Origin of the sequence: Psychrobacillus sp. FSL W7-1457, from assembly GCF_038593405.1 — a bacterium.
GTDB lineage: Bacteria > Bacillota > Bacilli > Bacillales_A > Planococcaceae > Psychrobacillus.
On sequence record NZ_CP151993.1, the window covers coordinates 403,699 to 461,369 of the forward strand.

The 57,671-nt window shown below is 36.4% G+C and carries 51 protein-coding genes (2 of these 51 only partly in view); 37 read left to right on the forward strand and 14 right to left on the reverse strand.

Features of this window, described 5'->3' with window-relative positions:
• A protein-coding gene (locus tag NSQ95_RS02030; protein WP_169359104.1) for a SpoVR family protein crosses the window boundary here: on the forward strand, window positions 1–452 show its final stretch. The gene continues 943 nt to the left of window position 1, outside the view; 452 of the gene's 1,395 nt are visible here — the last part of the coding sequence; the start codon falls outside the window, past its left edge; the stop codon is at window positions 450–452.
• 70 nt (window positions 453–522) lie between these two features.
• Here the strand turns inward: NSQ95_RS02030 and NSQ95_RS02035 are convergent, their stop codons facing one another.
• Window positions 523–1,398: an SDR family oxidoreductase gene (locus tag NSQ95_RS02035; protein ID WP_340886843.1), complete on the reverse strand. Its 876-nt coding sequence runs from the start codon at window positions 1,396–1,398 to the stop codon at window positions 523–525.
• Between the two features lie 148 nt (window positions 1,399–1,546).
• On the opposite strand from NSQ95_RS02035, the gene NSQ95_RS02040 reads away from it, so the two are divergent.
• From NSQ95_RS02040 to NSQ95_RS02075, 8 genes are all read left to right on the forward strand, one after another.
• Complete coding sequence (locus tag NSQ95_RS02040; protein WP_340886844.1) at window positions 1,547–2,266, forward strand: gamma-glutamyl-gamma-aminobutyrate hydrolase family protein; 720 nt, start codon at window positions 1,547–1,549, stop codon at window positions 2,264–2,266.
• Between the two features lie 30 nt (window positions 2,267–2,296).
• The gene (locus NSQ95_RS02045; RefSeq protein ID WP_340886846.1) at window positions 2,297–2,440 is read left to right on the forward strand and encodes a hypothetical protein; all 144 of its coding nucleotides are present in this window, start codon (window positions 2,297–2,299) and stop codon (window positions 2,438–2,440) included.
• A gap of 141 nt (window positions 2,441–2,581) precedes the next feature.
• Window positions 2,582–2,746 (forward strand): hypothetical protein, encoded by a 165-nt coding sequence (locus tag NSQ95_RS02050; RefSeq protein ID WP_169359100.1) that lies wholly within the window; start codon window positions 2,582–2,584, stop codon window positions 2,744–2,746.
• Between the two features lie 142 nt (window positions 2,747–2,888).
• Window positions 2,889–3,761, forward strand: a complete 873-nt coding sequence (locus NSQ95_RS02055; RefSeq protein WP_340886849.1) for a patatin-like phospholipase family protein — start codon at window positions 2,889–2,891, stop codon at window positions 3,759–3,761.
• A 71-nt stretch (window positions 3,762–3,832) separates the two neighbouring features.
• Window positions 3,833–4,249 carry a pyridoxamine 5'-phosphate oxidase family protein gene (locus NSQ95_RS02060; protein WP_340886850.1) on the forward strand — a complete coding sequence of 139 codons (417 nt, stop codon included), beginning with the start codon at window positions 3,833–3,835 and terminating at the stop codon, window positions 4,247–4,249.
• Between the two features lie 123 nt (window positions 4,250–4,372).
• Window positions 4,373–5,845 carry a spore germination protein gene (locus NSQ95_RS02065; protein WP_340886853.1) on the forward strand — a complete coding sequence of 491 codons (1,473 nt, stop codon included), beginning with the start codon at window positions 4,373–4,375 and terminating at the stop codon, window positions 5,843–5,845.
• 53 nt (window positions 5,846–5,898) lie between these two features.
• Complete coding sequence (locus tag NSQ95_RS02070; RefSeq protein ID WP_340886982.1) at window positions 5,899–6,936, forward strand: GerAB/ArcD/ProY family transporter; 1,038 nt, start codon at window positions 5,899–5,901, stop codon at window positions 6,934–6,936.
• On the forward strand, window positions 6,933–8,030 hold the full coding sequence (locus NSQ95_RS02075) for a Ger(x)C family spore germination protein (RefSeq protein WP_340886855.1): 1,098 nt from the start codon (window positions 6,933–6,935) through the stop codon (window positions 8,028–8,030). Before NSQ95_RS02070 ends, NSQ95_RS02075 begins: the two co-directional genes overlap by 4 nt.
• A 45-nt stretch (window positions 8,031–8,075) precedes the next feature.
• On the opposite strand, the gene NSQ95_RS02080 is transcribed toward NSQ95_RS02075, so the two are convergent.
• The 4 genes from NSQ95_RS02080 to NSQ95_RS02095 all read right to left on the reverse strand — a co-directional run bounded on the left by NSQ95_RS02080 (window position 8,076) and on the right by NSQ95_RS02095 (window position 11,425).
• Window positions 8,076–8,225 carry a YfhD family protein gene (locus tag NSQ95_RS02080; protein WP_169359095.1) on the reverse strand — a complete coding sequence of 50 codons (150 nt, stop codon included), beginning with the start codon at window positions 8,223–8,225 and terminating at the stop codon, window positions 8,076–8,078.
• 78 nt (window positions 8,226–8,303) lie between these two features.
• A complete protein-coding gene (locus NSQ95_RS02085; protein WP_340886858.1) occupies window positions 8,304–9,587 on the reverse strand; it encodes a HAMP domain-containing sensor histidine kinase in 1,284 nt (427 codons plus the stop codon).
• Between the two features lie 45 nt (window positions 9,588–9,632).
• The gene (locus NSQ95_RS02090; protein WP_340886860.1) at window positions 9,633–10,610 is read right to left on the reverse strand and encodes a HAMP domain-containing sensor histidine kinase; all 978 of its coding nucleotides are present in this window, start codon (window positions 10,608–10,610) and stop codon (window positions 9,633–9,635) included.
• A 377-nt stretch (window positions 10,611–10,987) separates the two neighbouring features.
• Window positions 10,988–11,425 (reverse strand): hypothetical protein, encoded by a 438-nt coding sequence (locus NSQ95_RS02095; RefSeq protein WP_340886863.1) that lies wholly within the window; start codon window positions 11,423–11,425, stop codon window positions 10,988–10,990.
• 329 nt (window positions 11,426–11,754) lie between these two features.
• On the opposite strand from NSQ95_RS02095, the gene NSQ95_RS02100 reads away from it, so the two are divergent.
• Both NSQ95_RS02100 and NSQ95_RS02105 read left to right on the forward strand, forming a co-directional pair.
• Window positions 11,755–12,279, forward strand: coding sequence for a sigma-70 family RNA polymerase sigma factor (locus NSQ95_RS02100; RefSeq protein WP_340886865.1), 525 nt, complete (start codon window positions 11,755–11,757; stop codon window positions 12,277–12,279).
• Window positions 12,272–13,657: a DUF4179 domain-containing protein gene (locus NSQ95_RS02105; RefSeq protein WP_340886867.1), complete on the forward strand. Its 1,386-nt coding sequence runs from the start codon at window positions 12,272–12,274 to the stop codon at window positions 13,655–13,657. Before NSQ95_RS02100 ends, NSQ95_RS02105 begins: the two co-directional genes overlap by 8 nt.
• 158 nt (window positions 13,658–13,815) lie before the next feature.
• Here the strand turns inward: NSQ95_RS02105 and NSQ95_RS02110 are convergent, their stop codons facing one another.
• On the reverse strand, window positions 13,816–14,724 hold the full coding sequence (locus NSQ95_RS02110; protein ID WP_340886870.1) for a DL-endopeptidase inhibitor IseA family protein: 909 nt from the start codon (window positions 14,722–14,724) through the stop codon (window positions 13,816–13,818).
• A 115-nt stretch (window positions 14,725–14,839) separates the two neighbouring features.
• On the opposite strand from NSQ95_RS02110, the gene NSQ95_RS02115 reads away from it, so the two are divergent.
• On the forward strand, window positions 14,840–15,640 hold the full coding sequence (locus tag NSQ95_RS02115) for a hypothetical protein (protein ID WP_340886873.1): 801 nt from the start codon (window positions 14,840–14,842) through the stop codon (window positions 15,638–15,640).
• Between the two features lie 187 nt (window positions 15,641–15,827).
• Here the strand turns inward: NSQ95_RS02115 and NSQ95_RS02120 are convergent, their stop codons facing one another.
• On the reverse strand, window positions 15,828–16,154 hold the full coding sequence (locus NSQ95_RS02120; protein WP_340886985.1) for a nucleotide pyrophosphohydrolase: 327 nt from the start codon (window positions 16,152–16,154) through the stop codon (window positions 15,828–15,830).
• Between the two features lie 132 nt (window positions 16,155–16,286).
• On the opposite strand from NSQ95_RS02120, the gene NSQ95_RS02125 reads away from it, so the two are divergent.
• From NSQ95_RS02125 to NSQ95_RS02155, 7 genes are all read left to right on the forward strand, one after another.
• A complete protein-coding gene (locus NSQ95_RS02125) occupies window positions 16,287–17,420 on the forward strand; it encodes an MFS transporter (RefSeq protein WP_340886875.1) in 1,134 nt (377 codons plus the stop codon).
• A 111-nt stretch (window positions 17,421–17,531) separates the two neighbouring features.
• Window positions 17,532–18,524 carry a LacI family DNA-binding transcriptional regulator gene (locus NSQ95_RS02130; protein WP_340886877.1) on the forward strand — a complete coding sequence of 331 codons (993 nt, stop codon included), beginning with the start codon at window positions 17,532–17,534 and terminating at the stop codon, window positions 18,522–18,524.
• Between the two features lie 112 nt (window positions 18,525–18,636).
• The gene (hisD, locus tag NSQ95_RS02135; RefSeq protein ID WP_340886878.1) at window positions 18,637–19,914 is read left to right on the forward strand and encodes a histidinol dehydrogenase; all 1,278 of its coding nucleotides are present in this window, start codon (window positions 18,637–18,639) and stop codon (window positions 19,912–19,914) included.
• 26 nt (window positions 19,915–19,940) lie between these two features.
• The gene (locus NSQ95_RS02140; RefSeq protein ID WP_340886880.1) at window positions 19,941–21,263 is read left to right on the forward strand and encodes an SLC13 family permease; all 1,323 of its coding nucleotides are present in this window, start codon (window positions 19,941–19,943) and stop codon (window positions 21,261–21,263) included.
• A gap of 75 nt (window positions 21,264–21,338) precedes the next feature.
• Window positions 21,339–22,286, forward strand: coding sequence for a 3-hydroxyacyl-CoA dehydrogenase NAD-binding domain-containing protein (locus NSQ95_RS02145; protein ID WP_340886882.1), 948 nt, complete (start codon window positions 21,339–21,341; stop codon window positions 22,284–22,286).
• Window positions 22,279–23,043, forward strand: a complete 765-nt coding sequence (locus tag NSQ95_RS02150; protein ID WP_340886885.1) for a 3-oxoacyl-ACP reductase family protein — start codon at window positions 22,279–22,281, stop codon at window positions 23,041–23,043. Before NSQ95_RS02145 ends, NSQ95_RS02150 begins: the two co-directional genes overlap by 8 nt.
• The gene (locus NSQ95_RS02155; protein WP_340886988.1) at window positions 23,021–23,824 is read left to right on the forward strand and encodes a 3-hydroxybutyrate dehydrogenase; all 804 of its coding nucleotides are present in this window, start codon (window positions 23,021–23,023) and stop codon (window positions 23,822–23,824) included. Before NSQ95_RS02150 ends, NSQ95_RS02155 begins: the two co-directional genes overlap by 23 nt.
• A 51-nt stretch (window positions 23,825–23,875) precedes the next feature.
• On the opposite strand, the gene NSQ95_RS02160 is transcribed toward NSQ95_RS02155, so the two are convergent.
• A complete protein-coding gene (locus NSQ95_RS02160) occupies window positions 23,876–24,274 on the reverse strand; it encodes a hypothetical protein (protein WP_340886887.1) in 399 nt (132 codons plus the stop codon).
• A gap of 192 nt (window positions 24,275–24,466) precedes the next feature.
• Between NSQ95_RS02160 and NSQ95_RS02165 the strand changes: the two genes are divergently transcribed.
• From NSQ95_RS02165 to NSQ95_RS02180, 4 genes are all read left to right on the forward strand, one after another.
• Window positions 24,467–26,569 carry an MMPL family transporter gene (locus tag NSQ95_RS02165; RefSeq protein WP_340886889.1) on the forward strand — a complete coding sequence of 701 codons (2,103 nt, stop codon included), beginning with the start codon at window positions 24,467–24,469 and terminating at the stop codon, window positions 26,567–26,569.
• Window positions 26,570–26,715: 146 nt separating this feature from the next.
• The gene (locus tag NSQ95_RS02170) at window positions 26,716–27,390 is read left to right on the forward strand and encodes a response regulator transcription factor (protein ID WP_340886892.1); all 675 of its coding nucleotides are present in this window, start codon (window positions 26,716–26,718) and stop codon (window positions 27,388–27,390) included.
• Window positions 27,387–28,769 (forward strand): HAMP domain-containing sensor histidine kinase, encoded by a 1,383-nt coding sequence (locus NSQ95_RS02175; protein WP_340886895.1) that lies wholly within the window; start codon window positions 27,387–27,389, stop codon window positions 28,767–28,769. Before NSQ95_RS02170 ends, NSQ95_RS02175 begins: the two co-directional genes overlap by 4 nt.
• A 114-nt stretch (window positions 28,770–28,883) precedes the next feature.
• On the forward strand, window positions 28,884–29,873 hold the full coding sequence (locus NSQ95_RS02180; protein WP_340886898.1) for an SEC-C metal-binding domain-containing protein: 990 nt from the start codon (window positions 28,884–28,886) through the stop codon (window positions 29,871–29,873).
• A 270-nt stretch (window positions 29,874–30,143) separates the two neighbouring features.
• On the opposite strand, the gene NSQ95_RS02185 is transcribed toward NSQ95_RS02180, so the two are convergent.
• Window positions 30,144–33,905: a S8 family serine peptidase gene (locus tag NSQ95_RS02185; RefSeq protein WP_340886900.1), complete on the reverse strand. Its 3,762-nt coding sequence runs from the start codon at window positions 33,903–33,905 to the stop codon at window positions 30,144–30,146.
• Between the two features lie 427 nt (window positions 33,906–34,332).
• Here NSQ95_RS02185 and NSQ95_RS02190 point away from each other — a divergent pair, with 427 nt between their 5' ends.
• From NSQ95_RS02190 to NSQ95_RS02210, 5 genes are all read left to right on the forward strand, one after another.
• Window positions 34,333–34,581, forward strand: a complete 249-nt coding sequence (locus tag NSQ95_RS02190; protein ID WP_340886902.1) for a hypothetical protein — start codon at window positions 34,333–34,335, stop codon at window positions 34,579–34,581.
• 81 nt (window positions 34,582–34,662) lie between these two features.
• Complete coding sequence (locus tag NSQ95_RS02195; RefSeq protein WP_340886905.1) at window positions 34,663–35,100, forward strand: YusW family protein; 438 nt, start codon at window positions 34,663–34,665, stop codon at window positions 35,098–35,100.
• Window positions 35,101–35,807: 707 nt separating this feature from the next.
• A complete protein-coding gene (locus NSQ95_RS02200; protein WP_340886909.1) occupies window positions 35,808–36,656 on the forward strand; it encodes a general stress protein in 849 nt (282 codons plus the stop codon).
• A gap of 93 nt (window positions 36,657–36,749) precedes the next feature.
• Window positions 36,750–37,664: an exonuclease domain-containing protein gene (locus NSQ95_RS02205; RefSeq protein ID WP_340886910.1), complete on the forward strand. Its 915-nt coding sequence runs from the start codon at window positions 36,750–36,752 to the stop codon at window positions 37,662–37,664.
• 292 nt (window positions 37,665–37,956) lie between these two features.
• Window positions 37,957–38,808: an MBL fold metallo-hydrolase gene (locus NSQ95_RS02210; protein ID WP_340886913.1), complete on the forward strand. Its 852-nt coding sequence runs from the start codon at window positions 37,957–37,959 to the stop codon at window positions 38,806–38,808.
• A gap of 77 nt (window positions 38,809–38,885) precedes the next feature.
• Here NSQ95_RS02210 and NSQ95_RS02215 read toward each other — a convergent pair whose 3' ends face one another.
• The gene (locus NSQ95_RS02215; protein ID WP_342560171.1) at window positions 38,886–42,182 is read right to left on the reverse strand and encodes a DUF6359 domain-containing protein; all 3,297 of its coding nucleotides are present in this window, start codon (window positions 42,180–42,182) and stop codon (window positions 38,886–38,888) included.
• Window positions 42,183–42,583: 401 nt separating this feature from the next.
• On the opposite strand from NSQ95_RS02215, the gene NSQ95_RS02220 reads away from it, so the two are divergent.
• Genes NSQ95_RS02220 through NSQ95_RS02235 form a run of 4 tightly spaced genes read left to right on the forward strand, consistent with a single transcriptional unit; the run spans window position 42,584 to window position 47,242 of the window.
• Window positions 42,584–43,603: an extracellular solute-binding protein gene (locus NSQ95_RS02220; RefSeq protein WP_340886990.1), complete on the forward strand. Its 1,020-nt coding sequence runs from the start codon at window positions 42,584–42,586 to the stop codon at window positions 43,601–43,603.
• A gap of 16 nt (window positions 43,604–43,619) precedes the next feature.
• Window positions 43,620–44,750, forward strand: a complete 1,131-nt coding sequence (locus tag NSQ95_RS02225; RefSeq protein ID WP_340886917.1) for an ABC transporter ATP-binding protein — start codon at window positions 43,620–43,622, stop codon at window positions 44,748–44,750.
• A complete protein-coding gene (locus NSQ95_RS02230) occupies window positions 44,747–46,450 on the forward strand; it encodes an iron ABC transporter permease (protein ID WP_340886919.1) in 1,704 nt (567 codons plus the stop codon). The genes NSQ95_RS02225 and NSQ95_RS02230 overlap by 4 nt, the downstream gene beginning before the upstream one ends.
• Window positions 46,451–46,468: 18 nt before the next feature.
• On the forward strand, window positions 46,469–47,242 hold the full coding sequence (locus tag NSQ95_RS02235) for an HAD-IIA family hydrolase (protein WP_340886922.1): 774 nt from the start codon (window positions 46,469–46,471) through the stop codon (window positions 47,240–47,242).
• Here the strand turns inward: NSQ95_RS02235 and NSQ95_RS02240 are convergent.
• Window positions 47,237–47,800 (reverse strand): glycerol-3-phosphate responsive antiterminator, encoded by a 564-nt coding sequence (locus NSQ95_RS02240; protein ID WP_340886925.1) that lies wholly within the window; start codon window positions 47,798–47,800, stop codon window positions 47,237–47,239. The two genes, NSQ95_RS02235 and NSQ95_RS02240, sit on opposite strands and share 6 nt — an antisense overlap.
• A gap of 157 nt (window positions 47,801–47,957) precedes the next feature.
• Here NSQ95_RS02240 and NSQ95_RS02245 point away from each other — a divergent pair, with 157 nt between their 5' ends.
• Window positions 47,958–49,607 (forward strand): FAD-dependent oxidoreductase, encoded by a 1,650-nt coding sequence (locus NSQ95_RS02245; protein ID WP_340886926.1) that lies wholly within the window; start codon window positions 47,958–47,960, stop codon window positions 49,605–49,607.
• 237 nt (window positions 49,608–49,844) lie between these two features.
• Here the strand turns inward: NSQ95_RS02245 and NSQ95_RS02250 are convergent, their stop codons facing one another.
• Both NSQ95_RS02250 and NSQ95_RS02255 read right to left on the reverse strand, forming a co-directional pair.
• Window positions 49,845–50,285, reverse strand: a complete 441-nt coding sequence (locus NSQ95_RS02250) for a hypothetical protein (RefSeq protein ID WP_340886930.1) — start codon at window positions 50,283–50,285, stop codon at window positions 49,845–49,847.
• 98 nt (window positions 50,286–50,383) lie between these two features.
• On the reverse strand, window positions 50,384–50,881 hold the full coding sequence (locus NSQ95_RS02255) for a TspO/MBR family protein (RefSeq protein WP_251553554.1): 498 nt from the start codon (window positions 50,879–50,881) through the stop codon (window positions 50,384–50,386).
• 139 nt (window positions 50,882–51,020) lie between these two features.
• On the opposite strand from NSQ95_RS02255, the gene NSQ95_RS02260 reads away from it, so the two are divergent.
• Together NSQ95_RS02260 and NSQ95_RS02265 are read left to right on the forward strand one after the other, a co-directional pair.
• Window positions 51,021–52,412, forward strand: coding sequence for a 5'-nucleotidase C-terminal domain-containing protein (locus tag NSQ95_RS02260; protein ID WP_340886934.1), 1,392 nt, complete (start codon window positions 51,021–51,023; stop codon window positions 52,410–52,412).
• A gap of 12 nt (window positions 52,413–52,424) precedes the next feature.
• On the forward strand, window positions 52,425–53,471 hold the full coding sequence (locus tag NSQ95_RS02265) for a P1 family peptidase (RefSeq protein ID WP_340886993.1): 1,047 nt from the start codon (window positions 52,425–52,427) through the stop codon (window positions 53,469–53,471).
• Window positions 53,472–53,541: 70 nt separating this feature from the next.
• Here the strand turns inward: NSQ95_RS02265 and NSQ95_RS02270 are convergent, their stop codons facing one another.
• Window positions 53,542–55,683, reverse strand: coding sequence for a DNA topoisomerase 3 (locus NSQ95_RS02270; protein WP_340886936.1), 2,142 nt, complete (start codon window positions 55,681–55,683; stop codon window positions 53,542–53,544).
• 303 nt (window positions 55,684–55,986) lie between these two features.
• On the opposite strand from NSQ95_RS02270, the gene NSQ95_RS02275 reads away from it, so the two are divergent.
• Together NSQ95_RS02275 and NSQ95_RS02280 are read left to right on the forward strand one after the other, a co-directional pair.
• Window positions 55,987–57,207, forward strand: coding sequence for an MFS transporter (locus NSQ95_RS02275; protein ID WP_340886940.1), 1,221 nt, complete (start codon window positions 55,987–55,989; stop codon window positions 57,205–57,207).
• 135 nt (window positions 57,208–57,342) lie between these two features.
• A protein-coding gene (locus NSQ95_RS02280; protein WP_342560781.1) for an IS1182 family transposase crosses the window boundary here: on the forward strand, window positions 57,343–57,671 show its beginning. 1,243 nt of this gene lie beyond the right edge of the window; 329 of the gene's 1,572 nt are visible here — the first part of the coding sequence; the start codon lies at window positions 57,343–57,345; its stop codon lies beyond the right edge, outside the window.

The following is a 57,671-nucleotide window of genomic DNA, read 5'->3' on the forward strand; positions in this document are numbered from 1 at the left end:
CAGCTGAAATGAGAAGAATTGGAATCGAACCAGGGCTAGGGAGAGAAAAGTTATTTGAAGTACGGGAAATAGAGTCTGATATTTCCTTTATCAGAAACTATTTGACAAAAGAGTTAGTTAAACAAGAGGACCTTTACTTATTTGAAAAGAAAAATGGGAACTATGAAATAACTGATAAGGATTATGAGAATGTCAGAGATGAAATAATAGCGAGCCGTGAAAATGGTGGCTACCCCTACATTGTAGTAGAAAATGGTGATTTCTCTAGAAACGGGGAGTTGCATCTAAAGCACAATTATGAAGGCGTGGAATTAGATGCGCATTATTTGGAGCATGTGCTTCCATATATATACCAGCTGTGGGGGCGTTCTATTCATATGGAAACCTTTGTGGAGAAAAAACCAGTGCTCTATACTTATGATGGAAAAAAAGTTTCAAAGAGCCTTATGTAAATACTTTAATATGAAAAAGAGGATGATCGTGAATATTCACGATCATCCTCTTTAAATTTTATATATGATTTTATGAACCGACGAAGTCTCCACCATCAACGTGAATAGTTTGTCCTGTAATATACGTGGAGTCATTAGATGCTAAGAAGACATAGGCAGGTGCATTTTCTGATGGCTGACCTCTTCTGCCAGTTGGATTGCTTTCAGCATGGTTTTCTACCTTCTCGGCATCAAAAGTTGCTGGGATAAGTGGGGTCCATATTGGTCCAGGTGCAACTGCATTTACACGAATTCCTTTTTCAACTAGATTTAATGCTAAGGAGCGTGTGAAGGAAGTGATTGCTCCTTTTGTTGCCGAGTAATCGATTAGCTCAGCAGCACCGCGATAAGCAGTAACCGAGGAAGTATTTACAATTGTATCTCCCTTAGACATATGCGGAAGAGCTGCCTGTGTTAGATAGAACATAGAGTATATGTTAGTAGAGAAAGTTTCCTGTAATTGATCTGGAGTAATCTCTAAAAAATTCATCGTTGGGAATTGTTTTCCTGCGTTATTTACTAAAACATTTAACTGGCCAAATTCCTCGATAACCTGCTCTATTAACTTTTCGCAGTTTTCGTCATCGCTAATATCTATAGCAAAGCTTTTTGCTTTAACTCCGTAGTTTTCAACTAGTTTTACTGTTTCTTTTGCATCCTCATGTTCATCTAAATACGCAATAGCGACGTTTGCACCTTCTTTTGCATAAGCAATTGCTACTGCTTTACCAATACCGCTATCTCCACCTGTGATTAAAGCGACTTTTCCTTTTAGCTTTTCAGAACCTTTATAATTTTCATCATCATAAATAGGTTTTGGACTCATTTCATATTCAAAACCTGGTTGACGATTCTGTGTTTGTCCTTTAATATTTTCTTCCATTTTTTCGAATTTGTCATTACTCATGCCGAGTCCTCCTTTAGTGATGTCTAATTAATGTATTCCCAGATGAAATAAAAACAAACGTTAGATTAAAAGTACTGACACAAGTTTAGCAAGTTCAAACAAGGGTATTAATATAGAGCATGAAATTTAAAAAAATGGGGAATCTAATATGAAACCAATAATAGGTATTACTGCTGAAGTTAAAGATGATAAAAGTTATTACTTGTCTTCAGTATATTCAGACACAGTTCTACAAGCAGGAGGTATTCCTTTACTCATACCACTCATTCCTGATAAAGATATAGACCAGTTATGTCAGCAGATAGACGGGTTGATTATAACGGGAGGAGAAGATATAGATCCTTCTTATTATGGTGAGTTGCCACATCTTCACCTTCAACGAATAACTCCACGTCTTGATAAGATGGAATTTGCACTTGTACAAAAAATTCTAGAGTTAGACAAGCCATATATTGGGACTTGTAGAGGCTTGCATATGCTTAATATAGTGATGGGTGGATCTTTACACCAGTCTATTCATGAGCAAAGAGAAGAATATACTTTACAGCATAGACAAAATTCAATAAGAACGCACAGATCACATCCGGTTAAGCTAGATAGTAAAAGTAAGGTATATCAAATGTTACAAGAAGAGGAATTTAAGGTAAATTCATTTCATCATCAAGGCGTAAATAAGCTTGGAGATGGGTTGAAAGTAGTTGCTACTGCACCGGACGGCATAGTGGAGGCAGTAGAAAGTGAAAACCATACGTTTATTTATGGTTTTCAGTGGCATCCTGAAGAATTTGCGCTAAATGGTGATGAACCTTCACAAAAGTTGTTTAGAAAATTTGTAGAAGCAGCAATTGAAAGAAAAACTAACAAATAGCATACCTATTAAAAATAAGAGGTGAAATTAGTGGGTAAAGATAAGAAGGATAATGATATTGAATACAATTCTAATTTGAATCCTGACGATTTTAAAGAGACAGATAAGAACAATGCGGATAAGAAAGATATAACTAAACCAGGTGAGAAAGAAGAAAATAAAAATAATAAGTAGTTAATATTATATATAAGGTAAAAAAATAATAAAAAAAGAAGGAGCGTTGTGTGTATGTCACAACGTTCCTTCTTTTTTCCTCTCATCTTAAGCATAATAACTACTTAATAGTACAACTTATTCTCATGGAGGTGAAATCTCATGAATGATAAAAAGAAAAATCATAAAAATAAGTTAGATCGTGAAGAGTATGGTTATGGATATGACATCAGTCCAAATGATATGGGTGTAATAGGGCAGAATACAGAAGCAAAAAAACACAACAACAGCCAACAAAAGGAAACAAAAAATAATTCAAACAAATAATTAACCACTTTATGGCAACCACCTCTATTCCATATATATGCATATCAACATTTTAGTTCATCTTATTTGTCGATATATGTTCTAATTCGATAGCTTCTCTCTTAGAGTGATATAACAACTTTTTTAGAGAGAAGGGTGCGGGATGTATATAGATGGGATATTTTCAGGTGGCGGGATGAAGGGGATCGGCCTAGTTGGGGCATATCAAGTTTTGGAAGAGAAAGGATATCGTCTAAAGCGTGTGGCGGGAACTAGTGCAGGAGCAATACTTGCCTGTTTTATAGCTGCAGGCTACAACGGCAGAGAAATGGAAGAGCTAATGATGAGTCAAAACTTCCAAAAGCTATTGGACCCGCGGAAGACAGTAATTCCACTTCCGTTTACAAAATGGTTAAATTTATATTGGGGTTTAGGCTTGTATCAAGGAAAAGCATTGGAGGATTGGTTTTTAGAGAAATTGGCTGCTAAAGGTATTTATACTTTTGGAGATCTAACTCCTGGCTCGTTAAAGCTAGTTGCCTCCGATCTAACAAATGGAAAGATGATTGTCTTACCGGATGACTTAAAAAATTATGACATAGAGCCAGATACCTTTTTAGTAAGTAGAGCCTTGCGCATGAGCTGTGGCATTCCCTTTTTCTTTGAACCAATCAAATTAAAATCGAATATTGGGGACGTAGTGGTGGTAGATGGCGGTGTGCTCAGCAATTTTCCAATGTGGATATTTGAAAACGGTATAAAGGAGAGACCAGTCTTAGGTATTCGACTTAGTGCAAATATCGAAGAGCCGCAACCAAAAAAAATAAAAAATGGACTCGATTTATTTGAAGGCCTATTTACAACAATGAAAGATGCCCATGACACAAGATATATATCGCGAAAGATTGAAAGAAATATTATTTTTATACCTGCAGATGAATATAGCGCGACCCAATTTGAATTAGACTATGATTCTAAATTGGATTTATTGCAAAAGGGAAGAGAGTCAACTACTCGATTTTTGAAAACCTGGTAATAGCATTTAAGAATGTTTAGTTTATTTCTAAAAAAGGAATAGTAAAGACATAAAGGGAAGGGGAGATTGATATGACTAATGCAAAAGAACAAGCACTAAAAATATTAAATAGTAATATGATTGGTACTATGGCGACAGTGCAGCAAAATAAGCCGCATTCCCGATATATGACCTTTTTTAATGATGATTTTATCCTCTATACCGCAACAAGTAAGAAAACGCATAAAGTAGAAGAAATTGAACATAACCCATACACACACATCCTCCTAGGATACGATGGAAAAGGATTAGGTGATTCCTTCCTGGAAATTGAAGGGAAGGTCGAGGAATCGGATGACGAATCAATGAAAGAAAAGGTTTGGAATGATGCTTTAAAAGGATGGTTTAAAGGTCCGGATGATCCAGACTTAATCATTCTGAAGATTACTCCAACACAAGTAAGAGTAATGAACACAAAGGGAGAAAATCCAGAAATAGTTGAATTTTGAACTCTAAAACACTCAAAACGACAAAGTTTTGAGTGTTTTTATATGCTAGTAAAGAATCCGATAGATTCACTTGCATACATAAAATATAAATGGACAAACTAATCAAATCTATAGGAAGGGCAAGTGATTCTTATAACAAAGATGAAATTAGTAAAAAAGCCGATGCTTGCATATTTTATGGATGGTACCACATCGACTAAAGCTTTAGTTGAAAAAAGGATTAAGTATTTTAAACAGATTACAAAATATAATAATGACGTTTTATATAAAAGTATCCCATCTAGTGAAGGGATTGTTACGATTATCTATTCTCAATCCTTAACAGATAGCAAAACTTTAGAAATAATGGTTTTAATTCCTTTAGCAAATTATATTCATCAAATACACCAAGTGGCAGAAAATATGAATCCCTTTGATATTGATGAGATTACACAAAAACTTGCGACAGGTGAAACGTTATTATACTTCCATGAAACAAACCAACTGTTAAGTATTCATACGTATAGTGTAAAGGAGAGGGAAGTAACTACTTCAGAGATGGAGAGTACATTCATTGGCCCTCAAGATGTATTTACTGAATCGATACAGACAAACCTTTCGCTTGTTAAAAGACGAATAGTTAATCCAATGCTTAAAGATGAAGACCTAATAATAGGAAGCGTTACAAATACGAAAATCACTATTCTATATATAGAGGATTTAGTAGATAAAACTGCTCTCCAGCAATTAAGGAGTCGCTTAGCCAGTCTTGATTATCCTAAGTTCTTTGATATTTCTATTCTTATGCAATTAATAGAAGATAATCCGTATTCACTATTTCCTCAATATTATATGACTGTAAAACCGGATACCACGTCACATTATCTTGCAGACGGCAGAATAGTTATCTTAATGAATAACAGTCAAGCAGCTCTTGTATGCCCAACCTCCTTTTTAGAAATGTTCATTAGTGCTGAGGATTATTATAACCGCTGGCCATCTGCTAGCTTAGTTAGATCTCTTCGATTTTTTGGTTTTTTCTTAACCATTATGCTTACTCCAACTTATATATCCGCATTAACCTTTCACCAGGAGGTTCTTCCTTATGAGCTCCTATTAAATCTTCAAGAATCTAGAATGAAAGTGTCTTTTTCTCCTCTGTTTGAGGTGTTATTTATTGAACTAATTGTAGAGGTATTAAAAGAAGCAGGAGCAAGGATGCCGGCAAAAATTGGGCAAACGATAGGGATTGTTGGAGGTATTGTTATTGGTACTGCAGCGGTTGAAGCTGGCCTTGTAAGTAATATTTTAATCGTTATTGTGGCTACTTCTGCCCTGTTGTCCTTCCTTCCACCAGTCTTCCATATGAGTAATACGAGCAGGACTATTCGTTATGTCTTTATACTTTCAGCTGGTATTTTTGGTTTGTTTGGTCAAATGCTCGCATTTGCTTGGCTAATTGCCCACTTATTAAGAGTAAAATCCCTCGGTACACCTTTTATGTCAACCGTCATACCGAGAAGGATGTCTGACTTGATGGATAGTGTTGTACGTTTTCCAATAGCTTTCTTAAAGAGGAAAAGCGGAATTTCTCGTTCCAAAAAAAGAAGTATATAGGTAGGTGAACATACCTGAGTGCTAACAAAGAGAGTTTAAAAGGCTATCATGTCATTTTTTTGGTACAGAGTATTATGTTTGGTACAGGAGTTCTATCACTACCTGAAAGATTGAGTAGTCTTGGATACAGCCAGGCTTTGATGCCAATCCTCTTTGGAATAATCGCGAGTATTTCTATATGGCCAATGATCTGGATATGTTCAAAATATCACTCAAAGAACTTATTCGAAATCAATGAAGAAATATTAGGTAAACATTTGGGGAAATGTATTAATGCCTTTATAGTCATTCAGCTAATCTTGTTAGCAACTGCGAAGGTCAGTAATTACGTACAACTGATTCAAAGTACAGCTCTCCAAGAGCAAACTACAAGCATACCTCTTATTTTAGTTTTGCTATTGGTATTATATATCGTGAATGGTGGTATAAAAAATGTTGCTAGATTTTGTATAATGGCATTTTTTATAACAATACCAATGGTGTATTTTCTGAAATGGTCTATAAATAAAGGCGACATAAGCCATGTTTTTCCTGTGTTCAATCATAGTTGGAATGATTTTTTTGTGGCATTTGACCAAGGCTTTAATACTGTACTCGGATATGAGGTAATATTAATATTCTTTCCTTATATTATTAATAAACAAAAAGCTTTTAAGCATGCATTAATAGGTATTTGGATTAGTGTATCTTTGTTCTTTTTGACCACGCTGGTAAGTGTTATGTATTTTTCTGAATGGCAGCTAAGTAATGTTCAGTACTCTGTTTTACATCTATTTAAAGCAGGGGGATTTTCTTTTGTGGAGAGAATAGATATTTTTGGTATTACCTTGTGGGTATTTTTAGTGCTTTCATCTGTGTCAGGATATATCTGGGCTTCCATGAAAGGTGTAAATTCTATTATATCCAAAAGAAAAAGTTCCCACGTTTATATAATAGCTACCACCATTTTCGTAATCCTCACGCTACCGCTATCCCATGACAATTTAGAAAGGGCTTTTATTGTAAGTTATAGAATTGGTTATGGTTTATTGTTTTGGCCGATTATTTTAATTTTGATTCATTCATTTAAGAAAAAGCAGGTGGGATCATGAGTATAAAAAACCTTTTAATATTCTTAATAGGAATGACTCTGTTGGCGGGCTGTAATTTGAATGAAAAAAAGGTGCCAATTGAAGGGATTGATATGGTAGGGGTAATGGCATTTGACTACGAAGATGATGGTAACTATAAGCTTACTGCAGCCATTCCTCAAAAATCAAAATATGCTAATGAAAGAACACAAATATATACAACTACAACAGATCTAGTCACAAGTGGAATGGTTGATATTGAGAAAAAAACAGAAAAAAAAGTAGTTTTAAATCAATTGCGTGTTATTTTGATTAGTGAGGAGTTTGCTAGTAGCGGTATGGTTGTGGAAGTTGTGAAGCATTTGTATCGGAATACACAAGTAGGAAACGAGGTTTTACTAGGCATCGTAAAAGGTAGTGCAGAGGAGTTAATGAGAGGTAATTATTCTGATAAAGCAAGCGTCATAAATTATGTTAGTGACCTACTCCAGCCAAGTGTGAACTTAGCCTTTAACCCAAATACAAATATTCACGATTTTATGTATACACAAACTAATCCTAATTTTGATCCAATTATACCTGTAATCGAACAAAAAGGAGAGAAGTTAGAGTTAACCGGTGTCGCGTTGTTTAAAGATAAACGTATGGACAAAATACTGAAACCAGAGGATGCTCTATATATTCAAGCAATACAAGGAAAGAAAAAACTATCTCCATTTACTTTAAAGGTATTTGAAAGAGATACGCTATTGCTTGATTTCATTGATAACAGTGTAAAAATTACAAGTAATAAAAGCTTAAATTCTCCAAAATTAAAAATTAAACTTAAAATAGAGGGGACGATGTCTGAGTATAAGGGGAAAAGAACGACTTTTCAAGACCCAGATAGCATGGAAAGATTAGAAAAAGAAGCAGAAAAGGTTCTAGAGAAGAAAATAAATGATTTCTTATTGGAAATGCAAGAATTGGAGGTAGATCCGATTGGGTTGACGGAAAATGTTCGTAGACATTATCGGGGCAAGTGGGATGTAGAGCTTACACGTAAAACCATTCATAAAATGAAATGGGATATTGAGGTCGATATGTCTATTTTAAGTACAGGTGTACTTCACTAGAAAATAATTAGGAGGACATGAATATCAAGTCCTCCTGATTAAATACTATTTATTTTTTCTAGATGAATGTCTCAGCTCTGCAAATTCTCGAGCAAATTCTTCTCGGACATCCTTAGGTTTAATCTTCATATTCTTTGGTGTCTGAGGTAAGGAACCAGTGTTATTACTACTTCCCTTTTTGTCGTCTCTACCCATGATGTGATACTCCCTTTCTAAAATTTTTCTCTTTATTAAGATGAGAAGAAAAGGTAATTTTACTCCTGGGAATAAAAATTATTTAGTAATCATTTTTCCTTTCTCTTGTTCCATTACAGGTGGAATGTAAGCTAATGACGATCTAAAATTTAATTCAAAGGTAGTTCCGACACCTACCTCGGACTCTACATGAATATTTCCATTCATTGCACGAATAACACTAAAAACAACCAATATACCTAGACCAGTTCCTTGGTTCCCTTTTGTAGAGTAATACGGCTCTCCTAAACGGTTGAGTTGCTCATCTGTCATTCCCGAACCGGTATCCTTAATAGTAATAACAACGTTGGAAGGTGTAGCTTCTGTCCCCACGGTTAAAGTCCCTCCTGAAGACATAGACTCTATTCCGTTCTTCATAATATTAACTAAGCTTTGATGAAATTTTTGGCTATCACCCATAACTATCGATTCCTCTGTGAAATCTGTAATTATTTCAACGGATCTATTTTGTGCCAGTGGTATTAGCATTTGTATGACTTGATTTAACGCCTTATTAACAAGAATAGTGTTTTCAGTTTCTGGATCAACTTTAGAAATTGTAAGATAATCTTGAATAACTCTTTCAGCTGACTGAAGCTCACTTTTAACGATAGTTAAATACTCCCTTTTTGTGTCTGCTGGAATTGAATCGTTATGCAATAGTTGAACAAAACCTATAGCAGCAGTCAATGGGTTGCGTATTTCATGAGAGATAGCTGCGCCCATCTTTTTTACAACTCCTTGCCTTTCTAAAGTTACAAGTTGCTGTCTGTAGATTGTAAATTTATCAACCTCCTCTAAAAAGTAGGTGATCATCCCTACCCCTAAAGGTTGTAAAAATAAAAATGCAAAACTTACATCAAGTAAGGCATACCCATCTAACATAAAAAGCAAAGGGGTAGTTTGGTAGATTCCAATGATAAAAATAAATCCTATAGCTATCATAACTCGCTGTTCCCTATTTTTTCCTAAAAACCAAGGGTGTATTTTCCATAAGATTAGAGAGAAAATAGCATAATATGATACTGTTACCCAAAATCCTAAATCTATTCCAAAAAAAGAACGGATAATAATTGCTGTTAGACCAAAATAAGGGCCAAGACCAATATAGAGTGCGCCAATTACAAAAGGAATATTCCTAAGATCTAATAAGATGCTATCAGTTAAGGAGTAGCTAAATCCATAGCAAATGATGAGGCTGGTGAAGCAATAGAGCGTAGCAATGAATTGTACTTTTTTCGTATTTTCAAGCCAAATCAAGCTGAAAAAAAGTAATACTATTAAAAGAGATAGGTTGAAAAAAAAATGTAGCGTCAGCTCCATAGTATTACCTCTTCTCAGAAAAATTGATGTGAATAGATTAAAACTTTACCAGAATATATATGAAGCTTTTTGTTTGCGGAAGGTAAAGTAATAAGTAGTTTCCTGTTCGGTTCTCTTTGTTCGAACAGTTCCTTTTATGTTTCTTATAATTCCGAAATCAATGGATGTGTCTAGTACTTTAGATTCCATTTGATTTTCTGTGGTAGGGCTAGTTATTGTAATAAGAATATTGGTTTTAGTCTCCTTAGTTGTGATAGATATAACGCCTCCATCTGTTAAGGAAACTATATTATTTTTAATGATATTTATGAAGGTGTGCTGGAACTTTGCACGGTCTCCGTCTATTAAACTAGTAGACGATAAATCAGAGACTATCTTAACTGAATAATAGTTGGCTAATGGTTGTAAAAGCTTTAGAACAATAGGGAGTTCCTCTTGGATATTTATTTCTTTCGTATGTTCCGTTATAGGCTTAGAATAGGTTAAATAATCTTGAATAATTTTCTCAGCCAAATCAAGTTCGTCTTTTAAAATAGCAAGGTATTGCTTGCTTTTTTCAGAATCTAGGGGTTCTCTAGTTAATAATTCGACAAATCCAATTGCAGAAGTTAAAGGATTTCTAATTTCATGTGATATAGCCGCACCCATTTGTTCTACCGCTTCTTTTTTTTCTACTTTTATTAAAAGCTTCCTTTGGGTATTAATTTTTTCAAAGGCTTCAATAATATATGTAATGATGGCAATGCCAAGTGGTGGAATAACTATATATGCTATATATAAATCTAAAGTATGTGCGCTCCCACTAGTGTTTAGTACAATAAATAATATAAAAAGGCTCATAATAAGAGCTAAAAAGGAGGAACAAATTATACGATATTTAGATTTTAATCGCATAAAATAAGGAGATAATATCCATAAAGCAATACTTAGTGTGCCATTGATCGTAAGGGTCATATAGAAACCTAAATCTATTCCATGTAGACCTCTTAGTAAAATGACGATTGCGCCCAAAATTGGACTCAACCTAAAATAGAGGCTTCCTATAAGTAAAGGGACTATTCGTAAATCTAACATTAGTTCATCCGTTAAATGATAGGAAAACAAATAGCACAGAAGTAATGTAATAACAAAAAATATTAAAGAGGTTTTTTTTCTTTTAAGCAGGCTCCCAGGTTTTCTTAAGTTAGTGAAACAAAGGAAAAATAAGATGATAATTAAGGATAAATTGAATAGAAAATTAACGGTAATAAGCTCCAATTTAATACCTCATCTCACCTTAAGATTATAAATTTATATTATCTTTAAATCGAAGGGTATTCAAGTTTTTATTTAATTATTTGGAAAATTTAATAAAATGAAAGTAAATAAAAACCAGATCTATAAGCTAGATCTGGTTTTTACTATAGACTTTCTTTATTAAAAAAAGAAATTAGCTGCTTATTGGTAGGAGCTTGGATTTTAAACGTTAGCTCTCTATCACCGCTATTTTCGATACGTGGGATGATGGATTCTATTACATGGAACTTCCAAAAAGATGGCTTACTTTTCGTACTTTTTTCGGTATCCGAAGTCATCATTTTACGTTGGAAGGGATGTAATTTACACATAAGGAATTTTTCTTTTAGACGTATGAGTAAATATCCTTCGTCTGTTTCAGGGTTAAACTTTTTCATAAGTGATTCACCTAGTTCAAACGTATTTGATTTATTTTGAACTGATGGTGAAATGACGAATATATTTCCTTTACGAAACACGGAAGTATTAGAAACTTGTTGTAGACCTAACTCGTTGATTAAAAAATCGAGATTTACTTGTGATGCTTCACTAGCGACTGACATAAAGTAGTGCCTCCTTTACAAATCCACAAACTCATTACTATTAAGTATACCCCATTTTCTCATTAATATCTTAAGTTAAGCATAATAAAATTAATAATTTACTGATTTTTCGTAAAAAAAACCAAAAAAAATATAAAAATAGCCTTCCTACTAAGTATATTTTGAGCAGAAACACTTAATTCCTATATTGTAAAAATTTTTATAGTAGAACAAATTAAATGAAATGAATTTTACACGAAAACATATTAAAGTACGTTTACAATAAAAATGTAAAACTTTTTTTCAATTAGTCTGTCTAATTAATAGGGACGTAGAAATGGGGTGATGGTTTGAGCGAACAACTGTTATTAGTAAAAAGAGCGATAAAGGGGAATGAGGAAGCTTTTTTGGACTTGATGCATGTGCATCAGGAAGCATTATATAGGACTGCTATATCCTTTTTAAAAAATGAAGAGGATGCATTGGAGGCTGTGCAAGAAGTTACCTATAGAGCCTTTAAACATATAAGAAAACTGAAAGAGCCAGCGTATTTCAAAACATGGATCATACGGATTATGATGAACTATTGCCAGGATGAAATTCGAAAAAGTAAGCGTGAGTTAGTTGAGGATGACTTACTACACCTAATTGGAGTAGAGGAGAATTTTACCTTTCTAGAAATAGAAGAGGCACTTACACATCTGACTGACTACGAAAGAGAGCTACTCCATCTCAAATACTTTGAAGACATCAAAATTAAAGATATTGCAATCATGTGGAAGACACCAGAAGGGACGATTAAAACTAGACTACATAAGGCACTTCGCTCATTACGACACCAATTTGAAGGGAAAGGGGAGATGAAACGTGTTTGAAGAGGAAAAACAAAAATTGGAGAAAAGAAAATATGTAATCAACCAGGTAGATGTTCCAGTGGATAGGGTACACATGTCCGTTAGGAAGGGTTTTGAAAAAGCAAAACAAGAGAAAAAAAGAAAGAGAATGATTGTGAAGCGCAGTATATTGTCCATTGCTATGGTAGCCATTTTATTCATAGCATTTGTAACCTCGGTAAACGTTTCTCCAGCCTTTGCCAACAAAGTGTCAGCGATTCCAGGAATGGATAGAGTAGTAGCCCTTATCCAAAATGACAGAGGTCTTGTAGCAGCGGTAGAACATGACTTTTATCAACCGATTAATGCTTCTCAAACTCAAGATGGAATTACGGTTACGTTGGATGGAGTGATTGTTGATGAAAATGGTATGGTTATTTTTTATACCGTGGAATCGAAGGAAAAGGATTTGAGTGAATTAGGATATAAATATTGGCGAGTGAAGTCAAATAAAAGATCACCATATGAATATAGTATGGAAATCGGTAATAGCTTTTATCCTTTAGCTACAGAAAAGGGATTGAAGGGTTTCAGCTCTAGTCATCGTATAGAATCTAGGTATAAGTCAAGTCTGCCTCCTGAAGGCCATAGATTAGAACTAGGAATTATCAATGGTGATAAAATTGAAAACTTTAAATTACCCTTTTCCTACGAGAAAATAAATAATTTTGAGAGCAAAACTTTTACCGTTAATAAGGAAGTAGAGATAGAAGGGCAAATAGTAGAACTGAAATTTATCGTAGTAGATCCGACTGGAATGAAAGTATTTTTAGAGACAAAACCAAGTAATACAAAAAAGCTTTTATATGGTGCATTCAATAATATCCGATTAGTAGATGAAGAAGGCAGAGAATGGTCCACGCACGCTGATAGCTATTATTGGGAGCAAAACAAATTTACGGTTTCCGTGCCTGATAGCTTTTATTTTTATAGTCCTAAAAAACTTACGATAAATTTTGGGAAAGTGGCTGCAATCGATAAAGACGAGGCTTATTTACTCATTGATACAAATTTATCTAAGTTTATAAAGCAGCCAAAGGATTCTATCTTCTCAGATTTAAAAATTGAAAAAAATCAAGTTAGCTTTGTTATCGATGCAGATAGAAACAAAGAGTTCGTCTATTTTCCAAAAATAACAAATGAAAGGGGAGAGGAGTATACATTTAAGTATGACGACAGTCCCTATTATCCAAGCTCTCAATATGTGACTAGCTCTTTTACAGATCTCCCAGATGGGAAAATAAAATTTGAATTTCAAATTCCACCAAATAGCAAACAGGTTAGATTGGACTTAGATTTTTATCCTTCTTGGATTGAGGATGAAAACGTAAAGGTTGAAATAGATTTGCAAGATAAATAAGGAAAGTGTAAGTTGCCAATGACTGATAGCGGGTCTCAGGGGTTGATAAAAGCTAAACAAGAGTAAAGTAAAAAGACAGTAAATCAACTTTGATTTGCTGTCTTTTTAAAAGTAGGAAATATAAATGACCTTAGTTTTAATATAGTTTTGATTTTATATCAATACATTTCTATTTGACCTACCTGATGAATTTTAAAATCCATATATCCATTAGGCTGCACGATAAAATACATTCTATTTTCCCCAGAAACTAGAGGTCCTTTGTAGTCCTTTTCAAGCTCAACAAAAACCGTTGCGACAAACTCTACGTGGTATGAGCCCCTGTCTACCTCTTTTAGTTTAGATAACTCCATTTTTTTAATACCCTTCTTAAATTTGCTAACATCAAAATAGGATGTTGGCAGCAACTGATTTTGAGCAATTGAAGAATTTGTCGTTAGATTGGCAAATAGAGTGTGAATTGGGTTGATTTTATCTGGGATATTAAGGTCAACCACTGGTTTTTTATTCACTCTCCAACCTATGTTTTCAACGAATTGGTATTCTACAATGTACATGATCTTATCGATAGATTCTCCTAGAGGAACCGTTATCCGATATTTAACTTTGTTTTTTTCTTTTTTAACAATTTCTGCATTCGCTTTTCCCCAGTCCTCGAGGGAGCCAATGTCAGTTTCTTGTTGTGCAAGCTTCCCTTTATATTCTATGATTTCTAAATCTTCTATTAGCTGTTCAGCTATTTGAGAAGTCATTGTTTGAGTTAGATAGGCCATAAGTTCACCTTTAGTATCAATCTTACTGGATAAGTAACGGTAAGCTAAGTCATTAAAAAGGAATGTATTATATTCCCGATTCTGATACCCCCCTCCACTACTTATAAATAGATATGCTTCATGATATTTAGCCGCTAAGTCAATTGCTACTTTGTCAGTTAGGTAATGGTTATTTTGTGTAGCTGACTGAACAGTTGGGTTTTTGGTTTGTGCCTCTGTAGCATTTACAAAGGAAGTATTTAATAGACTCAGGGCCGTAAATGCAATTAAAAACTTTGTAGTTTTAGTTTTCATCCTAATTCCTCCAATTTGAGTTTGTTAGAGCTATAAATATAAATAGTTGAAAGGGTATTTTGTTGAGATTATAGAATAGGAGACTAATAAATATTATGTAGAGGGAGCAAAGATTATGTCTGCTGACTTAAAAGAAGCTTATGGAAATTACTTAATCCCGAAAGAAATCTTACAGCTCATTCAGCTAGAGGAGAACCTTAACAAGGAAGATTTATCGTTAAGTATGATCGGATGCATACCAGCCACCGAGCTGTCGCCTTACTCAATTACACCGCCTGATTTAATACCCTTTGCAGAAACTGGAGGGGATGGCATTCACTTTGGTTTTTTGACTGACTTTCATAAAGTTGGAGATGTAATGGAAGCTGCTATTGTATGCATATCACCTACTAACGACCCACCAGTTCGTTACTTGGCGAATAACTTCTACGAGTTTATAAGTCTAGTATGTTCCGTACCCCATGTGGAGTTGCTTGAGCAATTAGCTACTATTTCAAATAAAGAACAAGAAAAGGCTATATTAGAAGAATATATGGCCGAACTACCAAGTTCATGGAAAATAAAACAAGAAAAAGTCTTCTCAGCATTAAAAGGCATCTATCCAGAAGGAAAAAAGGTAGATATTATAGCTACTATTTCCGCAGCAAAAGAAAAAAGGATGGAAAAAATAGTTATCGAAACCTTTGATGGTTTAGGAGTTGTAGGTGAAACTGGTGGGAAAAGATATGAATTTTTGGAGAGTAGAATAAGTGATTCAAAAGAGTTATTAAGAATGCATCAATTTCTTCAAGAGGCAACTTTGGAAGAAAAGCAGGCTTTTATTAGGGACATACAGTACTGGTATATAGTCGATCCAGATTACAACTATGAGATTTGGTCGTTAGTTCAAGATGTAATCCGGACGTTTAATAAGTGAGTTCATAACATGCTGGGATTTTGGCACTAGAAAAGACGTCATAATATAAAAGATTACATGGAGATAGCTAGCTCGTATCTCACCCTAAAGCGTGCTGCGTAACGAAAAACAATAGCTCCTTCCATTTTTTAAAGTAAAAGGAAAGGAGCTTTATTTCTTCTATCTGGTTGTCTCAGCCTCATTGTCTCTAGTTAGGTAAAGGATATTTTATAGCATTCTTTTGTATTTTCTTTTTAGCTGCTTCCTTTAAATCTATGTCTAATAGGTTTGCGAGTTGTAGGAGGTAGATTAGAACATCTGCCGCTTCTTCTTCAATGCCTTGTTTGTCGTTTGCTATAGCTTCTTCTGGGGTACGCCATTGAAAGTGCTCTAATAGTTCACTAGCTTCTAAAGATATAGAGATCGCGAGACTACGAGCATCAGTATTGCGAACCCAACCTCTTTTTTGGTTAAACTCCAAAATTTCTTCTGTTAATTCCTTCATATTCTTCTGCCCCTTTTGTAACCATAAAATGGTTTAAATGTATTGTATGTCTACCATTATTATAGCCAAGCTGATAAACAAATGGTCTATAATCTTTTAAACATAGCGGCTTATATATTGATATAATATTGAACTATACATAATGCGATTGAGGGGAGATATATGAATCTAAAAGGAGTTTTGCTATTAATATTCTTATTTCATACTGTAGTAAACGCAACTAGGCCAGTCATTACACTCTCAGCCGACGAGTATGGGGCATCTATTTGGATCATTGGTATTCTAACCTCTACATTTGCCTTTTTACCATTAATATTTTCAATTCATGCCGGCAAAATAATAGATAAAATAGGAGATAGGCTCCCTATTATTATCGGGTTTGTTAGCCTTATAGCCGGTATGATTGTTCCTGCTGCTTTTTCTACTATATGGTCTTTGTTTGCAAGTCAGTTACTGTTAGGGATAGGGAATATAAGTATACCTATTGCCTTACAAAATCAGTTAGGTCACCAAACGACTAAGAAAAACAGAGATTATTATTTCAGTATGTTCAGTTTGTGTGTTGCTTTTGGAGCTGTAGTAGGTCCTCTCATGGGTGGATACTTATCTGAACATATATCCTTTCAAATTGTTTATATAGTATGCGTGGGGATAGGATTAGCTGGTATTATCTTTTCTTTAAAAATCCCTAAGGCAGAGCAACAAATACATAGGAAACCAACTAAAATGATTGACTCTATAAAGCTATTAGAAAGCCCGTTAATAAGAAGGGCATTGTTCTCCAGTGCCTTAGTTCTTTATTCAAAAGACATCTTTGTTGCCTACTTTCCGTTATTAGGAAAGCAAATGAACTTGTCTACGTCTACAATAGGTTGGATCATAGCGCTCCAGGGATTAGCAACCATGTTTGTACGTTTTGTTTTACCAAAGCTTTTAGAAATATATAAGAGGGAATTTATCTTATTCGTATCCATATTTGTCGCAGGGATTGCCTTTTTATTGTTACCTTTGACAAGCTCCGTTCTTGTAATTGCTTTTCTTGCTATTATGATGGGGTTAGGCTTAGGGTGCGGACAGCCAATCTCCATGACAACGACTTATAATGCATCTCCACCAGAAAGGACAGGGGAAGTTTTAGGACTACGAATAACTATAAATCGCTTATTTCAGCTAATTGCTCCAGCTTTTTTTGGTGTAATTGGAGGCTCTGTTGGAATGGCAGGCGTGTTTCTTTTTAGTGGTGTTTTTCTAGTGGGAGGATCGTTGTTGTTTAAGGGGAAGAAAGGTGAAGATTAAAGCTGTTGGTAAACACTAATCTTTAGTAGAGGTTAGTGTTTATTATTTCCAAAAAAACAATATTATTGTATAGTTTGAAATAATTAAACTTTTATGAAAGTAGTGAGTAAGATGAATCAGGGAGTTACTGCAAAGGATGTTGCGAAGCTTGCCGGCGTTTCTCAATCTTCTGTCTCGCGTGTTTATTTTAAAGGGGCGACTGTGTCTCAAAAAACTCGTGAGAAGGTAATGGCTGCTGCTAAGGAATTAGGTTATAGACCGAATGAATTTGCCCGTAGTCTAATTACAAATAGAACGAAAATAATTGGCTTAGTTATGAAGGGGGTCCAGAATCCTTTTTATCCACAGGTATTAAAGCAATTTACAACTGCATTTAAAAAGTTGGGCTACAGCATTTTATTTGTGTATACAAATAACGATGAGATTCAACAGGAGGATATTGATATATTACTTAACTATAATGTTGCAGGTGTCATTATTACGGATGCCACGTTGTCTTTGCAAGCAAACGAGGATCTATTTAATAACAGAATTCCTTTGGCTTTGTTTAATAGAAAGATTGATGGTAATAAGTTTTATTCTGTATGCTGTAACAATTTAGAAGCGAGTAAACAAATTGCACATTACTTATTGGAGGCAGGTTGCTCTAATATGATTTATATTTCTGGCAATGAAAACACATCGACTAGTATAGAGAGAGAAAAAGGCTTTGTAACGGTATTAAAAGAAAATAAAGTGGAGTATAAAAAATATATTTCTGATTTTACTTATGAGGGTGGGTATAAAACAATCGAGAAAGTAGTTTCTCAGGGAAAAGTACCCGAAGCGATATTCGTGGCGAATGATATTATGGCTCTAGGAGTGATGGATTCTTTAAAAAAACATCATATATCAGTTCCAGATGACGTGAAGGTTGTGGGGTTCGACAATATTGAGATGTCCGCTTGGCCTTCTTATAGTTTAACTACTTGGGAGCAGCCGATAAATGAAATGGTAAACGTAACAGTTGACTATTTAACCGCCGAAATCAGCGAATACTCTGGTCAGACCCAAAATATAGAGATTGATGGAAGATTAATTGTTCGTAATTCAACATATAAATAGTTGACTAATTTATGTTTTTAGAATAATCTTACTTGTATATATTTTTGCATACGTATGCAAAGTGAATTGCGTTTTTATGAATGCGTTTTCAAACAAAGGGGAGGAATTACAAATGGTGAAAGTAATTAAGTCTGGAAAGTCACAAGAAGAAGTGAGCGCTAATGATTTAAAAGTATCTCAAATAGTTTCAGAGGCCTTGCATGACGTAGAAGCTAGGGGTGATCAAGCTGTTCGTGAGTTATCGGAAAAGTTTGATAAGTGGTCACCTGAATCATTCCGTTTATCAAGCAAGCAAATTGAAGAAATGGTAGCTCAAGTACCGTCAGAGGTAATTGAGGATATAAAATTTGCTCAAAAAAATATTCGGGAATTTGCAGAAGCACAGCTCGCATCTCTTCAGGATGTAGAAGTAGAAAATATTCCAGGAGTAATTTTAGGACATAAAAATATCCCAGTAAATAGCGTAGGCTGTTATATACCTGGTGGGCGGTATCCAATGGTTGCCTCAGCTCATATGAGCGTATTAACTGCAAAAGTTGCTGGGGTGAAAAGAGTAATTGCATGTACTCCTCCTATTAATGGAGAAATTCCTTATGCTACTATCGCTGCTATGTCGTTGGCAGGGGCAGATGAGATCTATTTGCTAGGAGGTATTCAGGCAATGGGTGCAATGGCAATTGGGACTGAGACTATTCAACCGGTAGATATGATAGTTGGACCTGGTAATGCATTTGTAGCTGAAGCAAAACGTCAGCTTTATGGTCGAGTTGGAATTGACTTATTTGCTGGTCCGACTGAAACCTTAGTTGTAGCGGACCATACAGCAGATGCTGAAATGGTTGCTACAGATATTCTTGGACAAGGTGAACATGGACCAACTTCTCCAGGTGCTTTAATAACTACTTCAGAGAAATTGGCTGAAGAAACGTTAGTTGAGATTGAGCGTCAGCTAAAAATTTTACCTACAGCCGATGTGGCTAGAGTCTCTTGGGAAGATTATGGACAAATTCTATTAGTAGATTCTATTGAAGAAGCTAGAATAGAAGCTGATCGTTTAGCGTTCGAGCATGTCGAAATTTTAACAGAAGACCCAGATTATTTTTTAGAAAATATGACGAACTATGGCTGTCTTTTCTTAGGACCAGAAACAAATGTAGCCTACGGGGATAAAGTAATTGGCACGAATCATACGTTGCCAACAAAGGGTGCTGCAAGGTATACGGGCGGCTTATGGGTAGGTAAATTTATTAAAACAGTAACTTATCAAAAGGTAACACCTGAGGCAAGTGCTTATATTGGGGAATATGCTGCACGTTTATGTCAGTTAGAGAACTTTGCTGGCCACGCCGAGCAGGCGCTATTAAGAGTAAGACGTTACGGAAATAAATAGTTCGTAGGGGTGAAGGGGGAAAAAGGATGTTAGGTTTCATAGGATTATTTGGTGGTCTAGCGTTATTGATTTATTTAACTATGAAGGGGATGAACCTTCTAATTGCGGCACCACTCACTGCTCTGTTAGTTGGGGTATTGAATGGACTTCCATTGTTTCCACAGCTTGTAGAGAAAGGTGCTGACAATTTCTTAACTAATTATATGGGAGGCTTTACTAGCTTCATAGCTTCCTGGTGGTTAATGTTCTTAGCAGGTGCCATTTTTGGTAAAGTCATGGAGGATAGTGGTGCAGCAGATAGCGTTTCCCAATGGATTGTTAGTAAAATTGGTATCAAGCGTGCAGCGCTTGCTGTAGTAATCGCATGTGCTGTTCTAACTTATGGGGGAGTAAGTTTATTTGTAGTAGCCTTCTCGGTATATCCAATGGCTTTGAGTTTATTTAAGCAAGCAGATTTACCAAGACGCTTTATACCGGCTGCTCTTGGCTTTGGTTCTACAACCTTCACGATGACATCGGCAGGATCACCAGAAATTCAAAACTGGATTCCTGTCCAATATTTAAAGACTTCCCCTTATGCAGGATGGGAAGTCAGCTTTATAGTAGCAGTCTTCATGATGGCTTTTGGTTATTGGTGGCTGAAGAAAATGATTAAGAAAGCAATGGATAATGGCGAAACGTTTGTAAGCAGGGAAACTGATGTAACCACGGTTGCTCGTAAAGAATTGCCCAATCCATTACTAAGCATGATTCCGTTAGGTGTAGTATTAATTATTTCATTTTTCTTACATAAGGAATTGGAAACCTCGGCATTAATCCTTGCATTGACGGGGGGGATTCTAGCAACCTATCTGATTAACAGAAAGTATTTTCAAAATTTCGGTGGTGCAGTTGCTGAAGGAGCAATGGGTGCTGTTATTGCCATTGCTAATACTGCCGCAGTTGTAGGCTTTGGTGGTGTAGTAAAGGTTACTCCCGCGTTCGAATCAGCAGTTGATGTAATGACTGGTATACCAGGTAGTCCACTAATTGGTGGAGCATTAGCCGTGGCTGTTATAGCTGGTTTAACGGGTTCGTCTTCAGGTGGACAGGCTATCGCCTTGCCACTATTAGCACCACATTATTTAGATTTAGGTGTAAATGCAGAAGCACTTCACAGAACGGTTGCGATTTCTTCTGGCTCTCTAGACTCTTTACCTCAAGGGGGCTATGTAGTTACGACTATTCGTTCAATCTGTGGGGAAACACATAAGGATGCTTATCCGGCCTTTGGAGCTTTAACAGTTGTTGTGCCGATTCTAGGTGTAATATTAGCTGTCATTCTTTTCTCTTTTGGCATAGGGATATAATTACAATACCCAACTAGCAGTGTTGCATTTGCTTGTTGGGTATTGGTTTTAAATACATATTAGGGGCGTGAAAAAATGGAAAATGTATCAATTCTAGGGTGTGGAACAATGGGACACTCCATTGCTTTATCCGCAGCATGGGCAGGGTTGCATGTAAAAGTATATGGAGTTAATGAGCAAGATCTGGAGATTGCTAAAAAAGGCCTTCAAAATAAAATAAAAGTAATGAAGGATAATGGTTTGTTTGATGAAAAGGAAGCAGCACGCATTATGGACCTCATTAAGTTATCTCTATCTCTAAAAGAGGTTGTAAAAGAGACAACCTTTATTATTGAAGTAATACCTGAAGTACTAGATCTTAAAAAAAATATGTATAAAAAATTAGAGGCCCTAGTGGGTAAGGATGTTATTATAGCAAGCAATACATCTGGCTTTATGCCAAGTTTATTGGCAGAGGGAATGGATCATCCTAATCGTTTTGTTGTTACACACTTTTGGAATCCCGGTCATCTAATTCCTTTGGTTGAAGTAGTAAAGGGTGAAAAGACAGATAACGGTACGGTTCAGCGAGCTATGCAAGTACTTCAGCATATGAAGAAGAAACCGGTTTTATTAAACAGAGAGATTCCAGGATTTATAGGGAATCGCTTACAGTACGCGTTATTTCGGGAAGCACAATCCCTACTTGATGCAGGGGTAGCAACTAAAGAGGACATCGATGCAGCGGTAACATATAGTATTGGGCGTCGTCTTCCGGTAACAGGCCCTTTAATGACTGCGGATATGGGAGGTCTTGATGTTTTTTCTGCTATCTCAAATTATCTTTTTGAGGACTTGAGCACCGATCAAAAATCCGGTAGAGTGCTTACACAGTTAGTGGAAGAGAATAAGCTTGGAGACAAAAGTGGAGAAGGCTTCTATACATGGGACGAGCAATTTTCACAGCTTAAAAATGTAGAACGTGAACAGATGTTAATTCATTTTCTTAAGGGAGACATGAATTTAGGAGGTAGCGATGAATAACTTCTTTTCTGAATTAGAGCATAAAACTGTAATTGTAACAGGGGGTAGCAAAGGAATAGGGAAAGATATAGCCCTTACATTTGCTAAGCTAAAAGCTAATGTGGTGATCTCCGGACGAGAAGGTATGGCATTAGAGGAAACGCTGAAGGACCTACAAGGCTATAACGATCGTTGCATCTCTGTTCAAGGTGATTTAAGTAAAATGGAGAACATAAATAATTTAATAGAGACGACAGTAAAAGAGTTTGGAACAATTGATGTACTTATCAATAATGCAGGAGTTAATATTGCAAAGCCTGCATTAGAAGTAACGGAGAATGACTGGGATACTGTCTTAGACTTAAATTTAAAGTCTGCGTTCTTTACAAGTCAGGCAGCGGCTAAATTTATGAGTAAACAAAGAAATGGTAAAATTATAAATATAGCCTCTCAAATGGCCTTTGTAGGCTATTACAATAGAGCAGCATATTGTTCTAGTAAAGGAGGTCTAGTTCAACTAACAAAGGCGTTGGCAGTTGAATGGGCTAAGCTTGGTATTAACGTTAACGCTGTGGCACCTACCTTTATAGAAACAGAGTTAACTGCTAAAATGTTTGAAGATGAAGATTTTAAAAGGGATGTCGAAAATAGAATTCTCTTAAAGGGACTTTCGCAGCCAAAGGATATTTCTGGAGCAGTGCTGTATTTAGCCTCTGATTTGGCGAATTTCGTGACAGGAGAAACTTTAAAGGTTGATGGTGGATGGACTGCAATTTAAGATTGGAGGAATTCAATTGAAGGGTAAAGTAGTATTTATAACTGGGGCTGCCAGAGGTATTGGCTATGATGTCGCTAAGGCATTTTTAGAGGCAGGAGCAAGCGTAGTTATTTCAGATTTGAATAAAGTAGCATTAGACGAGGCTGTCTCCACTCTAAATGGGCAAGTAAAGGGTCTTGTCTGTGATGTAACGAAAGAAGAGGACATTAAGAACGCCATTGAATCTACAGTAGATTCCTTTGGAAGAATAGATATATTGATAAATAATGCAGGTATGCAGCATGTTTCATTAATAGAAGAATTCCCGACAGAAAAGTTCGAGCTATTAATAAAAATAATGCTAACAGCTCCTTTTATAGCTATGAAATATGCATTACCACACATGAAAAAGCAGCGATTTGGCCGGATTATTAATATGGCTTCTATAAACGGCTTGATAGGATTTGCAGGAAAGGCCGCCTATAATTCAGCTAAGCATGGAGTGATCGGTTTAACTAAGGTAGCGGCATTAGAGGCTGCAGCTGATGGAATTACAGTTAATGCAATATGCCCAGGCTATGTGGATACATTGCTTGTACGCAACCAATTTGAAGATTTAGCTAGAACGAGAAATATTAATGTGGAGCAGGTACTGGAAGAAGTATTGTATCCCCTAGTTCCCCAAAGAAGATTATTAGACGTTCAAGAAATTACTGACTTAGCTTTGTATGTGGCAAGTGAATCTGCCAAAGGGATGACAGGCCAGGCAATTGTTTTAGATGGTGGCTATACAGCCCAATAATAAAAGGCCCTTAATTTTAGGGGCCTTTTTCTATATAATAACCTAAATTGTTTATGCTTTACTTGATTTTTCAACGAAGAAGGTAATAACTAAGAACATAAAGAATGCAAAAAGTAAAACAGTTCCCCCTACGATAAAGAAGACCATAACCAGTGTTTCATTTAGGTCAAAGGGATTTAGATTATACATCCACATGCCAACTGTTAATCCTAATGCACCTATCATGGCACTAATACTTTGTACAGTTACCATCCACTTATGTTTGACTGTAAATACTTGATAGAAAATTCCCCATGCAAAGACAGATAGCCATCCTACTAAAAGTACGTGAGCGTGTATTGGTCTTAGTGAGTAGTCCATCTGACCTGCCATATGCGAACCAATATAAGTTCCAATCAGTCCAAATAATGCTGCAAAACGAATTAATCTTATACTCCAAGTTTTTTCCATTATTATCTCTCCTCTCAAAGCCTCAGTTTAATGATTAAATATCTTTTCCACAAGTGGTAAATTTACTTTGACTTGAATATTTCAAATTTGATTAGAAAGAATATAAAAGTAAAAGGAAAGTTCATAGAGAGTTCATATACCTTCTGTAAACTAACTATTTGATAGAAATTTTGAAGGAGGAAAAGCGCTCATATGAAAAAACTATTACACCCAATTACTGACTGGGTCTCAACTAAACGAGGCATGTGGATTACCATTATTGCTTGGTTAGTCCTCATGATTGGATTAAGTGCTGGGCCACAACTTGGAGAGTATAAGGTAACTAATTTTCAATCTCTACCTGACGATGCAGCTTCTATAATTGCCAGTGAAAAGTTAGATGAATACTTCCCTAATGATCAAGGGACCCCTGGAATCCTAGTTTTTCATAACGAGGATGGAGAAGTAAATGTTGAAAGTGTAAAAAGTATTCTTGAAGGTATTCAACAAGCAAATATTGATGGGATTGACACCATCGTTGATATTGCTTCATTACCAGAACAAGCACTAGCATCTTTTATCTCTGAGAACGGTTCAACTATGATTGTACCTATGAATCTTGAGGCTGGCTTAGGAAATGATCAATATGCCGAGATTAATGATGAAGCTTCCAAGATAGGGAACGATATAGCTGAAAGTACAGGGGATACACAGTTTTATATTACGGGACCTGCAGGTATTGCAGGAGATACTGTAAAGCTATTTGAACAGGCAGATATCCAATTGTTACTTGCTACTATAGTTATAATTTTAATATTATTAATAGTTATTTATAGATCACCATTGCTGGCATTTATCCCATTGTTAGCAACTGTTATCGTTTATCAGGTAGCAAACCAAACGATTGCCCTTTTGGGAGCAGGTGGGTTAGAAATTAATAACTCTACTACTTCGATTATGAGTATTTTATTGTTTGCAGCTGTAATTGATTATTCGTTATTCGTATTCTCACGTTATCGCGAAGAATTGAATCATTATGAAAGTAAATATGAAGCAATGAAATATGCAATGCGTGCTACTGGTGAACCAGTATTCTTTGCTGGAGGAACAGTCCTAGCTGCTATGCTTGTTCTATTCTTTGCTGATTTCCGTGATTATCAAAACTTTGCACCAATTTTTGGGACAGCTGTATTTATTATTATGATTGCTTCCATTACATTAGTGCCTGCCTTATTTACTTTGTTTGGTCGCAAAGCATTTTGGCCAAAAGTACCAAAGTATGGAGCCCAAAAAGAAGTAAAGCATGGCATATGGGGGCCAGTTGCTAAATTTGTTGTTAACAAACCATTTTTAACAGGTGGTCTTGTCTTTGTCTTGATGGTTGTCACGGCTTTAAATATGTTTAATCTAAAATTTGAATTTGATACTGTTAAGTCATTCCCAGAAGACCTACCTTCTCGTGAGGGTTATGAAATAGTTGAATCTAACTTTGACAAAGGTGAGCTAGCTCCCACGTCTATTTTAGTAGAAAGTAATTCAAACCTTTCAGATGATCAAGTAGAAGACTTAAGAGTCTTACTTGAGGAGCAAGAGCATGTAGCTTCTGTGCGGTTAACTAATGCTAATGAAGAACAATCCTTAGTAAAATATAGTCTAGCCTTTGATATTAACCCTTATTCTACTGAAGCAATGGATCAATTGGGTGATATGCGTACTAGTGGTGAGGATATACTCAAGGCTGCACAAATTGATGGAGATATTCATTTTGCTGGTACTACTGCTAAGCTTGTAGACGAGCGGGAAACTAACACCAGTGATATCTATAAGATAGTATTATTGGAAACATTATTAATAGTAATCCTATTATTCGTAATGACTCGATCATGGAAAATGCCTCTATACATGATGGCAACTATTCTTCTTTCCTATCTGTCAGCATTAGGATTAGGGATTTTCCTTGTAGATGTGTTATTTGGTTATGAGGCAGTAAGCACACGAGTTCCAGTTTATGCCTTCATCTTCTTAGTTGCACTTGGGATCGACTACAATATAATTTTAGTCTCCAGGTTCATAGAAGAACGTAAAACTTACAAGGTGAAAGACGCTTTGGAAATTGCGATACGTAATACAGGTGGAGTAATTTCTTCCGCTGGTATCATCCTTGCGGCAACATTTGCGGCACTAACAACTATGCCAATAGCAGATTTATTCGTCTTTGGCTTCATCGTATCAATAGGGATTATTATAGACACATTCCTAGTTCGCGGAATGCTTCTACCAGCTCTAATACTCCTATTCGAAAAAGATAAGAAGTAGACGAGAAAAGCGTAGGCGCCTATCCCTGCCCCGACAGGCAAGCTGTAAGCTGTTATAATAACTTAAAACAATTAGAGGGTGTTTCGTAAGGTAACTTACAAAACACCCTCTTTTAAAACAGGCATTAAAGAAGGTGGCATAGATCCATGAATATCCTTGTAGTAGATGATGATGTAAATATACAGACATTAGTTATGATTCATTTAAAGAGGGCAGGTTATGAAGTAATGACAGCTAAAAATGGGGAAGAGGCCCTCTCTTTATTAAAGGATGATTGGGCAGATTTAGCTGTAGTAGATGTAATGATGCCGGGGATGGATGGCTTTGCTTTGACGAGAATTTTAAGTGAAGAATATGATATCCCGGTAATTTTATTGACTGCTAAAGGAGCATTAGAAGATAAGGAACAAGGCTTTTTAGCAGGCTCAGATGACTATTTAGTAAAGCCTTTTGAGCCAAAGGAATTACTTTATAGAATTGCAGTGATATTACGTAGACTGGACAAGACCTTTAAGCCAATTATGGTAATTGGTAACGTAACTATTAATCGCTCTACCCATGAGGTCACCGTAGGTAAACAGACCCTCTTACTGCCTTTAAAGGAGTTCGAGCTTTTAAGTGTATTATCCTCTAAGCCAGAACAAGTTTTCACAAGAACTAGTTTAATGGAAAAAGTGTGGGGCTACGATTATGAAGGAGACGACCAAACATTAAATACACATATTAAGCGTTTAAGACAACGATTAGAGAAAGCGAAGGCTCGGATAGAGATTCAGACAGTACGCGGTCTTGGTTATAAGCTGGATGTGATAGAACCATGAGATCCTTGTATAGACAATATACTTTAGCCACTTTGTTTATTATTGGTATTAGTATTCTAGCTGGTTTTCTAATTGTAAGTATCGTTTATAATATACAAATTAAAGAAAAGAATGATGAGAAAAACGTTGGAGTGGCTATAGAAATTACTTCCGTCTTAGAAAAAATGCATGGAGGGGGCTTCAATAACTACCTAGAATCCATAACTAAGTTGGGTTATCAGGCATATGTCATTAATGAAAATGAAGAAGAATATTCTTATGGTGAACCATTTCAAGATACTGAGCTACCAGAAGAAATTCGTTTGGAAGTATTAAATGGAAATATTTATCATGGGATGCGTGATTATCAAGGTAAGTTTTTTATCTTTAATCATTATGCAAATAGTGTTAGAAATACTGTTGGTATTCCCTTCGAGCATGAAGGTATAGTTTACGGTTTATTTATTCGTCCAAATAACCAGCTACTGTTCTCTGATATGCATCTATTGCTGTTAGGCTTCCTACTCGCACTTGCAGTAATAATTCTTACTTCTATGCTATTACTGGCTAAGCAACTTGTTAAACCAATTAAACAATTGAATGATGCAACCAAACATGTAATGGTGGAGAATTATCGAGTGGAATTAGATATTACCCGTAACGACGAGCTTGGACAGCTAGCTAGAAATTTCTCTAACATGGTTAAACAGCTTGAGCTTAACGATGAGGCAAGAAAGGCATTTATAAGTAATGTGTCCCATGACTTCCAATCGCCTCTTTTGAATATACAAGGGTACGCCGACCTTTTAAAATCAACCGACCTTAGTAAGGAAGAAAGAGAAGATTATATTCAGGTGATTGATCAGGAGGCAAAAAGATTGTCCAATCTCACCAAGCAACTTTTGTTGTTAACTTCTCTTGACCAATCTGCAAGACCAGTAAGGAAATCTGATTTTAGATTAGATGAACAGCTTAAAAAGGTCATTTACAAGTATAGATGGCGAATAGAAGAGCAGAATATGGATCTTTCTTATGAGATGGAACCCGTTATGTATTATGGAGATATAGATTTATTGGAAAACGTATGGGATAACGTGCTAACGAATGCTATTAAATATAATGTAGCAGAAGGTGAAATTTCCATTAAAGTGATAGACGGTAGTGACTATGTAAGGATTTCCTTCCAAGACAGCGGAATTGGTATGAAGGAAGAAGAAATAGATCAAATCTTTGAGAGATTCTACCGTATAGATTCATCTAGAACAAAGGAAGGCTCAGGTCTAGGTCTTGCAATTGTAAAAGAAATTGTTGAATTGCATAAAGGCAAAATAGAAGTGACAAGCAATATAAACGAGGGGACCTTATTTGTTATTTTGTTACCTAAACAAATAGCTTATTAAACCGGATTTAGACGTTCCATTTAACTATTTCATTGCTTATCGTGGGGAGAACTTAATTTAAGATGAAATTCGTGTTAAAATAAGCACTTAGCATATAAGAAGGAAGTGTTTTAAATGATAGGACGAAATGATCCTTGTCCATGTGGTAGTGGGAAAAAATATAAAAAATGCTGTGAGTCTAAACAGACTATTTCTATAGAGGAAGTTAAAACGGAAGAATTGGAGCGTGTCCTTCAGACCTTCTATGACGAGTATCCAGAAAGAAAGGATTATGCTGCATTTGGAGAGTTTGCTGCTGATTGGATTAAACCCTTAAAGAGTTTTATGGAGCAGGAAATGATAGAAGCAATAGCAATGGATGAATTCTTCTTTCACCAACGTTTAGATATTTGGACCGGTTATGTAGAAAAGCAACGAAAGAAAATAGCAAGACCGTCCACGTTAAATGTGTTGGATAGCTGGAGTGAGCCACGTGCTTTTGTTGGAGAGGTAACTGCTGTTGAGGCAGAGTATTTAACAGTCAAACATATATTGACGGACGAAATAATTTTGCTTAGAAGAGAAAACGACAAGCCAGTTCCGACTGGAATGCATATATATTGTTTCATCCTGCCCGATGGCCAAGAAAACAACCATTACTTAGCTGTTTCAAGTCTTGTGTTCTTCCCTACCGATCATAAGCTAGTATTTGAGGATTTTACGAAAGAATTTAAATCCCTCAATGATACGATAGCCAAAGAGTTTCTTAAGGAAAATGGCTTGAAGCTCTGGATTGCTCTTGGTAAAAACGGCTACCAGGGAGGAGAGTATACCTTCTTCGAAGCTGGAGTACTTCAACAGGCAATGGATTTTTTAGAAAAAAATAAGCGTGACTATACAAAATTGATCGAAGTGGTAGAAGATTATTTGTTTGAGCAGCAACCCAATGCTAGAAAAGAAGTGGCAATTGCTGCAGGGGCTATTAGATTTGGACAAGATAAAGGTTTCTTTGAGCCATTAGACTTAACGGTTAAAGAAATTGCCGAGACATTTGAAGTTTCAACATCTTCTTTAAACAAATACTATAATGAGTTATTAGCGTATTACGAAGAAAAAGTAGTATAAATATAAATAGGTAAAGGCTATCTAGAATCTACATAGCCTCAGACTGTAAGCAAAAGGGTTGGAAACCATTTCGATTTCCAACCCTTTTTTGATTTTTCAATTTTCAACTGGCTAGCTTCTTATGATTTAAGGTAGCGAAAATCAGCATCACCTGTATGGATGTCTATTTAAGGTGAAAAAAATAAAGCTCCGAAAATTTACAGTTCGTAAATTTCCGGAGCTTACTTTTATGTGGGAAGAGTTCATGAAACCCTTGAGGATTAGGTAGAACTAATTCTTCCCATTACCTTTTCCTTTATCTTTATCTTTACCTTTGTCTTTGTCATTACCCTTACCATTCTCTTTCTTTTCTACTGTAATAGTTTGCGTAGTTTCATGGCCTACTAAATCTACTACTTTTAAAACAAATTCATTATTACCTGGCTCTAAAGGTAGTTCTACGTCAATCGTTTCGCTATAGCCATTCATTGCATATGGTGACGAAACTGGTCGATAGAAGACTTCGCTATCATTTAGATATAGGCGAACTTCATCAAAGTTATCTCCAACCTTAACTTGGATGACAGGATTTTCTGCATCCGCATCTAATTTACCTTTTGGAAGAGATTTTTTAACTGCTTCTACAGTCGGTTTTTTACTATCTACAATAATTTTGCGAGTAATAGCCATTTTATTATCAAATTCGTCTATAGCTTCTACGTTCACACTTTGTACCCCGTCTTTAAAGGATAATGTATGAGAGAATGCTTTACCGTCAAATGAACTAGCTGGTACTCCATTGATCTTTAATGATTTAATCTTAGAATCGTCTTCCACTGTACCTTGAACTAACACTTCACCTGTTTGATAGTAACCGAAAAACTCAGGTGATTGGATGTAGATTACAGGTTCTTTTGTTTCTTTTTCTGGAGCCGGTTCCGTTTCAGGTGCTTCCTCTACAGTAATTTCTTCTACTGTTGAGTTACCAGCGATATCCCATACTTTAACGGTTACCTTATCTCCAGCTTTAGCCTGTTCTATTACATAGCTTTCAAGTGTTGCTGCTTCTGTAATTTCTTCATCATTCAAGTACACTTCAATACGATCAATTCCAACACCTTGATCGCTTGCATTAGCTACAGTAAGTGTTTTTGTTTCTAAGTCAAATGCAATTTCAGCTGTAGGAGCTTTTGTATCTAAGATAATAGGATACTCAATAGTTTGCCACTCAGCACCTGCATAATCGATAACTCCTCGTAGCTGAATCTTATATTGTCCATCTGCAGCAGGTTTACCGTTAATCATACCGTCCCAAGCATTAGCATTTGAGAATGTATATGCGTTAGTAGAAATATAGTGTTTTCTTAAATACTTTTCCGTGCGAATGGTACGTAATTTTTTCCCATTTGCATCTAACACATTAATTTGAAGATCCTTGACGTTACGCATTAGTGAATATACAGGAATGACTTTGTCTAAAGTTCCATCTCCGTTAGGGGAGAAAGCAAATTTAGTAGGATCAAATTCTTCATTTAAAGTGGACCCATTGATAAAGTTCCCTTTATCGTCAGCTAACCCTTGGAATCCCCAGTACGTTAAATCTTCCCATAGGAATTCATCAAAAATAGAAGCATCATCCCAAGATCCATTAAAACCAAAGAATGGAACAGTTAATGGCACATTTCCAGAAGTTTCTTCAGAAGGATCGACTAAACGCACGAATCCATCGATGAAGTAACCATTAGAGAAGTATTGCTTTAACCACTCAGAGTTAGAAGCGTCTACTGATACCTGAATAGTAGTTTCTCCATTTGCAGGAACTGTGACAGTCGTTGGTGCTGACACGTCAGCATCTGATTCTTCTAAAACATAAGAACCATAAGTTTCGTTATTTGGAATCGTTACGTAGTTAGCTCCAGCGTTCACTGGACGGTCTACTTGTAATTGTACATCCACATTATAAGTTTTTGCTTCATTGCTATAGTTCTTAGCTTTTAAAGAGAAGTTAAATTGATTTCCACTAATTTCTTTTAATGCTACTTTAGCTTCACCTGTTGCACTATTAGTAACTAAGACATCCGTTTCTAAAGCATTAGCAAGTTGCATAATCCCTGCTCCTTGGCGACGAGGTGATACATATTCGCCAGCTTTTAATTCAATTGGCTTTGCAGTATTCATCATAAGGTTTTTAGCAAACTGAACACGATCTGCGCCAGTCAAACCAAATTCTTCATTTACACGCTCTAATACTAATGCTGTACCACCAGCTACGTGTGGAGCTGCCATGGATGTACCACTCATTAATCCGTAATTATTATCGTTCAACGTAGAGAAGATATTTCCACCAGGAGCAGTAATCTCAGGTTTAAAATCTAAGTTAGGAGTTGGACCCCAAGAAGTAAATGAACTCATCTTACCTTTAGTAGGGTTTGGTGTATCAATATATTTACCATCAAATGAAACAGTTACTCTTTGGCCAGCATCAATTCCAGCTTTGATAGCTAGTCCGTCAGCTTGTAAGGCAGACATAAATGGAATACGAATCGCAGGGTCAGAAGCCATATTAATAGTTCCTGCTGCATTGTTATATACAATAACTCCAATCGCGCCAGCTTCTTGCGCATTTAAGCCCTTTTCGACAAATGAAATACTGCCACGAGAAACTAAAGCAAATTTACCCGCTACATCTTTACTAGCGAAATCCTCTGGTGTACCAAATCCAGCTTCAACAACCTCGTAGGAATCGCCAGGTAAATCAGCAGGCTCCTTATCATTTGCCAGTAAGAACATTGCTCGTCCAGCATCAGTTCCATCAAAAGCATATTGGAAGCTAGAAGCAGTTATTGAATCATTTTCATAGGAAGCTACTCCAAATGAATCTTCTGAAACAGAAGGGGAACCTGTTAAACCATAATCTTGGTTAGAAGCATATGGATACCAAGTGCCTGAGCCAAACATGTCAGAATTACCGGCAGAGATAGCTACAAGTAATCCATTATTTTGCGCGCGAGTTACTGCTTGCTGTTCTGGGCTTTCACTATTTACAAATCCTGCAGTTGAACCAAGGGACATGTTTAACGCGTCCGCACCAAGTTTAATTGCATCATCCATTGCCTTTACATAAACGTCTCCATACGTAGAAGGGAATAATGGGTCGTTACCAAATACCTTCAGTGCAAGAAGCTGCACTTCTGGGGCAACCCCCTTAATACCACCATTTTCTTCATCTCCGTTAGCACCTACTGTACCGGATACGTGCATTCCGTGCATGGAAGCATCAGGACCAATGTCTCGAATCTCTGTATTTTCATCCATATAGTTATAACCGAATGGAACCTTTGGAGTGAAAAATAAACCAGGTTCAATAGATCCATCATTTAATAACGCATTTACTTCTGCAGAAGTAATCTCTCCCGTATTTTCATCCGATAGGACCATATCACGGTGGTTAGGATCTATTCCTGTATCGATGACACCAACAACCATTCCTTCACCCTTAAAGGAATATTTCTCCCAAGCCAATTGGGCTTGTACAAGTTCCTTAGAATGTACCATTTGAGGTGTTATTTTTGGACGGTCATATTCTGTAGATTCATAGACTCTTTTGACGCCATCAATTAGGCCAATCCCTGCAACGTCTCTAGCATCTACTTCAGCAGAGAATCCATTAAATATTGCAGTAAACTCTTCTTTATATTGTATATTTTTTGAAACTCTTTTAACTTTGTCTTTTACATTACGTTGATCGGTTTCAATAGCAGATTCAACTGATTTTCTTTCAGATTTCGATAGGTTCTTGTATAAAACCCCTTTTTTGGTTGCTGTCTCAATGGCTGGAGCCTTTTCCAGTTCCACAATGATTCGCACCTTTTCGCTAGGATTCTCTGGAACTTGTAGCCTTTCTGGTACTCTTGGTGTTTTCTGCGCTTGAGTATTGGTGATAGATTTTTCTATCTGTTTTGCAGCTACAGGACTTGCTAATCCTAATGATGCAGAGCTAAACATTAGCGATGTTACCACTGCTAGAATAGTAGTTTTTTTCTTAATTCCCAATCCCTTTTCCTCCTCTGAATATGTTTAATATATCTACTAGAACTTACCATATATTCAGAACATTTAAAATAGAGTGAGAGAGTATAGACAAGACGAGTAAATTGAGTGTATGGAAGGAAAATAATCAATATGTCGCACTAATTTGTTTTTTTAGTAATTTCATAGTCTTGGATTTGGTTTATAAAGGTTTAGGTATTTATAATTGTTTTTGTAAAAAGAATCGTGATAAGTCTAAAGAAGTAGGATTCTTAAGAGTTTATTTCACGTATTGTTGAAAAAAATAAAAAAACCCCCTATTTTGTAAAAATAGTGCTAAATATATATGATTAGGTCTTTTGGTTCGGTTGTACTTGTGAAACTTGTCGAAAATGTTTAGTGATTGTCTAAAAGGATATACATAAATAAACGAAGAAGGAGTGGATAAATAATGGACAAAAAGAATGTAAATGACCATAACGTAAACGATAAGGATTCAGAAAAACAAGATATTCCTGGACGTATATTAGACAATCCTGATCTTCTAGACACTGAAAAGGAAAGTATCTTTGATAGAGATGAAGCGATGAAAAATGTAGATCCCATTCCTATGGAGGAATTAAATCAAAAAGTAAAAGATGAAAGTAACCATAGCAAGACTAAAAATACTTCCGCAACAGATAAACGATATCCAGGATAATTCTTACTAATGTTTAAGAAATCATTTTCTAGACAATGCTATTAATAGTAATAGCGATAAATTAGTAAGGAGGGACTTATTATGATTAGTAGTAAAGGTAAAGTATTAAGCAGCACTTTTTTATCAGCGGCTCTTCTTTTAGGGGCATGTGGAGACAAGGAGGAGGTTAGCGATCCGCCTACCACTGAAGCAGTAGAAAGCGAATTTGGTTTTACTTCTTTTGATTTAGATATTGATACTGCTGAACAGCGAGATGCAGTAGAAGCTTCCTTTGAAGTGGAAACAAACGGAGTGGAAGCAGAGTATGTAAATTCCTTAGATTCTCAAAAACTTCACGGAGATGAAGCTTACGAATTCTTAAAGCCAATCTTTACTGATTTAGCTTTAACAAACGATATGACTAAGGAAGAAGTAATAGAAAAAGTTAATACAGCATTTGGGATAAGTGACTATACTGAATTTGACCTTGAGATTCTTTACGAGGATGGTCAAGAAATTGAGTACAAAGATAATAAATAAATTTTATTTATGAATGTGAGAAAAGGTATCGGGAGATTAACTCCGATACCTTTTTTATTGGCTATGTTAAAGGTAGGGTTGATTATAATGCAAAGAAATCTTAGAACAGAGAGTAGAATTGATTTTTCGCCCCAACCGGACGCTTTCCTCGGGGTGAGCGATAAGCCATCACCCATCGCTAACGTGCGTGGTTGTGATGTCTTATCTGTCTCACTCATCCCGTAGGAGTCGCCGTCTGGCCGCTCCAATCAATAAATGGAACAGCTTTAGCATCTATAAAGCATTAAAAAAATTTACTCGCATAAACAAAGCTAAAAACTGTCACCAACCCCAATTTCACAATCTATTTATGTTCTTAATAGCCATTTTGAACGTTCCTTTGTTTATGTTTATAGTCACTATAAAAAAGAATTGTTAGTCAAAATCAACCAATAACTTTAACAAAGCTTTTTTATTTTAAAACAATGAATTAATTTTACCAGTGGAATGAGGCTAATCTTCAGAAGGTATCTGTAAAAGCGGAAATCAATATTATCTTGTTCTTTCTTGATTGAACGTGTGTAGAGAATTAGAAATAACGTGATTAATATAATATGTAAAATATTAAATTAATGTTAAAAAATAGAGGGGAAGGTTAGAAAGTTTGTAACGTGGGTATTCAATCAATAACACATTAAATAAAAACTAAAAAAATAGGAGGAATACCCATGAACTTAAATTCAAACAGAAAAATTGAAATTGCTCGGACTGAGGAAGATATGTATGAAAAATTAGAACATCTGCAAAAACAAGGATATGAAGAGAGTGATATTCATGTAATTTCATCAGAAAGTACTCACTTGAATGCGTTAAATCGCTATTCGGATGTAACCACTCACGAAGCTGGTACATTCATAGACAAATTTAAATCGTGGTTTACTGGAGAATCTGCAATTGTAGAGGGACTAAAAAAGCTAGACTTAACTGAAGAAGAAGCAGAACAATATGCAAAGGAAGTAGCTTCAGGAAGTATTGTATTATATACAGACACTGTGCCTGAAGGGGATTCCCTAGGAGCTAGCGCGAATGCTGAAGCTGCTGCAACCACAGGCTATACAGATACAGTCGGAACGGATGTAGTGCAAAGTCGTTTTACTGAAGGAGAAGAGCCAATCTCGGATTATGCTAAGGACAATGGCTTTACTCCTTCTACAAATAATATGGTGAACGAAACAGATGGTCGACTAGATGAGCCACAGGATAAATTCGTTAGAGGTGAAACCTTTGCTACAGACCCTTTGCTTGTAAGAGATGAGGATCATGTAGGACATACCATGCAAGAGGACAAGTTAGTACAGAACAAGCGCCCTACCATTGAGGAGAGTATAACTGTAGAAGAAAAATCTTATGGGTCACAGTCTCCAGGTTCAGATCCAAATTTAGGTCCAGCAGCTTTTGGAGACGATCAGACGGAATTGGACGAGGAAGAACGAAGAGTTAATCAACAGCAACAGGAAGAAAAACTAGAACGTCAAAAAAAGCTAGACGAGCATTCACCAGTCAATAGATTATATTAGACATAGAAACCCCCTCTATTTAGAGGGTTTTTCTATGTCTAAAGTTACTAGTATGAGATAATGGTAGCATACGAAAAATTAGAGGTGGTAAACATGGATTTTGTTGCAATAGATTTTGAAACTGCCAATAGTTTACGAACTAGTGCTTGTTCAGTTGGAATTGTAGTAGTAAGAAATGGTGAAATAATAGAAGAAGTTCAAACACTTATTAATCCACTTAGTGAGTTTAATTATTACAATACAAAAATTCATGGAATTACAGATTACATGGTTCAGGATGCACCAACATTTCAAGAATTTTGGCCACAGCTAAAACCTTATATAGATCAACAAACGATTATAGCCCATAATGCAAGTTTCGATATTGGTGTACTAAAAGAATCGGTTAATAGATGCTACGAAGAACAACCTCGATTCCAATATGCTTGTTCTTATAGAATTGCTAAAAAAATATGGCCGGATTTGTACAACCATAAACTATCCACAGTAGCCAACTATTTAAGTATCCAATTCAAACATCATGATGCATTGGAGGATGCAAGAGCTGCAGCATTAATAACAATCGAGGCAATGAAAAAAACAAGAACCAGCTCATTAAAAGAAATGTCTCTGTTACACAAGATCAAAGTTAATAGTTCCCTTGATACTAAGAAAGCTCCTTCAAGAGTAAAAAAGAGCAAGGAAGACATGGCCCTTCCTTTTATAGTTCCAGACAATATAGAGAAAAATACTCGTCATCCATTTTATGGTGCAAATATTGTCTTTACAGGAAAAATGGATTCTATGACAAGATCGAATGCAGCTAAATATGCTGCTGACCGTGGAGCTACCTGTAAAGGGACTGTAGACATAGATACAAATTTTTTAGTAGTTGGAGATCAAGCGCTCATGAAATATGTAGAGGGTGTAAAAAGCTCCAAAATGCAAAAAGCCGAGGACTTAATCCAAAAGGGGATTCCTTTAGAAATAGTTGGAGAACAGGATTTTTTAAGGTTAGTTAAACATTAAATATTATGATGAAAACAAAGGATGATTATAAAAGCCATCCTTTGTTTTTTTATACATACACTAATTATTCTTTAATCATTTGGAGAGAGGTTGGATTATTGTTTCCCCATAGGAAAATATTAATGTAAGAAGAGAAGCTATATATATCGAAACTATTGCAGGGACTTTATGTTATTTATACAAAATCAAGAGATAGAAGGTTTAAAATGATCGGTAAAAGTGTAAACGATAATAAAGTATAAATTTGAGGAGGGAAGAGAAACTAAGATAATATGGAAGGGGATTAAATATTATGGACAATTCGATATCTTACGGAGACGATTATAAGTATATTCCAACGACATCTGTTGGTAGTGGTATAGGTTTAGAGATTCTACCAGATGTCTTTTGTTACACCATTCAAATTGTAAACATTTGTTTAGTAGGGAAGCCAGGTACAGATGATTTCGTTTTAGTAGACGCTGGAATGCCTCAATCTGCTGATAAGATTATAGAGATAGTTGAAGAACGTTTTGGTGAGAATAAAAAACCAAGGGCGATCATCTTAACACATGGACATTTTGATCATGTAGGAGCCATTAAAGAGCTAGTTGAAAAGTGGAATGTCCCTGTGTATGCTCATCCACTGGAACTTCCTTTTTTAACGGGAGCGCAGGATTATCCAGATCCGGATACTTCCGTAGAAGGAGGAATGGTTTCCAAAATGTCTGGAATGTTTCCTGTTAAAGCAATAGACCTGGGAGATCATGTACACATCTTGCCAGAGGATGGCTCTGTTCCTTTTATGCCAGGTTTTAAGTGGTTTCATACTCCAGGCCATTCCCCAGGGCATATTTCGCTGTTTAGAAAAGAAGACGGAATATTGATTGCCGGTGATGCATTTGTTACGGTCAAACAAGAGTATTTATACAAGGTCTTTACACAAGAACAAGAAATAAGTGGACCACCTCGTTACCTGACAACAAATTGGGAGGATGCAGAATACTCCGTAAAACTTCTAGATTCCTTGAAGCCTGATATAGCAGTAACTGGTCACGGACTTCCAATGCATGGAGAAATACTTAAAAGCAATCTGCATTTATTAGTTAGTGAATTTAAACGAATTGCCAAACCAAGCCATGGGAAATTTGTAGACAATGAATAAACATAAAAGAATCCTATCACCTTTTACAGGGATAGGATTCTTTTGTGAATGGATATCATTTATACTTTTTGCTGTAACTATTTTCTTCCCATTTTTTCTGTTTGTACAGTTACTTTAATAGTTACGGATTTGTTACTATAAGTAGCTTTAATGGTAGTGCTTCCAGCAGATTTAGCCGTAATTACTCCCTCATTTACAGAAATGATATTTGTATCATAGCCACTATATTCTGCATCTGCAGTTACATCAATAGTAGAATTTTTCTTTCCTTTATTATTTATCATAGCAGTAAGCTTAAATGTTGATGATTTATTAACATCTATTTTAACATGCTTTTTATCCACTTTTAGGTTAAGGATATTAGGCAGAGATGGTGACTCTTGTTCCTTCAAGTCAACTTGAATAATAATTGGGTCGTGGTCAGAGGCACGTCCATGAATATCCATATAGTTAGCGTTGATATGAATCATATCCACTGCAGTTTTCTCTGCTAAATTATTTGTTATCAAAATATGGTCTAAGACTTGGTTGTTCCCTTGATAGTAATACGAGAATCGTTCACCTGCAGGAACTTTTTCTACCATATTAGTTAATATTCCGCCCTTTAAAGCTGCTAATGCAGGAGTGAACTCAAAGTCGTTCATATCTCCGGCCACTATAACCTTCAAGTTAGGGTCTTTTGCTTGTCCTGCTTTTACGAAATTATTAATCATAGTTGCAATCTCGATTCGCTCAGCCTCTGATCCTAACAAAGGTGGCTGGTTTTTCCCGAATAAAGGTTGATCTCCACCCTTAGAATTTAAGTGAGCACCAATTACAACTACTTTTTCACCTTGGAATTCAAATTGTGCAGCAAGTGGCTTACGGGTATTTTCCAAAGGTAAGTCTAAAATACGTCCAGGATTTAAAGTGAGATTTCCTCCCTCATCCCAAGCAACGGAATCAGTTGAACTTCCTTTTGTACCCTCAGAAAGTGTTACCCTTTCCGGGTTGTATAGATAGCCAACTCGAATATTTCCTCCAGGTTGTCCACCATCACGATTATATTCAGGTGCAATATCCGTCCATTCGTATGCAGGTCCGCCTTCCTCCACAATGGTAGCAATTAACCGCTCATAGCTTGCAGAAGCATCGGAATTCCCAGATTCAGTAGGACCGTCGTTATCTTGAACTTCTACTAATGTAATAATATCTGGAGATTTCATATTTTCAACAAATGATTGTGCAATTTTTACAACCTTCTCGTTTGGTGTGCTTTCGATGTTAGCGGAGAAATTCTCTATATTATAAGCAGCGACCGTCAGCTTTTCTTCGCTTGGAACGATCTCCGTTATCGTAATAGGCTTTTCAACACGAGTGATAGAAGGGAGTGATTCCTCATCAGTCCATAGCTTAAAGTTTCCAAAACCAAAGCCCATGACTCCGACAATCTCCTCTGTAAAATAATCACCAGATTTTGCATCATAGTTCTCATTATCGATTAATACTGTAATTCTTTCAGGGTTATAGTCATCAGCAGAAATATTAATACCACCTAGAGCATTAAATGTAGTATTAACCGAATTGCCAGCCACTACCACAATTTCACCATAGTCTTGAGGACCAACGACTTTTGCATTTGGTACAGCTATGCGCATTAACTCCACTGATTCCCAAAAATCTATTCCGTCCTCAAGAGGATCGAAGGAAGTCAGACCATCGTTATCAATAAGCTCTGTCGGAGGATGAATATCCTCTCCGATTACTAATGGTTCTGGTAGCTCTGCAGTTCCTGTTTTAAGTGTTTCAGTAGCTCTGATTCTAGTGATTGGTAGGTCGTTTGCTTTCATGTCAGAATAGCCATCGTAATACCATTCCTCTACTGTCCCGGCAACTGTTACTAAGTCGCCAACCTTTAAACCATTAGAGCTTTTATTAACAATAATTGCTTCAGATGTATGGTGGTTATCATCTGGGTTGATATCCTGAATAACAAAATTAGCTGAATTATACAAGTGTGTTACTACACCAGTAATATTTTGTACAGTTGCACCTTCATAATCAGAAAAGTGACCTTGTCCTTGGATATCACGGATAGAGAGATTATCTGTTTTTAAAACAGTATACGTAAACGTGAATATTTCTGAGGTATCGTCACCAATTGCAATTGCCTTAATGGTTGTATCTTTTGTTAAAGTAATAGGTTTAGTATATTTGGTACTTGAAATGGTTGGAGCAGAGCCATCTAGTGTGTAATAAATGCTGGCTGTCTCCCAAGGAGTCGTTAAAGTAACTTCTGTTCCTTCTGAGACGGTTCCAGGGTAGATATTTGGATACACGGCAGGCTTGTTTACTTGCTCAAAGCTTTCTAAACCAAGTGTTTTAACTTGGAAAGTAGTGTTAAAAATGGATCCAATACCAGATACATGAATTAAATCACCGTTTTTATATTGCTTAGTAAAGGTTTCATAATCAAGACCGTTGCGATTATCATTTCGAATAATGATGGATTCACCGTTTTCGTGTGTGGCAGTAAATTCAAAAGTTCCAAAATCATTAACCGCTGTTAGATTAGAAATAGTTACATTGTTTAGTAGTACTCTTTCACCTTGTGTCTGTTCATTGACTCCAGCAGGTGTTATTTCTTGAACAGACGGTAAAGGGTTACCAGAAGAGAGCTTTTTTATAGTAGTAGGCTGAATTTGCAGCTCTCCACTATAGGGGCTAACCTTTCCTTCTAATTCAACGATATCCCCTGGATCTACATCAGCAGAGCTAGTATATGCATAGAGACCACCTGTTTCATCTTGAATATAGAAAGCTTTACCTCCCCAATAGCCAAGACCAGTTGTCACGGTTCCAGTCACACGTATGACTTTGTTTTGGTCTGTAATAGCTCGCGCTTTTGCAATATTGTCTACTATTTCAACGTCAGTCGGTGGTGTCTCTCCCTCAGAGATTATAGTATAGGCACTTGCGCTTCTCATGCCAGGAACTGAGAAATAGGCAGCCAAAGTTCCTGTTACCGTAACTTCACTTTGGAACAAGTTTGGATTGTCTACTAAATTTAGTCCAGAACGTACAGTACCGGTCGGAAGCTGTACTGGGAGAATATTAGCTGGATTAGTCTCATCTGGAGAATCGGCTAAGCCGACATTGGTTGCTACAGTAAAAGGTGCTTCTTGGTCGTAAGATGTGCCAGACGATGCGGTACCTACTATATATCCTTGTACGGTTGCTGTTCCGGTATTGTTGCTAATTGCGTCTGCCACTGAAATAGGTTCAGCTGCTTCGAATTTGGATACAGAGAGAAAAGGAATAACCATGGAAACAATTAACAGTAGCGAAAGGAATATCTTGCTAACTGCACTTTTATCGCTAACTCTTTTAATCATACATTCACTCCTAGGAAATATTTTAAGTTCAAAAGGAGTATAGCAGAGGATTATTGCAAAATAATTTAATTTCTATAAATTTTTTGTTTTTTTATTAAAAACAGGATAGAAGTAGTGAGTGAGGAAAAACAAGAGGGAGAAAAGAATTATTATTAAGTGGTAATAAAGAATCTATAGAACTCACATGGAATAAATAAATAGTATTGTACTATATTAATCTATATTGAATTTTAATAGTTGTAATCGTCAGAATTTATTGTATAATTTAAATTAGTTAAATAACTAGGCAGAGACGATGAGATGAAAGCCTAAATGTAAGCCTTTTTGAAAAGGCTTACATTTGGCGTTCATCTTTATTTTTTGCCATTAACACAAATAAAGGGGGATTCAAGGTGAAGAAAATGACAGGGCTAGTTGCAAGTATGTTGCTTGCAGGGAGTATTTTAACCGGTTGTGCAGGGGACGAATCAAGTGAAGGAGGAAGTGGAGGGGGACGAATAACTCTTTATTCTCCTGAAACACCTGATTTTACTAAAGAATTAGCAGCTAAATATGAAGAAGTGCACGGTGATAAAGTTGATGTTCAATACGCTGGCACAAACGTTCTTGTGAATCAAATGCTAGCAGAAAAAGATAATCCAAAAGCTGATGTATGGTATGGCGGAGGAGGAATACTACCTTTTGAAGCAGCTGTAGAGCGTGGTATTTTGGCAGAGTATATTCCAGATTTTGCAGCAGATTGGGACATAGTTGAAGATGGTATTAAGATGAAGCATGAAGATGGAAAGTATGTTGGAATCGAAATTTTCGTTCTAGGATTTTCATATAATACGGAGTTAGTAACTGAGGAAGAAGCGCCAAAAACGTGGGAAGATCTGTTAGATCCTAAGTGGGAAGGAAAAATTCAATTTCCTAATCCAGCAGCTTCTGGGACTGCAACATTAATGGTTATGGATCAAATGATGAGAAAGGGTGAGGATGAGGCGTGGAAGTACTTTGAGCAATTAGTTAAGCAATCTAACTCCATGCCAGACTCTGGTTCCGCTCCAACTAAGGGAGTAGCGATGGGAGAAGCTCATATTGGTATTGGCTTTGACTTTATGGCATATGAACAAAAAAGTAAGGGAGAAAGTGTAGACTTCATTGTTCCTGATCAGACACCAGTTCTTGTAAACCCAGCTTCCTTAATAGAAGGAGGTCCAAATGCTGAAGGTGGTAAGAAATTTATTGACTTCTTATTATCAGAGGATGCTCAGCAAATTATGGCAGACTGGTATCATATACCAATTAATCCAAACGTAGAATCTAAAACACCATTGAACTTAGAAAAAGTTAAAGAGGTAGCGGTAGATTTAGATATAGATTGGGTTAACGAAAACTACGACAGAGTGAGAAACGAATGGAAAGATAAATTTCAATAAATAAGGGTGAATATAAATGGGATCAGTAAAAATTAGTAACATCACGAAAAAATTTGGGGACGTTACTGCACTTCATGATATTAACCTTGAAATCAAGGAGGGCGAGTTTTTCGCTCTTCTTGGTCCTTCGGGATGTGGTAAAACGACCACTATGAGATGTATTGCCGGTTTTGAAAGCCCTACTTCAGGAAAAATTTACATAGGGGACAATGAAGTAGAGAACATTCCTGCAAATAAGCGTAATTGTGGCATGGTTTTTCAAAGCTATGCATTATTTCCTCATATGAATGTATTTGACAATGTTGCCTACAGTTTAAATATTAAAGAGCTAAACTCTAGTAATCCTGTTAAACAGTTCGGGATTTACGCACGGTTATTGAATAAAAGATTAGGAAAGACACCAAAAGCAATACATGAGAAAGTGATGAAAATTCTACAATACGTTGAATTAGATAAATATGCGAATCGTCTAACTAGCGAGCTTTCCGGAGGGCAACAGCAAAGGGTTGCCCTGGCTAGGGCGTTGGTGATGGAGCCAGCCGTGTTGTTGATGGATGAGCCACTTTCAAATCTTGATCAAAAGCTACGCCACTCGATGAGGAATACGATTAGATCCATTCAACAGGATTTAGGAATCACAACTATTTTTGTTACACACGACCAAGAAGAGGCGATGAGTATGGCCGATCGAATTGCAGTGATGGACAAAGGGGAAATCGTGCAAATTGGAACACCAACAGATTTATATAGTAATCCGTCTACACCTTTTATAGCTGACTTTGTTGGTACTTCCAATATATTAAAGGGGAAAGTTATAGGAGAAGAAAATGGCTTGCTTATTGTTAGTGGAGATGGTTTTCAATTGAAATCCTCTAATAAGTCTACTAAGGATGAAGTAGATATTATTATACGTCCGGAACACGTAATGGTAGAGCCTGTTGATAGTGTGGTAGATTCTTCAACAACGAATGTTGTAGTTGGAAAGGTGCTTATGTCAACTTATTTAGGATCGATAGTTCGCTATGATGTTAAGGTTGGAGAATATCAATTAATCGTGGATACAACTTACTCTACAGGAGCTAATATATTCGAAGAAGGAAGAGAAGTGAAGCTAACAGTAGAGTTTGAAAGGGTGCTATTGATATGAAGAAATCATTAAAAAACTTCAGTGGCTTGTCAGTAGTAAAAATATTTATATACGTATTTTTTGGCCTTTTCATGCTACTACCGTTATTTTCAGTGTTTCTTGTAAGCTTCACTGGACAGCCAATTAATATTTTGGGTTCTATAACAGATCCTACAATTTTTAGTTCAACTATCGAAAAGTTAAAAGGATCTTCGTTAGAGAACTATAAAAAGATTTTTACAAACTCTGGGTATTTAGATGCCTTGAAAAATAGTTTATATTTAGGTTTTTTAGTAACTGTTATTGTCATTACACTTTGCATTCCTATGGCTTATGGGATCGCACGAACTAAAATGCCCTTTAAAAAGACAATTTCGGCATTATGTACAATACCGCTTATAGTACCTACTTTTATCTCTGCTTATGCTTTTATTATAATGTTTGGCCGAGCAGGCTGGATAACTGAAATATATAACCTATTAGGTGGGGAAGGGATGCTAATTGATCCCTATTCCATGACAGGCGTAGTCATGGTACAAGTGTTTTTCTTTTTCCCTTACGCATTATGGCCATTAGTGGCTGCATTTAAAATAAGCGACATTAGTTTAGAAGAGGCCTCGCAAAACTTAGGGGCGAAGAATTGGTTCACATTTGTCTTTGTCACTTTCCCATTAGCGCTTCCAGGTATTATATCGAGTGCATTATTAATTTTTACGGTGAGTTTTTCGGATTTTGGAACCCCGATTGTACTAGCTCCGAAAGAATTAAACCTGTTGGTAGTGGAGGCTTATCGTGAAATAGCCGGCTTCTTTAACTGGGGTGGTGCGGCCATTTTAACAGTAGTCATGGTCATTGTTGCAGCATTCTTTTTCTGGCTTCAACACTTATTTACGAAAAGTAGAAATTATGGTTCTGTTTCTGGTAAGCCAAAAAAACAAAAATTAATAGAAAACAAATTATTAACAAGAATATTATCAGGATACTCTTTTTTAGTAGTTTTAATCCCTCTTTTAGCTATGCTATCAGTAGCCTTACAATCTGTTGCTACTACGTGGGGGAAAGATTTACTTCCTAACGGTTATACCCTTAATCACTATAAAACTATTTTTTCAACCTCTATGGGGAATATACAAAACAGTATAATGCTAGCGACCGGAGCGCTAGTGTTAAGTGTAATCATAGCAACTTTTGTTTCTTATTTTGTAGTAAGACAAAATTCATCTAAGTTAGATTTCATGGCTTCGATACCTCTAGTGGTCCCTGGAATTGCATTTGGTATAGCTTTGATTCAAACATTTAACACCGCTCCATTACAGTTAACTGGTACTGCTGTGCTACTAATTATTGCGTATACAATCCGAAGACTGCCGTATATGGTTAGGTCTACTATGGGAGCGATGAGAGCAATCAAGCAGGACATTGAGGAGGCAGCTATCAATCTTGGAGCAACTCCTTTAACTGCTGCAATAACTATAGTCGGACCGCTTATGCTCCCTGGAATAGCAGCTGGATCCGTTTTAGTATTTATAACCGTAATTAAAGAGGCGAGCGTATCTATACTACTGGCCCCTCCTGAATGGGCACCAATGAGCTTAGCTATATTCCAAAATATTCTCCGTGCTGAATATTACTCAGCTGCTGCGATGTCGATTGTTCTTATTGTACTTGTACTTCTATTACAAGGAGTAGCTAATTTCTTATCAAGAAAACAACAGTTATAGTTTATTGGAGTGAAAAATGTGAATGGATATATTTTTGATTTAGACGGAACTATCTACATTGATAATGAGATAATCCCTGGAGTTCCGGAAGCTATTAAAAGCTTGAAGGCAAGAGGGGACAAAGTAGTATTTCTTACAAACAAATCTATCGCAAGTAGAAAAGATTATGTAGTAAAGTTAAAAGCTTTAGATATTGAAGTGAGATTAGAGGAAGTTATTAACTCGAATTATATTACTGCTCTGTATTTAAAAAAGGTTATGAAACCAGAAGACTCGGTATATGTAATAGGAGAAGCACCTCTATTTGAAGAACTTAGGGAAGGGAACATCAAGTTAGCGGATTTCTCCGCTAAAGCTTCCCATGTCGTGTTAGGATGGGATCGGGAGTTTAATTATGACAAGTTAAACCAGGCATATCAAGCGTGGAGAAATGGAGCAGAAATTATAGCTACGAATCCTGATCGAACTTGTCCTGTTATGGGAGGGGAAATACCAGACTGCGGGGCAATGATCGGCGCTCTAGAAGGAGCAACAGGAGAGCCGGTCAAAATCGTCACAGGAAAACCGTCTGCTCTTATGGCAGATTATGTACTAAATAACGTTTTGCAGATGGAAGCTTGCAATTGTTTTATGATTGGTGATCGATTAGAAACTGATATAAAAATGGGTAATGATGCCGAGATGAAATCTGTTTTAGTTATGACAGGAATTACAACACCAACCATGTTAGAAAATCCTGTCCATAAACCTAAATATATTCTAGAGAGTGTAAGAGATATACTCTCTTTATAAATTAAAATTCCACATCTCCGGTACTCCGGCAGAAATTGCTAAAGCTCCATTTTCTAAGGCTTGATGTACCTCTGAAATGTTGTCTATAAGGCCACCAGCTATTATAGGGAAAGTAAGACTTGATGAAAGCTGGTCAATTACCTTTGGCATAATTCCAGGCATTACTTCCACAGCATCTGGACGACAGGAATTAACCATTTCAATCCCTTTAGTAACAGCATTACGATCAAGCAAAAATATACGTTGGATTGTCATTAGTCCTACTTCTTTAGCTAACTTTACTACATGACTCTTTGTAGTAATAATGCCAGTCGGTTTCCATTGATCTGCTACGAAGGTTAAGGCTGTTTTTGAACTAGAAATGCCGTCTATGAAATCTAAGTGGATGAAAACGTATTTGTTTGCCTGTTTAATTTTACTTATGTGTTCGCCTGTTGTCATCAGATTTCCAGTAAGAAGAAAGATAATATTCGCCTTACTGGTAATTGCTTGCTTTAAATCCTGCTCATTAGTAACAGCAGCGATTATTTGGGACTCTACCATGTCTACTAAACTCATAAATGCTCACCTTTTCATCTTTTGGTTATTTTGATTATATCATATTTAAATTTTTCTAAATAATATAAATTTGGTCAGAGAATTCAGAGAAGACCATTACAATACTTGCCTAGGGCAAGTTTATTGTAATGGTCTTTTTAACGTGAAGGAGATAAAAATGAAAAAATTTTCATATGAAGAAAGAAACGTACTATTATCAACCCTTGAGGGAACTACATATGATGTCCTAGTTATTGGCGGGGGCATTACAGGAACTGGAGTAGCTTTAGATTGTGTTACGAGGGGTTTAAAGGTATTAGTAGTAGAGATGCAGGATTTTGCTGCAGGAACTTCCAGTAGGTCAACCAAGTTAGTCCATGGCGGTCTTCGATACCTAAAACAATTAGAAGTAAAAATGGTTGCTGATGTTGGTAAGGAAAGAGAAATTGTTTATTTAAATGCCCCTCATGTTACTCATCCAGAGTGGATGCTATTACCTATCTATAAAAAAGGGACATTTGGAAAGTATTCGACTTCTGTCGGATTATTAGTATATGACTTTTTAGCAGGAGTTAAAAGACATGAAAGAAGAAAAATGTTAACTAGGAATGAGACTATTCAAAAAGAACCCTTACTTAAGCAAGAAAGTTTATTAGGTGGAGGGTATTATGTCGAATATAGAACTGATGATGCGAGGCTTACGATAGAAGTTGCAAAAAAGGCATTTGAAAAAGGAGCAGATCTACTTAATTATGTAAAAGCAGAGAAGCTGATTTATACGGATGATGGAAAGATTCGTGGAATAACTGTGATAGATCAATTTTCAGAAACTAAAATAAATATTTTCGGGAGAAAAATAGTTAATGCATCAGGACCTTGGGTTGAAAAAGTAATTAGTTTAGATAAAAAAATAGCAGGTAAAAGTTTGTTGCATACAAAGGGAATTCATATTGTAATAGATCAGCAAAGATTTCCATTGAGACAGGCTGTTTACTTCGATACTCCAGATGGAAGAATGGTATTCGCTATTCCTAGAGATGGTAAAACGTATGTAGGGACAACAGACACTATATTTGAAGGAGATCTAGTTAATCCTCGCATAGAAAATAGTGATCAAGATTATTTAATTCAAAGTATTCATTTTATGTTCCCTGATATAAAAGTAACGATAGATGACATTGAGTCTAGCTGGGCAGGAGTTAGACCGTTGATTCGAGAGGAAGGAAAGGGACCTTCTGAAATTTCAAGGAAGGATGAAATTTGGACATCCGAAACTGGTCTTATAACGATTGCAGGTGGAAAGTTGACTGGATACCGAAAAATGGCCGAGACTATTACTGATATATTATGTAAGGATTTAAAGAATGAAGGTATTATTGTTGGCCATTCTATAACCAAAAATTTAAAACTATCTGGCGGAGAATTTGATAATCTAACGGACTATGCTAGTTATACAGCAAAGAAAGCAAAAGACTTAGTAGATCTTGGCTTAACCAATAAAGAGGCAACTAAGCTGGCTGCAATGTATGGTACTAACACGGATGAAATTTTACGACTAGCAGACAAGGTTTTGAAAGAAACAAATTTACCATTGGTTATTAAACTAACTCTTCAATATGCTATTGAGCATGAGATGGCTATGACTCCAGTAGATTATTTATTAAGAAGGACAGGAAGCATCTTATTTAACATTTCTTCTGTACAAAAATGGAAGCTAGAGATTATTGAATATATGGCTTTAATATTCAATTGGGATGAAAAAACAAAAGAGTATATGTGGGCTGATTTGGAGTTGAAACTACATCAAGCAACCAACTATAGTAAGTAAAAAACGACTATTAAAAACATAAATAGATTAAGTAATTTGGTTGAAGTCCTTTTTCCGACTTTGTTTATGTGATTTTTTTTATATAAATAGAGCTTTATCGACGAATGAAAGCGTCCGGCTGGCGCGGAAATCAAATCTACTTTTTAATTTATGAATTTATATTTATTTCACTCATCCACCATAGCTAAAAAAAGAACTGAAAATTACAGTTCCTTACTTGGAGTCACTTATTTCTAATTATTCAGACACCACAACAGGCTTTAATTTAACTAGAATCAAGTCAGTGTCTAAACCTTCTCGTTCGTGCTCATCTACTACCCAGTTGATAGAAAGAAGCTGTCTTAAAGTACTTAATTGTTGTGGGTTAAGCTCTAATAATTCAAACGTATTATCGACAATTTTATAATCCTGTTCCTCTAGTTTGTTGAATTTCATTTTAAGTAAGTTCTTTAATCCATTAAAAGTGATAAATTTAACGGAGTAGCCATTTTCCAAGAGCTCAATAAATTGTTGTTTATCTTGGCTGTAAATATTAAGTAATGCTTCATATTCGGTAGAAAAAGTCTCCTCCCAGGAACGACCATCCAAACTGCTAAGTAACTCCTGATTGGACACGCCATTACTTCGTAAAGATTCTAGTAAAACTGCTTCCATCATTGATAGTTTTATATTTTTCATATTGTCACTCCCTAATGTGTTTATCTATTCCATTAAGTATATCAAAACAAATGAACAAACAAACCCCAGATTGATTTATACAATTTGGGGTTTATTAGTTATTTATTTAACTTCCATACTGCAAAGTTTAATCCTAAGGCAAAGGTTACCCAGCCGATGTACGGTACCATTAATGCGCCGGCAGTAGTATCTTTCTTTTGAAATTCATATGCTGTCATGGCTATGGCACCTAACAAAATGGTCATTTCAATAAGCGCTGTTCCTCTAAGACCCCAACGGAAAAACAAGAAAGACCATAAGAAATTTAAACCTAACTGTAAGTCATAGAGAGGAATTGCAGGTGATTCCTTATCCCCTTGTTGAACTTTTTGATCAGCACGATATTTGGCTAGTCCCATCATTGCATAAAGGGATGTCCAAACAATAGGGAAGACAGGAGCGGGGGGAGCGAAGGAAGGCTGCTTAAGCTTTTTGTATTTTTTTTGTGCATTACGATTGGCTAACCAGCCCGTAATAGAACCTCCTATAACAGGTACTAGAATGCTAATAGCTAATTTTTTCTTATCTAACTCACCATTTACTTTTAATACTTCCATTTGATTACCTCCTAAATAGTCTTATGTAAAAATTATTCCCTAATTACATTGGAATACGCTTACATTTTGAAAATATTAGAGTTAATGGAATTATTAGAATATGATATGATAGGAGAATAATTAGGGGGAGACATAGCTCATGACAAGATTAAAAATCTTACATACGAATGATATACATAGTCAATTTGATAACTATAAAAAGATAGTTTCTTTAATTCGAGAGCATCGAGATGAAAATACAATTGTATTAGATGGAGGAGATTTTGCTGATTTTAAAAGCATCGAGCTACAGGGGACTAGGGGGATAGCGGCCCTTGAGCTGCTAGAGGCTGGTGGTTATGATGCAATTACAATCGGTAACAATGAAATGTTTAACGGAGTCGATACACTAGAGCATATGGCAAGCAATAGCTCAGTGCCTTTTATAAGTAACAATCTAGTGAAAAAAGATGGCACAACTATTAACGGAGTACATAAAAGCATTATTTTAGAAAAGAATGGTCTTCGTCTTCTTATTACTGGTTCTTCACCAGACATGAGTGTTTTTAATGATGGTCTTGGCATTCATATGCACGATTATACGAATGCTATCCGGGAAGAGATTCAAAGAAACAAAGGGAAATATGACGTGTGTATTCTGCTAAGCCACGTGGGCACATTTGCAGATGAACCGTTAGCCAATGAAATAAAGGAAATTGATATTATTATATCAGCTCATGACCATAAACTATTCACAGAAGCGAAGTTAATTAATAATACGATTATGAATAGTGCTGGGAACTATGGGGAGTACCTAGGAATAGTTGAAATAGAAGTGACAAGCGGAAAGGTTAACCTAATCCACTCCCAGACTATATCAACTAAAGAAATACAAGAGGATCCTCAGGTTATTTCAGTTTTAAAAGTAAATAAAAAAAAGGCGGTTAACGTATTAAGTCAACCGCTATATACCTTAGGGAATCCTCTTTGGCACGATGTAGTGGAGGAGAATCCTATTAGTAATCTGATTGCTGATGGATTGAAGGATATGCTAAAGGCAGACATTGGACTTATTAACAGTGGTATTTGTAATGCAGGTATCTTCCATGAGATGTCTAGAAAAAAACTAATAGAAATTTGTCCTTCTCCCTTGAATCCTACGCTTTTTGAGATTCAAGGAAAGCATATTCAGGAAGCACTGCAATCATCCTTAGATGCCCAGGTTTGCTTGGCCGAAGGTCGAGGTCCAGGTTTTAGGGGGAGATTTGTGGGCAGATTACACGTGTCTGGACTAAAAATTGAGCACGATGGCAAGCATATTAAAACTATCTATTTAAATGAGATTCCAATTGAAGATGAAAAATGGTATTTAGTTGCAAGCTCCGACTATTTGCAAAGGGGATCAGGTTATCCTAGTCTGGCCATTAATCGAAACGAAACCTATTGGGCAGAAGAGATTAAGGATATCATACAAATATATGGAGAAAAACCTGAGTTCATAAAATCTGCTTATCAAAATAGGTGGATGGAAGTAGCTAAAATAAGGGGATAAAATATGAAGCAAATGAAAATACGACAACGTGGTGTGACAATCGGAAAGCTACCAGTGGGCCCAAAAAATTGTATTACAGATGTAGAGGGTGTCCAAGTGGGCCATGTAACGCTAGATTACCAACTTCAAGAAGGTGAGCATGCTTGTACAGGAGTCACTGCGATACTTCCACATGGAGATAACCTATTTCATCAAAAAGTTGTCGGAGCTAGCTATATATTAAATGGCTTTGGCAAAACAACTGGTCTAGTGCAGGTGGATGAGTTAGGGGTAATTGAGGCTCCTATTATGCTAACCAATACATTTGGCGTCCCAGCGGTCACTCAAGGTACTTTGGCGTATATGCTAAAAGAAAATCCTGATATCGGAGTGTCTACTGGGACAATTAATATTGTGGTCGGAGAGTGTAACGATGGTAGGCTAAATTCTATACGTGAACTTCCCGTGGAACCTAAGCATGCAATAGACGCAATCCAAAATGCTACTTCAGAGGCTTCTATAGAAGGAGCAGTTGGAGCTGGCAAAGGAATGATTTGTTTCGGTCACAAAGGTGGGATAGGATCATCCTCCAGAATAGTGTATGATACCTCCAGCGATATCGCCTATACCATTGGGTGCATGGTGCTAAGTAACTTTGGAAAGAAAGAAGAATTCCAGGCAGAACGGTATAAAGCAAAGGATGATAGTTCCGTACCGTCGTATCCTACACCTGCAGATGGCTCCATAATAATAGTTTTAGCAACGGATGTACCTCTTGGAAATAGTCAGCTCAAGCGAGTTGCCAAGCGTTGTGGTATTGGCTTAGGAAGGACAGGGAGTCACTTTAGCAATGGAAGTGGCGATATTGTTATTGCATTTTCAACTGCTCATAAAATTCCACATGTCTCTGAGAACAGCGTGGAGCCAAGGAGTGTCCTAAGGGATGATCATGCTGTCATGAATGATCTGTTCCAAGCTGCAGCAGAAGTGACTGAGGAGGCGATTGTAAACTCCTTATCTCAAGCTGTTACTACAACAGGACGTCTTGGTGAGACAGTGTACGCCTATCCCTTTGAATAAAAGAAAAAGCAAAAGGAATCGAGGTAAATGGCTCGGTTCCTTTTGCTCTTTAACATGTAAACAGTCTGGGTTATTTAAACTCTAGTTTTACTTTGCCTTCTTCTAGAGCAAGCTTTGCATCAAACTTTTGACCATTTTCAGCTTCAAACCCCTTGATAGTGTTTGTTATTCCTTTTGTACAAAGCAGCTTGATTTGACTAGGCGTAATTTTTTTCTTTAAGAAAAATCCATTAAATGTTTGAGTGCACCCATTTTTATAATTTGTACAGCCGTAAAAATTTTTACGTGCTACAATGGATCCTTGTCCACATTTAGGGCATGGAGCAATCGGTTCCTGCTTAAACTTTGCATATTTCGAACTTGGTTCTCTAGGAGGAAGCTTGATCGTAATGTTTTTGGTTTTAAGTTGGGTAGGTGTTTCATTAATCAGGCTATAGATAAACTTGGCTATGCTACCAAGAAAACGATCTTGAGAGCCTTCCCCATTTCCTATTTTCCGTAGATAGTTTTCCCATTTAGCAGTCATAGAAGGGCTGGAGAGAAGGTTTCCTTCAATAGCCTGACAAAGAACACGCCCTTTATCAGTAATAGAAACTATATTTTTCGTTACCTTTATATAGTTATGTCTTTTTAAGGTTTCAATAATCCCACTTCGAGTAGCTTCGGTTCCTAAACCTTCTACTTCCTTTAAAATCTCCGTTTCATCTTTATCTTCTATTAGCTTACCGCAGGTTTTCATCATTGCGATTAATTGACCCTCTGTATATGGTTTTGGAGGAGTTGTCTTGCCTTCTTTAATTTCAATCTTACTTGCTACTGATTCCTGCTCCGTTAAAGGAGGAAGCGTTAGTTCTTCTTTTTCCTTTTCATTAGATGATTGAATAAAAAGAGCTTTCCAGCCTTTGTCGACCTCAGTTTTGCCGGTTGTAAAGAATAGCAATCCGTTTACCTCAGTGGTAACCTTTGTTTCTGTATAAAGATAGTCCGTATGAAACATCCCGAGCGTCGTACGAATAATTTCCTCGTAAAGATTTCTCTCTATCGGTGACAGTCTGGCAAGTACAGATTGAGATGGAATCTTTTTAGTTGGGATAATAGCATAATGCTCCTGTACCTTTGAGCTATCCACATAACGTTTTTTCGGAGAGCGAGAGGCTATTGGGAACGGTTTATTGATTAGTTTTTGGTACTCCTCCACTTGTCCGACGATATAAGCAAACTCATTTGGAGTAATGTGACGAGAATCAGTTCTAGGATAAGTGACTAACTTTTTTTCATATAGTCCCTGCATCGTTTTTAACACATCTGCTGGACTGATTTTCCACAATCTATTAGCTGTAGCCTGTAATGTCGATAATGAATGTAGCTGTGGCGGTGGAATTCTCTTGTCCTGTTTTACTACAGAGGTAATCACACCTGGCGAATTAGGCTGAATATCATGCTTAGCTAAAAGCGCTCGAATAATTTCCCTTTTAGGCTCTTTTGCTTTTGCTTTTCCCTTATAGCTTCCATGCTCTGCAGTAAATAAAGCTTCTATTTCATAAAAGGGCTCTGAAACAAAGTTCTCGATCTCCATATGACGCTGATAAATCAAATATAGCGTCGGGGATTGGACGCGTCCTATGGGAAATACGTCTTGTATGCCTTGTTCTTTTAATAAAAGGGAGTATAGGCGAGAAGCATTCATACCAACAAGCCAATCACTGATTTGTCTAGCTTTTGCCTCTTCATACATGAGTAAGTCCTTTTGATTGTTCTGCAGGTTAGTAAAGCCTTTACGAACTTCATCTACTTCTAGTGAGTTAATCCATAAACGTTTAATCGTTTTTCCTTTGGCACCTGTTTGGTTATAAATACTATAAAAGATGTTAGAGCCTTCGCGGTCAACATCGCATGCATTAATGACTGTGTCGGTAGATTTGATGAGTTTTTTCACTATCGTAAATTGCTTTGCTTTACCTTTAGCTACTTGAAATTCATAGCGGTCAGGTAATATCGGAAGGCTAGCGAGTGACCATCTATTCCACTTAGGATCGTATGCTTTAGGTTCCTTCAATTCTACTAGATGTCCAATTCCCCAAGTAATAAAAGCTCCTTCGGGAAAGATAGGTGAGGGGAGAATTTCTATATAGCCTTCATGGCGTTTTACTGAAAAAGCGTCTGCATATGCCTTCGCTTGACTTGGCTTCTCAGCGAGTATGACTGGTTTCACAATTTCACCTCTTCAAGATTCATATATTTATTGTGCATTAAATTGGAGCAAAATACAAAGGACTAACGTAGCTTAAATTTTCAGCTATAAGTCTGGCTATTTTCAGTTTGAAGAAAGATTAATTGGCGTTGTTGATATTCTTTAACATTAACCTAATGAATTTTGTTATAATTATGACAATTAATATGGAGCTAGGATTGACTACTCACTTGAGGGAATTGTAGTGAGGGGTATTGATTAAGAAGAGTTGTGGCTCTTATAGCTTCAGCTATCTTTGTGGCTTCCTGAAAGAATGGGATAATATTGAGTGATTCAAATAATTTTAAAGGATATTCTATTAGAGATTTTCAATTTTGGAGAATAGTAGGGAGCCTGGGCTTAGCGTCCATGTTTATATTCGGTTCTATGTATTCAGTTCAACCCATACTTCCGATGTTTACGAAGGAGTTTGACGTTAAGGTTTCTTACTCTAGTATGATGATGTCCTTAACAACAGTTGGTCTTATAATTGGTTTAATCGTTTTAGGTTTTTTCTCTGATCGGATTGGCAGAACTAATTTCGTTAGATTTTCTATAATTGGCTCGGTGCTTCCTTTTTTTCTTATGACTCTTTCGGATAATTTTGTGTGGATTATTATTTTACGATTTATCCAGGGCTTCCTACTTGCTGGAGTGCCAGCTGCCGTATTAGCCTATATAAGTGAGGAAATAGATAAGAGATTTTTGAGTGTAGCAACCGCCCTATATATATCCTGTAATGCTTTAGGAGGAATGATAGGGCGCGTCGTGACAGGTTATGCAACAGAGCATTTCTCTTGGGAAATAGCTTTTTATATTTTAGCGGTTAGTGGCATATTTGTTTTTATATTAGTGCTGGTTACTTTACCTAAATCTAGAAATTTCCAGCCTCAGGAAGCGAGCTTTAGAGATGATTTAGATGGCTTTGCTTATCATTTTAAAAATCCTTCCCTGCTGTTAATGTTCGGATTAGGAATTGTGCTTCAGCTTTCTTTTACTGGGATTTGGACATATATACCATTCCATCTGACTAATTCACCTTTTTCACTTTCAATTGATGCTGTTTCAAATATATTTTTCGCATATGGGCTTGGGGTAATTGGCTCCCCGTTAGCTAGCTGGATGGCAGGAAAAATAGGACAAAGAAAGGTACTCATATCTGGAGTTTTTATGCTGAGTATGGGTATTTTACTTACAAACAGTAGTTCAGTTTGGATGATTGTAGTTGGCTTATGTGTAGTGTGCTTAGGATTTTTTACAGCCCATTCCTTGGCAGCGTCCTCCGTTAGTAGAGAGGCGAGTCATCATAAAGGGAGTGCCTCCAGTCTATACCTCGTTTCCTACTATATAGGGGTAGGGGTGGGAAGTACCTTATTAGGACCGCTATGGGAGCGACTTGGATGGAGTGGACTTGTTACAATTACAGCTATAGTTCCCGTGATTTATGTAGTTTTTGTAATGTTAATACAATATTGGAACGCCAAAAAGAGGCTGGGACAAAACTAACCTCAAAAATAGGATAGCTGCTGGCATTTTACGAAAGTAAAATATCAGCAGCTATTTTTTTGCATGAAAAAAGGACAACTTCTGTTAAAATTTAAGTATCCTACTACTAAATTTCAAACGAAAGAAGTGTCCTTTATGTTTAAAAATTATAACATGAATCAATTAATATTACCTCTAGATTTAGAAATGAAATTACAAGAAAATGATATTGCCTTCCATATCCATTATCTAGTCGAAAGTATTCCTGCAGAAGCTTTCGCTCCTTTTCAAAAAGAAACAGGTTGTCCAGCCTATCACCCACGGATGATGTTGAAAATTATTTTGTGTGGTTATACTCAATCAGTCTTTTCAGGTCGAAGAATCGAAGATTTAACAAAAGACAGTGTCCGCATGATGTGGCTAGCTCAAGGATATGAACCTAGTTACCGTACCATTAACCGTTTTCGTATTCAGCCACAAATGAA

Bases quoted from the DNA above. Each gene is read 5' to 3' on its own strand.
- NSQ95_RS02110 (WP_340886870.1), bottom strand. From the start codon at position 14,724: ATGAAAACTAAAACTACAAAGTTTTTAATTGCATTTACGGCCCTGAGT.
- NSQ95_RS02230 (WP_340886919.1), top strand. From the start codon at position 44,747: ATGAAGAAATCATTAAAAAACTTCAGTGGCTTGTCAGTAGTAAAAATA.
- NSQ95_RS02055 (WP_340886849.1), top strand. From the start codon at position 2,889: ATGTATATAGATGGGATATTTTCAGGTGGCGGGATGAAGGGGATCGGC.
- NSQ95_RS02155 (WP_340886988.1), top strand. From the start codon at position 23,021: ATGGTGGATGGACTGCAATTTAAGATTGGAGGAATTCAATTGAAGGGT.
- NSQ95_RS02190 (WP_340886902.1), top strand. From the start codon at position 34,333: ATGGACAAAAAGAATGTAAATGACCATAACGTAAACGATAAGGATTCA.
- NSQ95_RS02095 (WP_340886863.1), bottom strand. From the start codon at position 11,425: ATGTCAGTCGCTAGTGAAGCATCACAAGTAAATCTCGATTTTTTAATC.
- NSQ95_RS02130 (WP_340886877.1), top strand. From the start codon at position 17,532: ATGAATCAGGGAGTTACTGCAAAGGATGTTGCGAAGCTTGCCGGCGTT.
- NSQ95_RS02255 (WP_251553554.1), bottom strand. From the start codon at position 50,881: ATGGAAGTATTAAAAGTAAATGGTGAGTTAGATAAGAAAAAATTAGCT.
- NSQ95_RS02145 (WP_340886882.1), top strand. From the start codon at position 21,339: ATGGAAAATGTATCAATTCTAGGGTGTGGAACAATGGGACACTCCATT.
- NSQ95_RS02210 (WP_340886913.1), top strand. From the start codon at position 37,957: ATGGACAATTCGATATCTTACGGAGACGATTATAAGTATATTCCAACG.
- NSQ95_RS02250 (WP_340886930.1), bottom strand. From the start codon at position 50,285: ATGAAAAATATAAAACTATCAATGATGGAAGCAGTTTTACTAGAATCT.
- NSQ95_RS02115 (WP_340886873.1), top strand. From the start codon at position 14,840: ATGTCTGCTGACTTAAAAGAAGCTTATGGAAATTACTTAATCCCGAAA.
- NSQ95_RS02215 (WP_342560171.1), bottom strand. From the start codon at position 42,182: ATGATTAAAAGAGTTAGCGATAAAAGTGCAGTTAGCAAGATATTCCTT.
- NSQ95_RS02180 (WP_340886898.1), top strand. From the start codon at position 28,884: ATGATAGGACGAAATGATCCTTGTCCATGTGGTAGTGGGAAAAAATAT.
- NSQ95_RS02040 (WP_340886844.1), top strand. From the start codon at position 1,547: ATGAAACCAATAATAGGTATTACTGCTGAAGTTAAAGATGATAAAAGT.
- NSQ95_RS02085 (WP_340886858.1), bottom strand. From the start codon at position 9,587: ATGGAGCTGACGCTACATTTTTTTTTCAACCTATCTCTTTTAATAGTA.
- NSQ95_RS02260 (WP_340886934.1), top strand. From the start codon at position 51,021: ATGACAAGATTAAAAATCTTACATACGAATGATATACATAGTCAATTT.
- NSQ95_RS02125 (WP_340886875.1), top strand. From the start codon at position 16,287: ATGAATCTAAAAGGAGTTTTGCTATTAATATTCTTATTTCATACTGTA.
- NSQ95_RS02195 (WP_340886905.1), top strand. From the start codon at position 34,663: ATGATTAGTAGTAAAGGTAAAGTATTAAGCAGCACTTTTTTATCAGCG.
- NSQ95_RS02220 (WP_340886990.1), top strand. From the start codon at position 42,584: ATGACAGGGCTAGTTGCAAGTATGTTGCTTGCAGGGAGTATTTTAACC.
- NSQ95_RS02225 (WP_340886917.1), top strand. From the start codon at position 43,620: ATGGGATCAGTAAAAATTAGTAACATCACGAAAAAATTTGGGGACGTT.
- NSQ95_RS02205 (WP_340886910.1), top strand. From the start codon at position 36,750: ATGGATTTTGTTGCAATAGATTTTGAAACTGCCAATAGTTTACGAACT.
- NSQ95_RS02165 (WP_340886889.1), top strand. From the start codon at position 24,467: ATGAAAAAACTATTACACCCAATTACTGACTGGGTCTCAACTAAACGA.
- NSQ95_RS02200 (WP_340886909.1), top strand. From the start codon at position 35,808: ATGAACTTAAATTCAAACAGAAAAATTGAAATTGCTCGGACTGAGGAA.
- hisD (WP_340886878.1), top strand. From the start codon at position 18,637: ATGGTGAAAGTAATTAAGTCTGGAAAGTCACAAGAAGAAGTGAGCGCT.
- NSQ95_RS02265 (WP_340886993.1), top strand. From the start codon at position 52,425: ATGAAAATACGACAACGTGGTGTGACAATCGGAAAGCTACCAGTGGGC.
- NSQ95_RS02075 (WP_340886855.1), top strand. From the start codon at position 6,933: ATGAGTATAAAAAACCTTTTAATATTCTTAATAGGAATGACTCTGTTG.
- NSQ95_RS02240 (WP_340886925.1), bottom strand. From the start codon at position 47,800: ATGAGTTTAGTAGACATGGTAGAGTCCCAAATAATCGCTGCTGTTACT.
- NSQ95_RS02170 (WP_340886892.1), top strand. From the start codon at position 26,716: ATGAATATCCTTGTAGTAGATGATGATGTAAATATACAGACATTAGTT.
- NSQ95_RS02060 (WP_340886850.1), top strand. From the start codon at position 3,833: ATGACTAATGCAAAAGAACAAGCACTAAAAATATTAAATAGTAATATG.
- NSQ95_RS02140 (WP_340886880.1), top strand. From the start codon at position 19,941: ATGTTAGGTTTCATAGGATTATTTGGTGGTCTAGCGTTATTGATTTAT.
- NSQ95_RS02245 (WP_340886926.1), top strand. From the start codon at position 47,958: ATGAAAAAATTTTCATATGAAGAAAGAAACGTACTATTATCAACCCTT.
- NSQ95_RS02150 (WP_340886885.1), top strand. From the start codon at position 22,279: ATGAATAACTTCTTTTCTGAATTAGAGCATAAAACTGTAATTGTAACA.
- NSQ95_RS02160 (WP_340886887.1), bottom strand. From the start codon at position 24,274: ATGGAAAAAACTTGGAGTATAAGATTAATTCGTTTTGCAGCATTATTT.
- NSQ95_RS02035 (WP_340886843.1), bottom strand. From the start codon at position 1,398: ATGAGTAATGACAAATTCGAAAAAATGGAAGAAAATATTAAAGGACAA.
- NSQ95_RS02080 (WP_169359095.1), bottom strand. From the start codon at position 8,225: ATGGGTAGAGACGACAAAAAGGGAAGTAGTAATAACACTGGTTCCTTA.
- NSQ95_RS02175 (WP_340886895.1), top strand. From the start codon at position 27,387: ATGAGATCCTTGTATAGACAATATACTTTAGCCACTTTGTTTATTATT.
- NSQ95_RS02050 (WP_169359100.1), top strand. From the start codon at position 2,582: ATGAATGATAAAAAGAAAAATCATAAAAATAAGTTAGATCGTGAAGAG.